Origin of the sequence: secondary endosymbiont of Heteropsylla cubana (assembly GCF_000287355.1) — a bacterium.
In the GTDB taxonomy this organism is placed as follows: domain Bacteria; phylum Pseudomonadota; class Gammaproteobacteria; order Enterobacterales; family Enterobacteriaceae.
This window is the reverse complement of record NC_018420.1, coordinates 865,069-922,739: the sequence shown is the minus strand read 5'-3', so window position 1 is coordinate 922,739 and position 57,671 is coordinate 865,069. Positions and strand designations below refer to the sequence as shown.

At 29.7% G+C, this 57,671-nt stretch carries 34 protein-coding genes and 1 tRNA gene (1 of these 35 running past the window's edge); 9 read left to right on the top strand and 26 right to left on the bottom strand.

Going from position 1 to position 57,671, the window contains the following annotated elements:
* Positions 1-678: 678 nt before the first annotated feature.
* From coaA to A35E_RS03295, 4 genes are all read left to right on the top strand, one after another.
* Positions 679-1,632, top strand: a complete 954-nt coding sequence (gene coaA, locus A35E_RS02480) for a type I pantothenate kinase (RefSeq protein ID WP_014889108.1) — start codon at positions 679-681, stop codon at positions 1,630-1,632.
* A gap of 2,020 nt (positions 1,633-3,652) precedes the next feature.
* Complete coding sequence (tgt, locus tag A35E_RS02475; RefSeq protein ID WP_014889107.1) at positions 3,653-4,771, top strand: tRNA guanosine(34) transglycosylase Tgt; 1,119 nt, start codon at positions 3,653-3,655, stop codon at positions 4,769-4,771.
* A gap of 29 nt (positions 4,772-4,800) precedes the next feature.
* On the top strand, positions 4,801-5,133 hold the full coding sequence (yajC, locus tag A35E_RS02470) for a preprotein translocase subunit YajC (RefSeq protein ID WP_014889106.1): 333 nt from the start codon (positions 4,801-4,803) through the stop codon (positions 5,131-5,133).
* A 1,414-nt stretch (positions 5,134-6,547) separates the two neighbouring features.
* Entirely contained in the window at positions 6,548-6,670 is a 123-nt protein-coding gene (locus A35E_RS03295; protein ID WP_268257767.1) for a hypothetical protein, read from the top strand.
* A gap of 1,210 nt (positions 6,671-7,880) precedes the next feature.
* Here the strand turns inward: A35E_RS03295 and A35E_RS02465 are convergent.
* The 4 genes from A35E_RS02465 to lgt all read right to left on the bottom strand — a co-directional run bounded on the left by A35E_RS02465 (position 7,881) and on the right by lgt (position 12,131).
* The gene (locus A35E_RS02465; protein WP_014889105.1) at positions 7,881-8,732 is read right to left on the bottom strand and encodes a PTS mannose transporter subunit IID; all 852 of its coding nucleotides are present in this window, start codon (positions 8,730-8,732) and stop codon (positions 7,881-7,883) included.
* A 9-nt stretch (positions 8,733-8,741) separates the two neighbouring features.
* Positions 8,742-9,542 (bottom strand): PTS mannose/fructose/sorbose transporter subunit IIC, encoded by an 801-nt coding sequence (locus tag A35E_RS02460; protein WP_014889104.1) that lies wholly within the window; start codon positions 9,540-9,542, stop codon positions 8,742-8,744.
* Between the two features lie 87 nt (positions 9,543-9,629).
* Positions 9,630-10,583 (bottom strand): PTS mannose transporter subunit IIAB, encoded by a 954-nt coding sequence (gene manX, locus A35E_RS02455; protein ID WP_014889103.1) that lies wholly within the window; start codon positions 10,581-10,583, stop codon positions 9,630-9,632.
* Between the two features lie 669 nt (positions 10,584-11,252).
* The gene (lgt, locus tag A35E_RS02450; protein WP_014889102.1) at positions 11,253-12,131 is read right to left on the bottom strand and encodes a prolipoprotein diacylglyceryl transferase; all 879 of its coding nucleotides are present in this window, start codon (positions 12,129-12,131) and stop codon (positions 11,253-11,255) included.
* Between the two features lie 1,613 nt (positions 12,132-13,744).
* Between lgt and topA the strand changes: the two genes are divergently transcribed.
* Both topA and tadA read left to right on the top strand, forming a co-directional pair.
* A complete protein-coding gene (topA, locus tag A35E_RS02445) occupies positions 13,745-16,366 on the top strand; it encodes a type I DNA topoisomerase (RefSeq protein WP_014889101.1) in 2,622 nt (873 codons plus the stop codon).
* A 693-nt stretch (positions 16,367-17,059) separates the two neighbouring features.
* Positions 17,060-17,545: a tRNA adenosine(34) deaminase TadA gene (gene tadA / locus A35E_RS02440; protein WP_014889100.1), complete on the top strand. Its 486-nt coding sequence runs from the start codon at positions 17,060-17,062 to the stop codon at positions 17,543-17,545.
* Positions 17,546-20,955: 3,410 nt separating this feature from the next.
* On the opposite strand, the gene A35E_RS03290 is transcribed toward tadA, so the two are convergent.
* Positions 20,956-21,078, bottom strand: a complete 123-nt coding sequence (locus A35E_RS03290) for a hypothetical protein (RefSeq protein ID WP_268257766.1) — start codon at positions 21,076-21,078, stop codon at positions 20,956-20,958.
* A 333-nt stretch (positions 21,079-21,411) separates the two neighbouring features.
* Here A35E_RS03290 and nlpD point away from each other — a divergent pair, with 333 nt between their 5' ends.
* A complete protein-coding gene (gene nlpD / locus A35E_RS02435) occupies positions 21,412-22,392 on the top strand; it encodes a murein hydrolase activator NlpD (RefSeq protein ID WP_014889099.1) in 981 nt (326 codons plus the stop codon).
* A 1,015-nt stretch (positions 22,393-23,407) separates the two neighbouring features.
* On the opposite strand, the gene dksA is transcribed toward nlpD, so the two are convergent.
* From dksA to gmhB, 18 genes are all read right to left on the bottom strand, one after another.
* Positions 23,408-23,863, bottom strand: a complete 456-nt coding sequence (gene dksA / locus A35E_RS02430; RefSeq protein ID WP_014889098.1) for an RNA polymerase-binding protein DksA — start codon at positions 23,861-23,863, stop codon at positions 23,408-23,410.
* A gap of 1,051 nt (positions 23,864-24,914) precedes the next feature.
* Positions 24,915-25,874 carry an acetyl-CoA carboxylase carboxyl transferase subunit alpha gene (accA, locus tag A35E_RS02425; protein ID WP_014889097.1) on the bottom strand — a complete coding sequence of 320 codons (960 nt, stop codon included), beginning with the start codon at positions 25,872-25,874 and terminating at the stop codon, positions 24,915-24,917.
* A gap of 12 nt (positions 25,875-25,886) precedes the next feature.
* Positions 25,887-29,372 (bottom strand): DNA polymerase III subunit alpha, encoded by a 3,486-nt coding sequence (gene dnaE, locus A35E_RS02420; protein ID WP_014889096.1) that lies wholly within the window; start codon positions 29,370-29,372, stop codon positions 25,887-25,889.
* Positions 29,373-30,493: 1,121 nt separating this feature from the next.
* Complete coding sequence (gene lpxB / locus A35E_RS02415; RefSeq protein WP_044105222.1) at positions 30,494-31,669, bottom strand: lipid-A-disaccharide synthase; 1,176 nt, start codon at positions 31,667-31,669, stop codon at positions 30,494-30,496.
* 2 nt (positions 31,670-31,671) lie between these two features.
* Positions 31,672-32,460 (bottom strand): acyl-ACP--UDP-N-acetylglucosamine O-acyltransferase, encoded by a 789-nt coding sequence (gene lpxA, locus A35E_RS02410; protein ID WP_014889094.1) that lies wholly within the window; start codon positions 32,458-32,460, stop codon positions 31,672-31,674.
* Positions 32,461-32,464: 4 nt separating this feature from the next.
* Entirely contained in the window at positions 32,465-32,917 is a 453-nt protein-coding gene (fabZ, locus tag A35E_RS02405; protein ID WP_195909745.1) for a 3-hydroxyacyl-ACP dehydratase FabZ, read from the bottom strand.
* 81 nt (positions 32,918-32,998) lie between these two features.
* Positions 32,999-34,024 (bottom strand): UDP-3-O-(3-hydroxymyristoyl)glucosamine N-acyltransferase, encoded by a 1,026-nt coding sequence (lpxD, locus tag A35E_RS02400; protein WP_014889092.1) that lies wholly within the window; start codon positions 34,022-34,024, stop codon positions 32,999-33,001.
* A 3-nt stretch (positions 34,025-34,027) separates the two neighbouring features.
* A complete protein-coding gene (locus tag A35E_RS02395) occupies positions 34,028-34,525 on the bottom strand; it encodes a molecular chaperone Skp (RefSeq protein WP_014889091.1) in 498 nt (165 codons plus the stop codon).
* Positions 34,526-34,659: 134 nt separating this feature from the next.
* A complete protein-coding gene (bamA, locus tag A35E_RS02390; protein WP_014889090.1) occupies positions 34,660-37,086 on the bottom strand; it encodes an outer membrane protein assembly factor BamA in 2,427 nt (808 codons plus the stop codon).
* A gap of 36 nt (positions 37,087-37,122) precedes the next feature.
* Entirely contained in the window at positions 37,123-38,361 is a 1,239-nt protein-coding gene (rseP, locus tag A35E_RS02385; protein WP_014889089.1) for an RIP metalloprotease RseP, read from the bottom strand.
* A gap of 952 nt (positions 38,362-39,313) precedes the next feature.
* On the bottom strand, positions 39,314-40,159 hold the full coding sequence (locus tag A35E_RS02380; RefSeq protein ID WP_014889088.1) for a phosphatidate cytidylyltransferase: 846 nt from the start codon (positions 40,157-40,159) through the stop codon (positions 39,314-39,316).
* Positions 40,156-40,932, bottom strand: coding sequence for a (2E,6E)-farnesyl-diphosphate-specific ditrans,polycis-undecaprenyl-diphosphate synthase (gene ispU / locus A35E_RS02375; protein WP_044105138.1), 777 nt, complete (start codon positions 40,930-40,932; stop codon positions 40,156-40,158). Before ispU ends, A35E_RS02380 begins: the two co-directional genes overlap by 4 nt.
* A gap of 1,514 nt (positions 40,933-42,446) precedes the next feature.
* Positions 42,447-43,643, bottom strand: coding sequence for a 1-deoxy-D-xylulose-5-phosphate reductoisomerase (ispC, locus tag A35E_RS02370; RefSeq protein ID WP_014889086.1), 1,197 nt, complete (start codon positions 43,641-43,643; stop codon positions 42,447-42,449).
* A 150-nt stretch (positions 43,644-43,793) separates the two neighbouring features.
* Positions 43,794-44,315 carry a ribosome recycling factor gene (gene frr / locus A35E_RS02365; protein WP_407635090.1) on the bottom strand — a complete coding sequence of 174 codons (522 nt, stop codon included), beginning with the start codon at positions 44,313-44,315 and terminating at the stop codon, positions 43,794-43,796.
* A 92-nt stretch (positions 44,316-44,407) separates the two neighbouring features.
* Positions 44,408-45,145, bottom strand: coding sequence for a UMP kinase (gene pyrH / locus A35E_RS02360; protein WP_014889084.1), 738 nt, complete (start codon positions 45,143-45,145; stop codon positions 44,408-44,410).
* A gap of 187 nt (positions 45,146-45,332) precedes the next feature.
* On the bottom strand, positions 45,333-46,133 hold the full coding sequence (gene tsf / locus A35E_RS02355; RefSeq protein ID WP_014889083.1) for a translation elongation factor Ts: 801 nt from the start codon (positions 46,131-46,133) through the stop codon (positions 45,333-45,335).
* A 114-nt stretch (positions 46,134-46,247) separates the two neighbouring features.
* Positions 46,248-46,979 carry a 30S ribosomal protein S2 gene (gene rpsB, locus A35E_RS02350; RefSeq protein WP_014889082.1) on the bottom strand — a complete coding sequence of 244 codons (732 nt, stop codon included), beginning with the start codon at positions 46,977-46,979 and terminating at the stop codon, positions 46,248-46,250.
* Between the two features lie 450 nt (positions 46,980-47,429).
* Positions 47,430-48,002: a D-glycero-beta-D-manno-heptose 1,7-bisphosphate 7-phosphatase gene (gene gmhB / locus A35E_RS02345; RefSeq protein ID WP_014889081.1), complete on the bottom strand. Its 573-nt coding sequence runs from the start codon at positions 48,000-48,002 to the stop codon at positions 47,430-47,432.
* A gap of 2,525 nt (positions 48,003-50,527) precedes the next feature.
* Here gmhB and A35E_RS02340 point away from each other — a divergent pair.
* Positions 50,528-50,604, top strand: a tRNA-Pro gene (locus A35E_RS02340).
* Positions 50,605-51,031: 427 nt separating this feature from the next.
* Here A35E_RS02340 and A35E_RS02335 read toward each other — a convergent pair.
* From A35E_RS02335 to zipA, 3 genes are all read right to left on the bottom strand, one after another.
* Positions 51,032-51,742 (bottom strand): Bax inhibitor-1/YccA family protein, encoded by a 711-nt coding sequence (locus A35E_RS02335; protein ID WP_014889080.1) that lies wholly within the window; start codon positions 51,740-51,742, stop codon positions 51,032-51,034.
* A 1,085-nt stretch (positions 51,743-52,827) separates the two neighbouring features.
* Complete coding sequence (gene suhB, locus A35E_RS02330; protein WP_014889079.1) at positions 52,828-53,610, bottom strand: inositol-1-monophosphatase; 783 nt, start codon at positions 53,608-53,610, stop codon at positions 52,828-52,830.
* Positions 53,611-54,381: 771 nt separating this feature from the next.
* Complete coding sequence (gene zipA, locus A35E_RS02325) at positions 54,382-55,416, bottom strand: cell division protein ZipA (protein WP_014889078.1); 1,035 nt, start codon at positions 55,414-55,416, stop codon at positions 54,382-54,384.
* A 1,497-nt stretch (positions 55,417-56,913) separates the two neighbouring features.
* On the opposite strand from zipA, the gene gshB reads away from it, so the two are divergent.
* A protein-coding gene (gene gshB / locus A35E_RS02320; protein ID WP_014889077.1) for a glutathione synthase crosses the window boundary here: on the top strand, positions 56,914-57,671 show its 5' portion. 199 nt of this gene lie beyond the right edge of the window; only the first 758 of its 957 coding nucleotides appear in the window; the start codon lies at positions 56,914-56,916; the stop codon falls past the right edge of the window.

Genomic DNA, 57,671 nt, shown 5'->3' with positions numbered 1-57,671 from the left:
ATCTTATCTTCATTCATATTCCATGAAATACGATTTCATCATGGACAACTTCATCTACATATAAACTTCTTTTATTATTTCTTTTTACAATCTTCAAATTTTTTTATAACAATGTTATTTCAATCTTTATATATCATATATAATCTCAATAATTTTATTATCAGTGATAATAAAATGTATCATATTATATGAGTTGATGTTTCTATTTATTATATTTTCTCAAAAAAATTAGAAAGTAATTTGATATATAATAATTAATATTATTCATAAAATATGATTGTTAAGTTTATTAACGATTCATCCCGATTAAAATTTGTATTTTAAATAAATATATTTATTATTGTAACTTTTCATCTAAAAATGTTAGATGTTAAAAATTATAATTAGACATTAAATACAACGCATTTTATTAAAAAATAGACAGTTAACTATTTTTTTTATTTAAATATTACTAAATATTTAAATTTATAGAAGAATTATGTTCTACATGAACTCATGTTCTGAAAATATTAATTTAGAACGTTTTATAGCTATTTCAGAGTTTAATTTTTATAGCGAATCTTGTTTATAATAAATTTAACTCTGAATACACGTATGCGGTGTATATAACTCACTGTTTCTCTCCAAGTGAGCTTCTTACTCCTAAGGATAGACGATTTTAGATGCTAATTTCGCATTATGATTAAAAAAATGCAATCTTTCTCTGAACTATATTTAAAGTTTAGCCGAAAACAGTGGGCTGAATTACATAATTCTTTACCTCTTATGATAACCGAGGAAGAAATCGTTAAGCTTAATGGAACAAATGAAGATCTCTCTTTTCAAGAAGTAATGAAAATCTATCTTCCGTTATCTCGCTTACTTAATTTGTATATTAATTCTAGTCTGCGCCACCAGGCAGTTTTAGATCAATTTTTTGGCACTCACTGTAAACGTATTCCTTATATAATCGGTATTACCGGTAGTGTAGCAGTAGGAAAAAGTGTAATAGCTCGTGTTTTACAAGCACTATTAAGCGGATGGTCTGGAAATCGTAGGGTAGAATTAGTGACAACAGATGGTTTTTTATATCCGAATAAAGTACTTAAGCAACGAGATCTTATGCAAAAAAAAGGATTTCCACAATCTTATGATATAGTTAGCTTACTAAATTTTATTTCTACACTAAAAGCAGGTTTGGTGCGACGGATAACAGTTCCGGTCTATTCACATTTAATTTACGATATCGTACCAAATAAACAAAAAATCATTCTTCAACCAGATATCTTAATACTAGAAGGGTTAAATGTGTTGCAAAGTAGTAGGAATCGTTTTTATAAATCACATTGCGAATTCATTTCTGATTTTATCGATTTTTCTATTTATGTTGATGCCCATGAAAATCTCATTAAAAGCTGGTATATTAATCGTTTTTTAAAGTTATGCAGAGGTGCATTTTCTGATTCTAAGTCTCATTTTTATCATTATTCGAAACTCACCATAGAGGAAGTGATTAGCATTGCCAGTCAATTATGGAAGGACGTTAATAGCCGAAATCTTCAGGAAAATATTTTGCCCACCCGTAATCGTGCAAGCCTTATTCTTGAAAAAAGCACAAATCATGTAGTGAAAAGAGTGCATTTACGTAAATAAATGATCCATAAAAGTATTTTAATTTAGTTTGTTGTTTAAAATAGATTTTTAAGTTGGTGGTAAATTATTTTAAACCTAGGATACTACAGCCCAAGATATCCGCTCAATCTTTTTTGAGATAAAGTGATAGCTTTATTCCATAAGATCTTATGTTTTACCAGTAAAGAATTGAATAGTTATGAACCATACGTCTAGTGTTAATAGATATATTGTAATTATCAATTGGATTTAAATAAATTCAATCTTATTATCTTCTCAGGATAGGTGCATTTTTATATGATTATATTAAGCAGTGATTATAAAATTAAAGCTTAATTAATGATTTTCCATTATTTTCATATATGGTTAGCAATTTCATTTTATAAATATTCTCAATCACAGTATAACTATATTAGCTTAGTTGTATAATGAAAATTATATATCAATTGTTCGGACATTATCAGCAATTTGACATTTTATGATATGTTTGTTTTTTCATGTGTTTTATTGCAATCTTGCGTTTTACCTTTTTTAAAATAAGAGGTTTTATTTATTTAAATATTACTTTGTTAAGAAAATCTTAAGGACTTATATATCATGATATAACAATCCGCAAATTTTGTAATAAATACAAGTTTATTAAAATAAGTAGATCTGTTCTACCGGTGATTTTATTAAAATAAGTTGCTATAAATTATCTTAATTAATTAGGTTATAAATGGAGAATATATCTTTTAAAATATATAATATCCTCTTTATTTACATTAAGATAATGTTGTCTTATTTATTCACTCTTCACTGATGAGCTATAGTTTTATATACCACTGATCACTAAGATCTACACCTTAATTAAAGAAATTTAAGATCTTATAGTAACAGCGCTCTTCTTTTAGAAGAAACAAAGAGTAATTTAGATGTTTTAAATATGTATTAGGTGAATATAACAAGAATTCATTTATTTAACACTCAATGAAAACAAATAAGACTTCTTTTTTTTATATTAAAAATATTACTAATAATTGTATGTAAATTACATTTTTTATAAGCTATTATAGTTTTTATGTTTTATATATATATATATAAAATAATTATTTTAAAGAAGTATTTTTTTAAAATACAGGCACCTTTTAACGCTTCTTATCTAAAGAGGCTCATCTATCGTCAATGTTAAACTTTTTTTTCAAAAATTATTTAAGTTCTATGTTTTTTTAAATAACTGTTATCTAACAGCATAATTATTAATAAATAGAGATTTTCTAGTAACCTGAACTTTTCATGTTAGGTTTTTAAAAAACAACACATGATTATGTACAATTTTATTATCACATATACTACCAATTATATTGGTAAATTATCTTTAAATTATTACTTTTAATTAAGGTTAGATATTTGCGAGTAAACATAGAAAGTAAGAGATATTGCATTATTACAAAACATCCACTCACTCTTACCTTTTTACATAAAAACATCTTATTGTCACATAACCAATCATGGTTGATCGACTAGGAATATAAGTTATGTTATAAAACTGCTACAGTTAATAACTATATGTTTTTCTAAAGTAATAAAAATATTAGACAACAATTATGAGTGAAATTTTTTATATTTTCTCATGACAATATAAATATATTTTAAGGTAATTAGGTAGTTAATATTTATAATATTAAGAAAGAAATAACGTTTAATAAGAGAAAATATAGTTATTATCAGTATTTAGCGCACAAGAAAGATACTTAATCATTTCATATTCTAAATAGATCATAGATGTTAAATTCGGACAACTAGACTATATAAGTAATTATTTAACTATATACTTAAAAAGCTTTAATTCAAAATAGAGAAATCCTTTACAAGGACCTCATGAATATTATTTTATTTTTGTAAATAGTTAATTATTTTTTTATAAAAGCTAATTCAGTAAAAAAAATAATTATTGATAAAGCTTAATATAAATATATAATTAGTATTATTTGTAATCTGCTTAGCAAGTTTCTAGATTTCCATTAATAATCAGATATATTTCTTAAGCATTGGAAAATGTATGAAATATCAAGTATTAAAAAAAGATAACCAGGCTAGGCGTGGGCGTTTAATTTTTAATAGAGGTATAGTAGAAACTCCAGCTTTTATGCCAGTCGGTACATACGGAAGTGTGAAAGGAATTACACCGGAAGAATTACAAGCAACTGGGACTCAAATCTTATTAAGTAATACTTTTCATCTCTGGTTGCGTCCAGGACCAGTCATAATCAAGTCACATGGTGATTTGCATAATTTTATGCAATGGTCTAATCCAATACTAACGGATTCTGGTGGATATCAAGTATTTAGTTTAAGAAATATGCGACATATTACCGAAATAGGGGTGTATTTTCGTAATCCTATTAACGGTGATGTAATTTTTTTAAATCCGGAAAAATCAATAGAACTCCAAAATGATTTAGGTTCTGATATTGTAATGGTTTTTGATGAATGTCTACCGTATCCATCTAATTGGAATGACGCTAAAAAATCAATGGAAATGTCGATTCGTTGGGCGAGGCGAAGCCGTGAGCGCTTTGATGAGCTGGGTAATCAAAATTCTCTATTTGGAATTATTCAAGGAAGCGTCTACGAAGATTTACGAGACATATCAATAACAAAATTAGTGGAGATCGGATTTGATGGTTATGCTTTTGGTGGATTAGCAGTAGGAGAACCAAAAGAGTATATGTATCGAATATTAGAACGTTTTTGTCCACAAATTCCGCCTGATAAACCGCGATATTTAATGGGGGTAGGCAAACCAGAGGATTTAGTGGAGGGAGTGCGTAGAGGTATAGATATGTTTGATTGCGTTATACCAACTCGCAACGCGCGTAATGGTCATCTATTTGTAAGCAATGGGATAATAAAAATCCGAAATACTCGATACAAAAACGATCTTTCTCCACTTGATGAAGCATGTGATTGTTATACTTGCTGTAATTATACTCGTTCATATTTGCATCATTTAGACCATTGTAAAGAAATGTTAGGTGCTCGACTAAATACTATCCATAATTTACGTTATTATCAGACTTTAATGAGATGTTTACGTCAAGCTATTTTTGAGGGTAAATTAGAAGATTATATAGATAATTTCTACAATCAGAGAGGGAACTTTCAGTTCCGTCTATAGTTGTCGATTTTAACAATAAGAGGATTTAAATGAATTTTTTTGTTTCTGATATCACTAAATCAACCGCTCTTTCGCATCAATCTAGCCCTTATTCTTTAGTAGTGATGTTAGTGGTTTTTTGCTTAATTTTTTATTTTATGGTTCTTCGGCCACAGAAAAAACAAGCTAATTTACATAAGAAATTAATGAATTCAATTACTAGAGGAGATGAAGTACTAACAACTGGTGGTTTAGTCGGCCATGTAATTAAGGTTACTGATAATGATTATATTTTTATCGCGCTTAACGACATCAATGAAGTTATTATTAAGCGTGATTTTATAGTTGCTGTTTTACCAAAAGGGACTATTAAATCTCTTTAATCGTTGATTTAATAAGGAAAATTATAATGTTGAACTATTATGATCTTACATAAAAGTAGATTATTGTAATTGTGGTAATTACTACCGGAATGGTTTACACGTTTTAACTGTATGTAGTAAAGATTTTTTTTATTTAAACTACTAAGCATTCAAGCTATTAAAGCTAGATAATCAGCAATTGTTAATTATTATGAATATACCAATGAAATTAGTATGTTTTTTACAAGTTTCTTGTCTGGAAAAAGGAATTTTTTATTACTTTTTTGCAACTTAGATTTATAGTTTCATGTATATAAAATACTTATAAGTTTGCTTTATAGTGATTATTTTATTGATGATGATCTCTCATCAAGAGAGTTTTCATTAGTTAACTATGCTGGGGGTATATCCCATACCCTATACAGGGTAGATTCACGTGGAGCTTATATGTTTTTTTGATGCAGAAAGATTGGGATATTGCTTTTAATAAATTAAAAGCACAGATGACAAATATCTTTTTCCTAGATTTATACGATTTGCTTATTTGTAATGCTTAGGTTAGACATGTGAAAATTATTCTAAAAACTTCTGTTTTATTAATTCTATAGACCGAGATAAAGCACCTTTATTGAAAGGTGTTCATCTTAATTTTGAAAAATAAAAAATCAGAATAAAGACACTTTATATGAGGATTTTTTATAATAAAATACGATAAGTTTCTGAATACTCACTGCAATAAATTATAAGTGTTTTACGTAACTGAATTACTAACTAGGTTTACCCGAATCTTTATACAATACAACATAAGGTGTTGATCGTATTGTAGTTAAATTACCCGACATCTATGATGTCGGTTGTGCTGAAGAATTTTTTTCGAAAATGTAATATTAAAATTCCGTGAAATTAATGCTATAGCAGAGGAAAGTCATTCCGTTAATCTGCTTAGTCTAAAGGATTAATAAATAAAAAATACCATAGACAGTTATTAGCTAGTTATTGTATAAAACCAGTTATCCTGACAGTTGATTATACTGCTGTGTGTTCTTATAGCGTGAATAAATATAACTATCCGGAAATAAATATATTTTTTAATAAAATGGGTGGTATTATCATATCTAATTTTATAAAAAAAAGAACACAGGGAAGTTAATTCTTGCCTTGTTTGTTGATTACTAAACACTGAAAAAAAAAGATACAAGAAACTCTTTTGTGTTGAGAAATGGGGAAGTATATTACTATTATTTAATTTTAATTATAAAAATTGCGTATCATGGGGATTCAGATCCTAATAAAACTCGATAATTCGCTCTATTATTGAAGACTAGACCTTTACGTGCACCACTTCAAGTAGTTGGAGAACGTACTATTAATCTAACTTTAGGAAAAAAAAAGAATGTTATATAGAGATATACGTTTATTTTCTGAATAGGGGGAGGTGGTATTAGTAACCATTCTTTCTTATGCTGGATTCGTATCGAAATTTGGTCTTATCATCATCTTGGTTTTCATTGTTACGTTAATCTTGGTTATTGGATTTATTTTGTTGTTTTCAGTATAACGTTAAAGTGTTGTTTCTAAAATTGAAAGTATTGTTTTTACGGCGAGAACTACAGATAGTAACGTATTTATTGATTTTATTAATTTTATTTATATGTTTAATTTATTAGCACTGAATTTAGGTGCGAGGCATGAAAACTTAATGGTTTAGGATCTAAAAAAGATGGTTTCTATTAAAAATCGCTTACTTTTTTTCTTAGAGAATTACTTTCTTTATCTATTATACAGATCATTAATCTTTAAATTTTTTATTTATGTAAGCAGAAAAATAAAAAATTTAATATTTTTCCCTTAAATTAAACGTATAAAAAGTGAATTATAATAAGAAAAGAGAACTTCTTGAAATTTACAACTGTTAAAATTACTTGAGAGTTATTTATGTTATTCTTTGTAATCAACTGAAATCTATTGTTAATTTTTTATAAGAATAAAGCAATAAAAATGTAGTTCTTACAAAAATCTAATATACTTACAATTAGAAATATACGTTTTCTCTTATATAATAAAATTAAATACTTATATAGTTAATTTATTCCTTAACTTAAAAAATATTACATGTCTAATTTTATTTGTTATATAAAAGATTTTTTTTAATTAACATTTATATTGATTTTATCAATATATCTTTTTAGATTTCTTCGTTATAAGAAAATTTAACGTATTAAAATACATAGCTATATTATATTTTTGTTGATTATTTATTTTATTTAAATAAAGATATTTCAATCTTAAATTAGCATTAAATTTCAGTAAGAATAAATACTTTTTATGTAATAAAATAAAATTTTTATTTAAATAATTAATTAAGAAAATATATATAATTATATCTTTTTAAAAAACAGAGATGTTTTAGAGAACAATTATTTATAATATTAAATAATTTTAATTTATTTAATTTGATTAAATCAGATACAAAACCATTGTTTTGATATTACTTATAAAAAAGAAGTTTACATTATATTTGATAAATAACAACAGAAAACACGTTATTTTCTTTATGAAAAATAAAAAAATATTAATAAGTAAAATCAGTTTTGTAACAAGACGGTTTATTGCTTATATTAATAAAATTTATGTTATCTATCAGGGATATTAATATAAATTATCATTAATATAATTTTTTTATACAGCTATAACAAATCTATTAAAATAATATATATATTTTTATTGATTAGAACGGGGAATTTTGATCCCCGTTTTTAATACTAGACTTATATGGAAAGTAATTTAGACCAATAACCGAGGATACCGATAATAAAAAAACCCATGATGATCCATAACGCATTAACCTTACGATGAAGTAGCCACATGCATCCAAAAGTTAATAATAAAGGCACTAAACCGGGCATGAGTTGATCTAAAATTGTTTGTACCGTGGTTACTGTAGTTTTTCCTTCAGAATTAGTAATACTAGAGATGACAAAGGGGATATTAACATGTGTCCATTTATTAACTAATGCCCCCATAATAAATAATCCTAAAATTGACGCTCCTTCTGTTAGTTTTTGTAGAAATCCGCCATCCATATCATTAACGATATTAATACCTTTACGATAGCCATAAGCTACACCGTAATAACGTGTTGCTAATCGTATTGTATTAAATAATATAAAGAACAACAATGGACCAATAAGACTACCTGTCATCGCAATTCCAGAACCTAGTGCGGCAAATACTGGTCTTACTGTCCCCCAAAAGATAGGGTCGCCAACGCCCGCTAATGGTCCCATTAGTCCCACTTTGATACCGTTAATTGCAGCATCATCAATTGGTGCGCCATTAGCCCGTTGTTCTTCCATAGCCATTGTCACTCCTAGTATTGGTGCACCTACATAGGGGTGTGTATTAAAAAATTCTAGATGTCGTTTAATCGCCTGTTTGCGATGTTCATTGTTTTCTGGATACAAGCGACGAATAACTGGTATCATAGAAAAACAAAAACCAAGCGCCTGCATACGTTCAAAATTCCAAGATCCCTGAGCAAGATTAGATCGGATAAATACGCTACGTATATCACTTGGTGTTAGTTTTTTCTGCTCTATAGCTATAATAGTATCAACCATTTATATCACCTATTCATCTAGTTCATTGTCGAGGTCATCATTGCCCTGTGGTGTAACTTGTCCTTGTATTCGATTATAACGTGGATTAAGTTGGATATACAGCATAGCCATAACCACGCCTATTACCCCTAATGCTACCAAATTAAAATTGGCGAAAGCAGCAATGACAAAACCGAGATAAAAGAAAGGCATTAAATACCCTGCACGCATCATGTTGATCACCATAGCATAACCAACGACAACAATCATTCCACCAGCAATGTTTAAACCATTTGTAACAACTTCAGGGATAGAATGAAGTATGGTACTTACGGTATCAGTTCTTACTGAAATGCCTACAATTATTGCTGGAATAGCGATACGCATAGCTTGTAGTAGTAGAGCAGAAAGATGGATCCAAGTTAGTGTTGTGAGGTTTCCACGTTCAGCTGCACTGTCAGCTGCATGCTGAAAAGCAACTGTAATGGTACGTACAACAATAGTTAGAACTTGTCCGGCAGCAGCTAGCGGAATAGCTAGAGCAATACCGGCACCAATACTTTGATTTCCAGCTATCACTAAAATAGTGGAGATAATAGAAGCTAAAGCTGCATCAGGTGCTACAGCAGCACCGATATTCATCCATCCTAGCGCGATCATTTCTAAAGTCCCGCCAATAATAATACCGGTTTTAATATCTCCAAGCACTAAGCCAATTAAACTACAAGCTACTAGTGGGCGGTGAAACTGAAATTCATCGAGTATTGACCCCATTCCAGCAATACAGGCGATAACGAATATCAGTACGATTTGAAGTGCGGTAATCTCCAATTTGCTTCTCCTAATTACCTTGCGTAAATAGAGCAATGTATCTGTTTGTAGATATTTAAGGAAAAATTCTGATTAAAAATTGATTTTCTAGTTTTTAATTAAATCCATCATATTTATGCGGGCATCACTAGATACTTTACGTACTTCTAGTTCAATCCCAAACTTATTAAGCTTTTTAAAAGCAGAAACATCTTGTTCGTCTACTGAAACTGCATTGTTTACTTGAGTTTTTCCTTTTCGAAAAGCCATACCACCAACATTAACTGAAGTAAGTATAACTCCGCCTTCTACAAGGCGAACAACATCGTTGGGATTAGTAAATAATAACATCACGCGTTCGTTGGCATATTTCGGATTATTATAAACACGAATTGCTTTTTCTACATCAACTACATGAGCGGTAATACCCGGAGGTGCAACCTGCATAAGCAGGGTTTTGCGGATCTTGTCTGCTGCTACATCATCGCTAACTACAATAATGCGCTTGATTTTAGTTTCTTTTGTCCACCGAGTAACAACTTGACCATGGATTAATCGATCATCAATTCTAGCTAAGCTGATAATCATATGATTATCTAGCTTTTGAGTTGAGTGATTAGTTTTTTTGATCGGTTGAATAGTAGAAGAAGTAGTTTGTGTTACGTTGAGAGATTTTAATCTCTTTACACCTGTGCGACCATTTTCCAAAGCAATTTCAACTAATTTTTGAAACGGAAGATTGTCATCGCGAGCCATGAAGGTTTCAATTAACATAGGGATGTTAACTCCGGTAATGACTTCATGATTATCTTTATGAATAACAATTTGACTAGCCGCATTAAATGGGCTCCCCCCCCACGTATCAACTAAAAATAATACACCTGCTTTTGTATTGAGATTGGCTAGACAAGCAATATATTTTTCGATTAATGTTTCAGTGTTTTCACCTGAGAAAAAGTCAATCCAGCTGACGTTGTTTTGTTGTCCTAAAATCATTTCGGCGGTTTGCAGTAATGGTTTAGCTGCCGCTCCGTGAGTGCTAATTATAATAGCAACACTCATTAGACACCTCCTTTTTTATAAAATTGTAGGTTGCTCACTTTGCAATGACGCTTCGAAGATTACTTATTTTTTTTCGAAGAATAACTGCAACTTTATAGATGATGTTGTTCCTCCCTTATATTTTTGTACAGATTAATATTTTAGCAATTCAGTGCGAATATAAACAAATCGGACATTTATTTTTGGTATATAAAAATAGAAGAGTTGAAACTATCCTAAATAGAAATAATAAAGGAATTAAAAAAAATATTTTTATTATGTAGAGATATCTGACTAGACAAATTTTTTATAACATAGCAACCAATCTAAATAACTTTAATTAAAACATAATGTGATATACTATGTGATGTTTTTTTTAACAATATTATTCTATATCATGATTATTTCAGCCATAGAGTAATTTAGAGCTAGATACTTTACTTTTTAAAGTTGTTTTAAAAATTAAAGACTTTATATACTATTAATTAATTTCGTTATTAAATTAATCTGTAATAAAGTTAAAAATCGACGATTTTTATAGATAGTTGAAAATTTTTTATTGTATCCCCGCGCTGGAGTGCATAATTGAAATAACTATAGCGAAATTGTTTATAAAAATAATGGAATTCAATTTTCTTCAACAGAAAGTTGGATGTTTATAAATTAATCAAGCTTAGTAAAATAGACGATCTAGTAAGTATTTTTATTTGAAATCGGAATGGAACTGTAAGACCAAATTATTATTATTAGACCAATAATAATCATTGGTAACGATAGGATTTGCCCCATACTTATGAATTCAACAAATAGTCCTAATTGACTATCAGGTTCACGAAAAAATTCGATTAAAGAACGGAAAACACCATAAAAAATTAGAAAAATGCCAGATACGCTCCCGAGCGGTCGCGGTTTACGGATAAAAAAATTAAGAATAATGAATAAAAGCACTCCTTCAAGTAGAATTTCGTAAATTTGAGATGGATGACGAGGTATAGCACCATAATGTGAAAAAAATAGACACCATTCAGGATTAGTTAAAAGAAATGCCATATCTTCTTGTTTAGCATTAGGAAAAAGCATAGCTAAGGGAGCATTTTTTGTGACTCTCCCAATCAGCTCTCCATTAATAAAATTTCCTAAACGGCCTAACCCTAAACTTACTGGAACTATTGGTGAAATAAAATCGGCTATTTGAAAAAATAAGCGATCAGTATGGCAAGAAAACCATAATACGACTAATATCACTCCAATCATTCCACCATGAAAAGACATACCACCGTTCCAAACTTTAAATAGTTCAATGGGATTTATAAGAAAAAAATGTACGTTATAAAAGATAGCATAACCAATGCGCCCACCGAGAAAAGCTCCGAAAAAAGAAGCATAAAAAAGACTTTCAATTTCTTTTTTAGTCCATTGACTTTTAGGATAACGTGTGTGTCGCATTGCTAAATACATAGAACATATAAAACCTCCCACATACATTGCACCATACCAATGTAGGGAAAAACTACCCAGAGAAAAGATTACTGGATTAAAGTTAGGGCAGGAAATATAATAAATACTCATAAATTACCATATAAGATGATTATTTTATAATTCTATCAGCTATACATGTTATACAAAGATAATAAATTCAAAAAAATATACATATTTTAATAATTTAAATTAACCGATCTTCTTTAATAGAATAAATATGATAAATTATACTTTAATATAAACTATATACATCTCGATAAAGTTAAATATAAAATAATTGTATTAACAATAAAATATTACTCTTAGTCTCTTTACTTGCTTTAAGTAACTTACATATTTGTGAACTACTTTTGAATAAACAATTAGTTTATGTTAACGAACTATTCGTTGATGAACGATGTAGTATAGTTAGTGAAAAATATAGAATATTGAGGCTAAATCGATATTGCTGACAATCTTTATATATTAAACATTTTTTCTTACGTTTATTGGTATTTTATTTATAAATCATATAGATATGAATTTAAATATAGGTGTCGTTTGAGTTTTAAAATAAGTTTTAAGATATCACGTGAATGTTTAATAATTACATCTTCATTAAGACTACATTTTCTTTGAATGTTTAAATCTTCACGCTAAAAGCTTAGCATAATAAGTTTTTTTTCATTCAAAAATATACCTTTTAATTAATGTAGCATGCAATATGTTAAGTTAATAAAATCAATTATTTTTTTACATAAGGAAATAATACTTAAATAATTAAATTAACGCATTACCGTCTGAAGATAGGTGTTGTCAGCTTTATAATCATCAACACTTTTTTTTAATTTGATATCACGAACTTTGATTTCACTACAATCTTATATTTTTTATTTTTTATTATAAAGCTACTTTTTACCTCTAGATTATTTTTTATTGAAAATTACTAGGATTATTTTATCTAGAAGCACATCAGTTTCAACTGAAATAGCATTGTAAACTATAATCTGTTATATACAACATTACAGTTTTCTGATCTAGTTTAAAGTAAATGACTATTTTAACAAATTAATGTTATAACACAAAACGTATTGTATTGTTGTAAAGCGTGGAAAACAGTATAACAAATGATTAGAATTGTTCTATATGTATTAAAACAATGATCTTAAACTTTGTAATTCTAAATAAAAAAAATATAGATTTTAACAAAAAACCTAATAATATAGATCTAAATTTTTTGGAGCAAATGATGCTTATAATCGGTATAATATAATTAAAAAATGAGAAAAGGGTATTTATTGTTTGTCAATTAAAGAGTGCAACATTAATCAGAAATATATAAAATTATTTAATTAGTTATAATCAATTTATTAGTTAGGTTAAAAATATATTAAAGATAGTATATTTTAATTAATTAGCTCTTTCGACATCAAAGTTACCAACTTTTTTATTTTACACTTCCTATTTTACAATATCTTAAATTTTACTTTATTATTAAAAATTTTATAACCAACAAACGTTACAAGTTGTTGATTAGTTATTTATTATGCAATACACCAGCAATTCTTAAACTAATATAAAACACATTAGACAAATTTTATATTAAGCAATTTAAAAATTCTTTTTATTTCATTCTCTAGTATGAATTAATGTGATTAATTTTAGATATTAGGGTTTTGAGAGCAAAGTTTCTTATTTTAAAAAATCAATTAGGTAAAGCTAAAATGGGTATAGCTCTAGTTATTGTTGAATCGCCCGCTAAAGCTAAAACAATTAATAAATTTTTAGGTAAAGACTACATAGTTAAGCCAAGCATGGGTCACATTCGTGATTTACCGACAAATAGTCTAGAAAATACAAAAAATAGCGTAGGCAGAAAAAATAAAAAGATCAAATTGGATGCAAAATATGCATTAGTTAACCGGATGGGTATTGATCCTTATAATGATTGGAAAGCTCACTATGAAATTTTGCCAGGAAAAGAAAGAGTAGTAACCGAACTAAAAGCTTTAGCAAAAACTGTGGATCATATTTACCTTGCTACTGACCTTGACAGAGAAGGCGAAGCTATAGCGTGGCATTTGCGTACAGTTATCGGCGGTTCTGATAAACGTTTTAGTCGCGTTGTATTTAACGAAATAACTCAAAATGCAATTACTAAAGCTTTTAAAAAACCCGTTGAACTCAATATTAATCGGGTAAATGCGCAACAAGCACGACGTTTTATGGATCGTATTGTAGGGTATATGGTATCACCTCTTCTTTGGAAAAAAATTGCTCGGGGGTTGTCGGCTGGAAGAGTGCAATCTGTTGCAGTTCGACTGGTGGTAAAACGTGAGCGAGAAATAAAGATCTTTATGCCAACAGAATACTGGGAATTACATGGTAGGTTAAAAACGCCGGAAGCAACGTTATTAACAATGCAGGTAACCCATTATGGAAATAAACCTTTTAAACCAGTTAATAACAAACAAATACAATTTGCTTTAGACAACTTGAAAAATGCAAACTATGTTGTAATAGATAGTAATAATAAAATAACCACCAGCAAGCCAGTATGTCCCTTTACCACATCTACGCTACAACAAGCAGCTAACACACATTTATGTTATGGGGTAAAAAGAACCATGGTGTTAGCACAACGCTTATATGAGTCTGGATATATCACCTATATGCGTACTGATTCAACCAACCTAAGTCAAGATGCCTTAAAAATGGTGCGTGATTATATTTTTGCATTTTTTGGAAGTCGCTATTTACCAACGCAACCCAATAGGTGTGATATTAAAAACAAAGCTCAAGAAGCACATGAAGCGATCCGTCCTTCCAATATTAATATTTTATCTGAACACTTAAAAGATATGGAATCGGATGCAAAAAAACTTTATCAATTAATATGGCAACAATTTGTTGCCTGTCAAATGATGCCTGCAGAATATAATTCTGCCATTCTTACTGTTGCTGCAGGCAAATTTCAACTGCGTGTGCGTAATCGAACTTTAATTTTTGATGGATGGACGAAGATTATGCTGGAAACACAAAAAAAATCAGAGGTGTTACCACTACCAGTAATCGAATCTGGTCAAATACTTACGTTGGTTGAGTTAGTTCCAAGTCAACATTTTACTAAACCACCTCCACGTTATAGTGAAGCCTCGTTAGTAAAAGAACTTGAACAACGTAGCATTGGGCGACCGTCTACTTATGCTTCCATAATATCTACAATACAAGATCGCGGATATGTTCATATAAAGAACCGTCGGTTTTATGCAGAAAAAATCGGAGAAATCGTCACTGATCGCTTGGAAGAGCACTTTGATGAGATAATGAATTATAACTTCACTGCAAATATGGAAAATAGTCTTGATAAAGTAGCCTCTAATCAACAAGAATGGAAACAAGTTTTAGATACTTTTTTTCATAAGTTCAGTCAGCACTTAAAAAAGGCCGAAAAAGCTCCAGAAGAGGGAGGAATGCAACTAAACCCAATGCTAATAACGAGTATTAAGTGTAAGGTATGTTACCGAAACATGGGTATTCGTACTGCTACTACAGGAGTGTTTCTTGGTTGTTCTGGTTATCTTCTTGCATCAAAATTGCGTTGTAAAAATACTATTAATTTAATTTCGGAATTGGAACCCTTTAACATACAAAGAAGCGAAGATAAAGAAACTAAGGATTTATTTCTTCAACGTCGTTGTAGTAAATGCAACACTGCAATGGATACCTACCTTGTTGATAGGTATAGTAAAATTTATGTATGTGGCAATAATCCATTATGTGATAGCTACGATGTCGTAGAAGGTAATTTTGGAACTAGAAGATATGATGGATCGGTAGTGGAATGTGACAAGTGCCGTTCTGATATGCAATTAAAATTGGGTCGATTTGGAAAATTCATGGCTTGCACTAATAATGAATGCAAAAATACTCGTAAAGTCCTCTCAAATGGTGATATAGCTCCTCCTAAGGAGGACCCTATCCCACTCCCAAAGTTACAGTGTAAGAAATCAGATGCTTACTTTGTTTTACGTAATGGTGCAAGTGGAATTTTTCTAGCTGCAAATACATTTCCAAAATCTAGAGAGACCAGAGCACCACTTGTAGCTGAACTAGCACGTTTTCGAGATTGTCTTCCGGAAAGATTAAGGTATCTGGCGGATGCCCCTATTGTAGATGATGAAGGGAATAATACATCAGTACATTTTAATCGTAAAACTAAACAACAATATATTACATCGGAACAAAATGGAAAAACAACTGGTTGGAGCGCTTTTTATATTGACAACAAATGGCAGGTAAGAAAAAAACAAAAGCGTAGATTATCTTCTTCCATATCATCTTAAGTGTTAATTTTAATATAAATATATGTTTTTAAGGTTTTTTTATTAAATGACCTTCGTCAAAAAAAATAATATTTCACATAAAATAATATTTTTATAACACTAATTACTTAAATTACAAATGTTCATTATCAATAATTTTTCAAATTATTTATGAAGTCATTATATGTTTTATAAACGGTTTTTAACTATCTGTTTTGATTGCATGTTGTTTTGTTTATCCAAAATATTTAATTTTATAAACGTTTTTATTTAATTTTTTATACTTATATGCAAAAACCAGTTAAATCAATATATCAACAGTTTATATGACGTAAAATGTGGATATTCCTTTAAAACGCGTAAAAAATATAAGTGCATCTTTAATATGTAATAAAAATATCCTATATAATCAGCATTCATATGGATATAGGACGCGTTTATAGTAAAATGAATGCTATAATAAAGAGTAAAATGACTACTACTTATAGTAAAATATGTCATAATATTTCGTTACACAAACCTTATTAATATACTTAATCGTTTAAAACGTATGTTTATTTTTAACAAAAGCGTATAAAATTATCTTTTTATAAAAACTTGCTTATAAAATATCAATATAGACTCGAAATTTATTCTTATAAAAATCTAACTTTTGTTAGAAAAATCTAGTTATACTGGTATAATCTAGTTCAGTTGTATTAACAGGGAGCATTCATGATCCAAAACAATAGTGATGAAATATGGATGCATCATGCCTTAAATTTAGCTAGTCAAGCTGAAGAAAAAGGTGAAGTTCCAGTAGGAGCAGTCGTAGTACTTGATGAAGAAATTATTGGTGAAGGTTCAAATTCTTCTATTAAAACACATGATCCTACAGGCCATGCTGAGATCATAGCACTGCGTCACGCAGGGCAAAAAATAAAGAATTATCGTTTACTAAAAGCAACTTTATTTGTAACTTTAGAACCTTGTATAATGTGTGCTAGCGCCATGATCCATGCCCGTATCAGTCGTTTAGTTTTTGGTACACATGACAAAAAAACTGGCGCCGCAGGATCACTGATAGCTTTATTTGATTATCCAGGTATAAATTTTTCAATCAAAAAAACAGGAAATGTATTAGAACAACTCTGTTCTGATAAAATCAGTAATTTTTTTCGTTCTTGTCGAACGAATAAAAAGATTAAAACTAAAAAATAAATATAATTGGCTTAATGTCTTAAGATATAAAGATACTTACTGCATAAATAATGATTTATATACAGATTCGTATAGAGTCTTAAAATAAATGCTTTAGAAGAAAATACTTATTGTTTTATTTGTCACTTACCTATAAAAGATTACTTTCTTGCTTTAATATCTTTATATAATTAAATTTTTAGGAATAAGAATCATTATAATAGTATTATATTTAGTAGTATATAATATTGTATATAAAAATTAAAGATTTTAAAAAATCTGCCTTATTGACTTTGATTTTAACGACAACTATATAAATAATTAGTTAGTATAGTTTATTTTATTTGTTTTTAAAAAAATGGATATAAAGACAGATAAAACGTCTATTGTTTTATTAAATAAAATAAATGTTAATCAAATAATTATTAATTCTGTAGTAAGAATATTTATAATAATAGACTTTTTTATTTCTATCAAAAAAAATAAGTATAAAAAAGTTGACTATAAGTGGTAATTAAATAAAAAAAACGACCACTTCACGTACCCTTTGAATAAAATATGGTGATATATTTAAAATACTTATACGAATATCCTATCCCTAGAGGATATAAAATTAACATTTTATATATGACTCTAATTAAAAAAAGTTCTTATTTTTTTTCATTATTTCAAACATTATATTTTGTTGTTATGGTTCTATACCAAAATTATACAACGACGTATTTTTTATCATTCTTGCGAATATTTCTTGTTGATCAAGACGAAGCTCATCGACTGGTTGATCGAAATAGTATAAGATTATTAAAGAGTAGATTTTTACACGCTGTAATGTTGGCGTTTTTCCTCTTTTTTTACTGCATATTTATGCATATTTAGTGATAATCTGCGTCAGAAAAATATATATTATTGATAACGGATTGATATCGTCTATATATTGTAAATATGACCAATCTTCGGTAGCTATTAAAATATTCATTAATAGATTTAAGAAATCAAAATAATATATAAAAATCTGATATTTCTTCTTTTTTAATAGTAGCATTATAATAAATTGTTGATTTAGATAAAAAAACAACAATACTTCCTATATATTGATTTTTTTCTATATTCATCAATTTTTATCATTATAAGTAATTTTAAAGTCAATTTAATTTTCTTTTTTATATGGAAAATCAAACATACGATATAAAACCTTAATAGAATTGGTGAATATAGAACATTCTCTTAGTTTGGTGATATTAAATATTTATCCATGTTGTATTTTTCAATAATTGTCTCATTTTGTTTTTGATATGGGATACATATATAGATCTACTCTTTCGATGTATCCATAAACTTAATTAGGTAGTTTGTGTCCTTTATCATGAAGGTGAAATTGAACTAAAGTATCTATATAAAAACATAAATTGCAACAATAAATATTAGATATATTAAAAATAAAGCACACATAATCTCTCTGATCAGATTGTGTTTTTAAAAAAATATCTGATTTTTTATACCAACTAATATCATAATTTTCATTTATTCTATATCCTAAGATTTTTTTGTTATTTTATGATTTTTAAGTCTAACTTTAGAAATAATCTATTTTTAATACTGATGGTTAGAAAAAATTTCTATTAATTTATAGTAATATACACATATTTTTATAGTGATTTTTAACATAGAGATATTTAAAATATCTATTGTTTCTTCTATTTGTTTCTGTTTAACTAATTAATAGAGGAATTTGGACTTATGTTAATTTATCTGAAATTAATATTTTAAATATAAATATTTTTGTTATACAAGTTATATTAATAGGTAATATTGTCTACATAATATTCTTGTTTTTTATAACTGATATATCTAATAAAATGTTTAAAAATTAAATAAAAGTAAAGAGATTAGATTATTAAATGTTTACAAATTGTTATCAACAATTAATTATGTTATTCAACAGTTATATAATTATTGTTGATGTTTTGTAAGTTAAGTAATAAACCGACATTTAAGTATTTTAGTCTTTAGACATACTTCTTTTTCAAGGTTTTAATAAAATAATTAGGGATTTTATTCATCTTCATTTGTTTTAAAAATCGTGTTTTCTTAAATTTTTACTTTAATACGTCTTCAAAAAAAAAGAATTTATATGTGAAAATAAAAAATATCCTTTTATAAGAAGATTCTATATCTGATTTTTTGCTAAATAAACAGAACATTCTGGAGAGAAAAAAATAAATTGATATAAGTGCTTATTAACTTTAAAAAGATGTAAAAAAAAAGATATTTTACATAATAAAGGAAAACAAAAAAAATACCTCAGATAAACTAGTCACCTAGTCACTGATTTAGTATTTTTAATAAAAAATTCATACAAGCATCTAAATCTATTTAAGCATAACATTAAAGTATTTAATTTGATAAGTATCATAAAACGTTAATATAATAACGTTTTTTTTAACAGCATCTGGCAAGATCTATATGAAACCTTTTAGCTTTATAATTATTGCACAATACTAATTTTTACCAATCTATCAATAATAAAGTTTTTATTTATAAAGAAATACTTTAGAATACTAAAGTTTTATTTATTGTATTAGTGGTAAAAATTTTTCTTATTTTTAAGAGTTTTAGTTTAGTAAGGTTTTATTTTTATATTAAAACAGATTTTTTAATACAGGAGATATTTCAAATTATAATCCGAAAAGGATTATATGTATAATTTTAATTACAAAAATTATTAGCAAGAAATTTAATAAATAAAGCATTCGCTACATTAGTTGATATTATATGTAAATATCATTAAATTCAAATTTAAAATAGGATATCTATAACTTTTACATATAGGTATCTACTTATTCTAGCGATTTTAAACATCGTCCAGATCGACTAAAATGACTTACAGTATAGAGCTTCAAAACAGTTATTTTAATGAATGTCATTTGTGTTATTGACAAGATAATTTATTTTAATTATTTCTATATTTTAAGGAATAAAACTGTGGGAAAAGGACTGCCCTTACATAACATACGAGTTATCAAGATACTTCCAACATAGAAGGATTTTCTTACATTAGAGAGATATATAAAACATTAGTTATTCAGCTTCGACAACAAGATATCCAAGATGTTCGTTTTTTCTTAAAAAGTTATGGAATCGGTATCTAGAGAATATATTATTTGATGAGGCTTTTTTTTGAATGTAAAACTTATCGTTATACGGCACCGTCAATGATTTTTTAGAAAACAATTTTAAACCTTGTATCGTATCAGATATAAGCCAATTATTTTATTTAAAAAAACAAATATTAGCAATTGATACTAATTTTGTATATTAAACTGCTATTTTAGCGCATCTTGTTCTATACGTTTATTAAATAAAACGAATTAAAAATTACAATAGCAAGAAAAGAGATGACTAAAGTTGCTGGATTTACATAATGTTTCTACTCACCACATTGATTGTTGGTAAAATTGGAAATTAGGTAAACGGTTTGATGGTATCATTGTTACAGACGCGTCGTCAATAATCTGAAAAACACTATGGGTGTAAATAAATGAAGGTGGAGGCATGGTTTTTTTTCTGTGAGATAAGAACAACAGCATGTAATACAAATGCAATATATACGTGGAAAGCATATTATCGATATTGTCGAATATCTTAAATTTGTTCCCATTAACAAAAGAAGACCTTGCTTAATATTTAATTCCTAACGTTATATATATTTATAAAAGAAAACAGTATTTGATGATGTCATGAGTAGATAAAGTGTAGGTTGGATATAAAGGTTATAAAAAATTACATTTAGTTGTTATCTAATTATATAGGATATGAAGATATAATTCTTTTATTTATTTAAAACGATTACTAGTTTTTATGATATTAGGGGGGGGGAGAATTGAGCTATGGTTAACACTAACCAGAAATATAATCACGCTGTACTGTTTATTATAGGCAGCGGATTTCTAGCCAGTTGCACCAATAATAAATTACATGCTTCAATAAGCGAAATTGGTCATAGTTACAGTCTTAAAAAAACAGGTAAGCATGATCAATCCCGTTCTTTAATTAAAAAATATTCGCATTATAAGATAAACAGAGTTTTGCAAGAAAATAGTCTATATAATAGAAATTATAATAACCTTCAAAAAGGAAGCTATCATGATACGCGATACGAAGTAAAATCTGGTGATACTCTATTTTATATCGCCTGGATAACAGGGAATAACTATAAAGATTTAGCAAGAAAAAATAATATTCAAGAACCTTACATCCTACATGTAGGTAAAGTTCTTCAAATAACTAACAAAACGGTAGATTTAATTAGAAAGGAACCATTAGGTGAGAATGATTTACCATTTTACACTAATGAACAAAAAAGCAAACAAAATGCAAAAAATATCTTAAAGATATTTCATAGAGAAAAAAATATTCTTAATGATATTCTTCCTTCTACCAAGTTAATTAAATCGACAAAAATTACACCAGATATTAGTCCTTCTCCAAACACGATCATTATTGGTTGGTGTTGGCCAACAAATGGAAAGATTCTCGATCATTTTGTCGATGAAGCGGGTGGTAATAAAGGAATTGATATCTCCGGTTCTCGTGGACAAGCGATTTTAGCAAGTGCCAACGGAAAAGTCGTTTATGCTGGAAACGCTTTGCAAGGTTATGGTAACCTTATTATTATTAAACATAAAAATGATTACTTAAGCGCTTATGCCCACAACGAAAAGATGTTGGTTCGAGAAGAAGAATTAGTATTAGTGGGACAAAAAATCGCCACTATGGGTAGTACTGGAAGTAATACAATCAGACTACATTTTGAAATTCGTTATAAAGGGAAATCCGTAAATCCGCTAATTTATCTTCCAAAGCGATAAATAAGAAGAGACATCTTATTTATCTTAAAAATTATTATATAGTTTATCATCAAAAGTAGGAACTTATATTGATTCATTAAATAAATATTTAGAATATGAAAAAAATTTTAGTTTTTTCTAAAAGTTTCACTTTATTAAAGTATTTTGCTGTTGTTATACATTTAAACATTTTAAATTAAAACTTATCCTCGTCTGTTAAAATGGCTTTATGAGATTACTGATCAATAGATAATTTTTGATAAAAATCGAGTTTATTTTTATAAAAAGTTATTATTTTTTTTCAATTATCACATGATTTTTTGATCAAAAAATAGATTTATAGTATTTTATGTTGTCCATAAAAAAAATGAATAGAGATAAAACAATCTATTTTTTAGTTTGTTTGAAGCTATATAATTTTATATTTCGTGATTTTTTTTAGAAGCAATTATTGCTATAGTATCGTTTTTTTAGCACGATGAAGATTTTTGATCTTTCTTTAATTATAAAGACAAAAGAAATATTGATGAGTAAAATATTGTTTTTATTTATGCAGTATTGTTAGCATATATAATATGTATTACTATAATGTAGAGGTAGCCATATGATAAATATAATTACTATGAGCGCTAATCTAAAATTATGTTGTTTTTATAATTAAAAATTAAAAAAAACATTTAGACAAAAAATGAATTAGAAATAATGCTTTAAATAAAGCATATATTAAACAATGTCTTCTAGATTTATTATTACTGATATCAATAGATAAAACAATACTATAACACAGATACGATAAACTTATATGGTTGATTAATATATTGTATGTATAATTGATAAAAAAAGTAGTAGATATATATATTTAAGTTAACAATTAAACAGGTATTAAAAATGGAAACAAATCATGTGTGGTGCAATAGAAAAAGGTCTATATTAAAAATATACAAAATTAATATATAGTAATCAGAATCTAATTTGATAGATATTATTAATAATCTGGTGATTTTTATATAAATGTAAATTTATAATCAAAATTAATTTACCCTGCCATCTGCTTTTCTCGAATTTCAGCTAGAGTTTTGCAATCAATGCACAAAACTGCAGTTGGTCGCGCTTCGAGACGACGAATACCAATTTCAATTCCACAAGATTCACAGAATCCAAAATTGTTATCTTCTATTTTCTTAAGAGTGTTCGAAATCTTCTTAATCAACCTATATGCTCGATCACGGGTTCTTAATTCATAACTAAATTCTTCTTCTTGCACAGCACGATCTATTGGGTCAGGAAAATTCATTGCCTCATCTTGTATATATAAAAAATTTCGGCCAATTTCATTTTTAATTTTATTAAGCCAAGCTTCTAAAATTCGCTTGAAATGTAATAGTTGAGCATTATTCATGTACTCTTCATCAGATTTTTCCTGATATGGATTTACTCGATCAATGGCTAGAATATTTATGGCAGATATCTTGTGATTTTGTTTTTTTTGCATAGTCTGACTCTTGTCCTTTTTGTTTAATAAGATTAAAAAAATCTTTTCATTTGCTATTGTGATAAATAGAAGATTAACTTCGAGTTAATAATGACTCCTAACTTCGATGTTTATATTTTATAAATTAAGACTGATCGGATTAACTAGTAATAAAAATAAATGAATCTTTATCAAAAAAAATATTATACACTTCTAAGTTTTGTATGTTCATAGAATTTTATTCTTATTTTTTAGATTATCAACTTTAGACTTCTTTTGTACCAAGAGATATCATCGTTCAAGATTACTTGATGTATTGAATTTATCGACTTTTTAGATTTTATCGTAATAAAATAAGTATTTAGCGATCTAGTTAAATCTGAAAGCGTATTTCATTGTTAATATATTTCGATATAGTACATCTTCAAAGACTTATAAATTTTAGAGAGTTTTCTTAATATCATTTTACATTTAAACAAATTTTTAGAAAGTGATTTAGGTTGTTTGCTAATTAAAAAAGCGACAAACGTTTCAAAAAAAAGTATTTTGAAATATCTATTTTAAAAAAAACGCATATTCCATCGTTCATATAGAAAAATAAACATCTTTAGTTAAAATTTATAAAAAATTAAAATATTAAAAAAGTTAGTTTATTTAGATCAGCTAAAAGAAAAAACAATAAGTAGTGTATTAAAAATTATTAAACAAAAAAAGGGGGATAATAGCGTCTAAAAAATCTACAACGAATATTTGAGAATTTATTTTATCCACTCACTGTTAAACAGCATATTATTTTATGAAACCACTTAAAAACAGATAATATGAAGTATAAGCATACTGCTTTTTTAAAAAAAAATATTTTAAAAGTACTAAATAGGTATAGGTTTTCACTATGTTAAAAGAATATTTCTAAAATCATTAAAAACTGTTGTAATATAAGAATATTTTTATTTAACATCAGAGATTATCTCTTACATATGCTTCCTAAAAGCTAATTACACAATGTGTAAGTGGTAGATAGCTATTATCTCTGCTGTAGAGCACTACTCTTCTAGGAAGCCTTATCGATTATTTAGCAATAACCATAATTCATCAAACGATGATAACGCCGCTTTAGTAAATCTTCTATATCCAGAGTATCAAGTTCTGATAAATCGGTAAGTAATTGCATTTTTACTGATGCAGCCGTTGCTTGTACATTACGATGAGCTCCTCCTAGCGGCTCGGGTACGATATTATCGATAAGTTCTAGCGCTTTTAAACGTGAGGCAATAATACCCATAGCTTCAGCAGCAATAGGGGCCTTATCTGCACGCTTCCATAAAATAGAAGCGCAACCTTCCGGAGATATTACTGAATAAGTACTGTATTGCAGCATATTGATTTTATCACCCACCCCAATCGCTAATGCTCCCCCCGATCCCCCTTCGCCGATTACTGTGCAAATCACAGGTACCCGCTGACTTGACATTTCACGTAAATTTTTTGCAATAGCTTCAGCTTGTCCGCGTTCTTCAGCACCGATACCTGGATGAGCCCCTGGAGTATCGATAAATGTAAGAAGCGGTAATTGAAAACGATCGGCCATTTCCATGAGCCGCAATGCTTTACGATGCCCCTCCGGAGATGGCATACCGAAGTTGCGACGTATTTTCTCTTTTGTTTCCCGACCTTTCTGATGTCCAATAATCATTACCGGACGTGAATTGAGGCGAGCAATCCCGCCGACAATAGCTTTATCATCAGCATAAATACGGTCACCTGCCAATTCATCAAAATCAGTAAAAATATGTTGGATATAATCCAGCGTATAAGGTCGCATAGGATGACGTGCTAACTGCGCTACTTGCCAGGCTCCTAAATGAGAAAAAATTTTCTTTGTTAATTCTACACTTTTATCGCGAAGCCGACTAATCTCTTTATCTAAATTAATATCGAATGTTTCATCTTGATGATTAATTGCAACAAGCGAGTTAATCTTTGCTTCTAAATCTGCAATTGGCTGTTCAAAATCAAGAAAATTCAGAGTCATAGTATTCCTATACTACTTAAATTCTAGTACTACATGTTCATCTCCAACAAGTTGTCTTAAATCATTAAGTAAATGGTCACTTGGTGTTACCTTCCAGTCAGATCCACAATGCAATCGTCCTAATACATATTTTCCTCGATAAGCAATATGTACTGGAATTGTTCCAAATCGATAGGGTTCTAATAATGACTGGAGATGGTTGAGAAAATTTTCATCAATTGTCTTATTACTTAAAGAGACAACAAGTCTCCGCGCATATTTCTGACGTGCTTCACTTAGATCCATTAATGTTCGAGCAGTCATTTTTAATCTACCGTTAATTTCATCAAGATTCACTTCCCCCTCTACGATAAGAATACGGTTTTTTTCTACTAAATGTTGATATTGTTTTAAAACATTTTGAAAAAGAATAACGTCTAGACGTCCAGAACGATCATCCAGTGTAAAAACTCCAATACGGTTTCCACGTTTAGTAAGTATTATTCGTGAAGATAGCACTAATCCTACGGCCTTCACGATTTTTCCGTTCTCAGTAGGGTGTATATCTTTTAAACGTTCTCCAGTTGTATAATGTGCGATTTCATCAAGATACTGTGTAATAGGATGACCAGTTAGATAGAATCCAATTGTTTCTCGTTCACCCTCAAGTATTAGTTGCTTAGACCATGGTGTTATATTGCTATTAGAGACTTTTTCTGGCACTACTGAATTTCCAGGTAATATTCCGAACATATCGGTTTGACCCATACTATCAGCTTGAGCTTGTTGAATAGCTGTTTTAAATGCGTCTTTTAGATTATTTATTAATGCAGCTCGATGTGATCCAAGTCGATCAAAAGCTCCTGACATAATTAATTTTTCTACTGAATGCCGATTAATTTTTTTAATATTAATACGCATACAAAAATCAAATAAGTCAGTAAATTTGCCATTTTTATTGCGTGCTTTAATTATTTCTTCAACAAACCCCTCTCCCACCCCTTTGATAGCACCAATACCGTAAACTATTTCACCATCTGAATTAACATAAAAATAATATTGACCAGTATTAATATCCGGGGGAAGAACTCTTAGGTTCATACGAAGACATTCGTCAACTAGCCCTACAACTTTTTCAGTATTATCCATATCTGCAGTCATTGTTGCCGCCATAAATTCAGCAGGATAATGAGCTTTTAACCATAAGGTTTGATAGGATACTAAAGCATAAGCAGCAGAATGAGATTTATTAAAACCATAACCTGCAAATTTCTCAACTAAATCAAATATTTTCATTGATAGTTTACCATCAATACCAATGCTTTCAGCTCCTTTTTTAAAAATAGAGCGCTGTGTAACCATTTCTCTTGGATTTTTTTTTCCCATAGCTCGGCGTAATATATCAGCCCCACCTAGAGTATAGTTCGCCAAAACTTGGGCTATTTGCATGACTTGTTCTTGATACAAAATAATTCCATAAGTCGGATCTAATACGCTTTTCAGTGATAAATGTTGCCATTCACTATCAGGATAAGATATTGCTTCATTACCGTGTTTTCGATCAATAAAGTTATCAACCATACCAGATTGCAAAGGTCCAGGACGAAATAAAGCTACAAGGGCAATCATGTCTTCGAAACAATCTGGTTGTAATCGCTTTATAAGATCTTTCATTCCTCGGGATTCTAGCTGAAATACACCTGTCGTTTCGGATTTCTGTAAAATGTCGAAGCTTTTCTTATCGTCTAGCGGAATCGTTTTAATGTCAATAAGGCTCTGACCTTGATTTTCGCGTCGATTATTAATTTTCTCAAGAGCCCAATTAATAATAGTTAGGGTGCGAAGACCTAAAAAATCAAATTTTACGAGACCGACGTACTCTACATCATTTTTGTCAAATTGAGTTACCGGATGATTTCCTTTAGCATCACAATATAATGCTGAAAAATCAGTAATTTTTGTCGGTGCAATTACCACGCCTCCGGCGTGTTTTCCTACATTTCTAATGATACCTTCAAGCTTCCTAGCCATATCAATAAGAATTTTTATTTCTTCATCACGATCATAAATTGATTGTAATTGCGGCTCCATATACAAAGCTTTTTCGAGTGTCATACCAGCATCTTGAGGTATTAGTTTTGAAATTTGATACACAAATCCATAAGGATAGCCAAGCACACGCCCAACGTCTCGTATTACCGCTTTAGCTGTCATTGTTCCAAATGTAATAATTTGAGCAACCGCATCTCGACCATAAGTTTTAGCAACGTGTTCAATTACCAGGTCTCGTTTTTCCATACAAAAATCAACATCGAAATCTGGTAGTGATATGCGTTCTGGATTTAAAAAACGTTCGAATAATAGATCAAACCTTAGGGGGTCAAGATCAGTAATATTTAATGCATAAGCTACCAATGATCCAGCACCGGATCCTCGACCAGGTCCAACAGGAATACCGTTATTTTTTGACCATTGAATAAATTCCATCACAATTAGAAAGTAACCTGGGAATCCCATTTGGTTTATTACCTTCAATTCAACATTTAAACGTACATCATATAGATGCCGTTTTTTTCGACGTATCTTAGGGTCTTGAAAAAGAAATCTTAATCGTTTTTCTAATCCTTCTTGTGCACATTTTATTAAATAATTTTCTATAGATATCTCACCAGTTGGAAATTTTGGTAGAAAATATTTTCCCATCGGAATAGAAATATTACAACGTTTTGCAATTTCAACGCTGTTAGTTAATGCTTCTGGTAAATCAGCAAATAGTGTACACATTTCTTCTTCTTTGCGTATGTATTGCTGTGGACTATAAATCCTTGGTCTTTTAGGATCATTTAAGGTAAAACCATGGTGTATTGCCACACGAATTTCATGGGCATTAAAATCTTCTTGGTTGATAAAACGCACATCATTAGTAGCTACAATAGGAATCCCTCGACGCGCCGCAAGATCTACTGCAGCATGAATATAATTTTCTTCATCTTCTCGTTTTGTTCGAATTAGTTCAATGTAGTAATGATTCGGAAAATATTTCTCGTAAAAAAGCAAGCATTTTTCTACTTTTAGCATGTTTCCTCGTATTAACAATTTTCCAATATCGCCTTTTCTTCCTCCAGAGAGTAAAATTAATCCTTTATTATATTTAATTAACCATTCACGATTTATTACAAGTCCAGAAGATCCATATCCCCGTTTGTAGGCTTCTGAGATTAATAAAGTCAAATGTCGATATCCTATGTCATTGGCTGCTAGTAAGGTTAATTCTCCCACTTCATTTGTTAGTATGTCACTTTTTATAAGAAAATCCGCACCAATAATCGGTTTAATTCCCACTTTATAGGCACTGCAGTAAAATTTAAGAGTTCCACATAAATTATTGAAATCAGTAATAGCTATAGCTGGCATATATAAAGCTGCAGCTTTATCAATTAAAGATCCAATTTTGATGATCCCATCGACTATAGAGTAATCACTATGTACGTGAAGGTGAATAAAACGTGGTTCAACCATATTCTTACTCGCTAAGAAGTTTTTCTGATGAAATTATACTATAATTGCAATTAGTAATAGAGTTATTGTGTGTGTGTGAGTGTTGTAAGATGGGAAGATTTTTTTTGAAATAAACTATATTGATATGAATGGTATCTTCGTTTTATGATCTGATCATGCGAATGCACAAGGGAGATCAATAAAAACTATACATAAAATAGTTATTATATAACTAAAAATTAGTCTTTTTAAAAAAATTTATTTTTATACAGTTTAAATGTATGTAAATATTAATGATTACTTTATAACTATTTTTTATAGTTATAGCAAGAAAGTAATGTAGATTAACATCTATTAAAAAAATTTATAAAATCATTCTTTTATCTAGTAAACTTGATAAGTAAGTTGATTTTTTTTCTACAATTACTCTCTATTTTTAAATAGAGAATCAACTGTTTTTTTAGTTACGATCAGAATATTAATTGGACATTTATTTTGTTTTCTGCATAAAAACATTATCATTTTAATGAATTATTAAAATTATATTTAGAGAAGACCAACTAGATGATACTTAGCTCATTACGCACTAAATAAGCTGAATAATTTATTAGCCGTGTATCTCATAAAATATTTAATAAAAGTTATGGTATTTATATTCAGTTTTTTTATTTTAGACATAAACTCATACGCGTTAAAACATATTGTTTTTTTTGTTGATTCTTTTTTTTCAAAAAAAATCTAATTTTTTTCATTTTAACACAAAAGACATTCTATGAATAATAATAAATATTTTTATTCGAAATGCTTTTTCGTATTTTTAATAAATAATTTAATTTTTTAATTACAGAAAGTTATATTAGAAATATCTTAAATCTTATAAAGACAAAAATGAATCTTGAATTATTACAAAAGAAGAACTTTCTATATGATAACAAAAAAATGCATTTCATCTATATTTGCATGTTTCTATATTATATTACACTAGCAACTTTATTAGGATGTATAATTAAAAGTTTATACTGATTTATAGCACATAATATAGTTAAACTAATATTTCATGTAAAAATTATGATTTTTTTTAGAATTATAAACTTTAAAACAATAGGAGTATAAAAAAATACATAAACATATCATATCGTGATTTACGCGTTCGTTTTATAAAAAAATTGATGATTACTAATAAGCTTCAAAACAGCGCGTGCAGCTTGTTCATCAGCGTTACATCGAATTCGTTGATGTAGTTGGGAGAATGTAGCCAACAAGGCCGAATCGTGTCTATTTTCATGCAAAAAAGGAAGAAGTGCGTTCACAAGGGATTCTGGGTGGCAGGCTTCTTGTAACAGTTCGTTTACTAACGCACGACCTGCTAGAAGATTAGGAAGGGATATCCAAGAAGTTTTTATTAATCGACGTGCTAACGAAAAGGTTAATGGATTCATACGATAAGCAACTACCATTGGGCATTTTGCTAACATGCATTCAAGAGATGCTGTACCAGAAGCAAGTAGGGTTACATTGGCGGCAGTCATAGCTTCTCGAGATTGATTTTTCAATAATCGTAACGGTAATTTAGGAGCAACTTTTGATTTGATTTTTTCGAACTGAACTTGTCTTTCGAGACTAACTAACGAGACAATAATGTCTAGCTTGGGGAGTCGTTTATATAATTGCTCTGCAGCACGTAAAAAATCTGCACTTAACATTTCTATTTCGCTTTTTCTACTCCCTGGAAGCAGAACAAGGCAGAGCGCATCAGAGCGAATATTAAGAAACTTACGGGCCGATTTTTTATCTGGCTCAATAGGCATTACATCAGCTAAAGTATGTCCGATAAATTGACAAGGAACATTATAGCTATCATACAAGGCTTTTTCAAAAGGTAATACAGCAAGCACGTTATCTGTAGCCTGACGAATTTTAAATATCCGCTTCTTTCGCCATGCCCAAATAGAAGGACTTACATAATGAATGGTACGAATTCCACGTTGCTTAAGTTTTTTTTCAATGTAGATTGTAAAATCTGGTGAATCAATACCAACAAATACGTCAGGACGTAATATACTAAAACGCGCAATTAAATCATGACGAATACGAAGTATTCTAGGAATCCTTTCAAGTGTTTCCATTAACCCCATAACTGTTAGTTCTTCCATAGAATACCAGGATTCCATGCCTTCTAGTTTCATCAGTGGGCCAGCAATTCCGATAAACCGAGCTTTCGGGACATGTCTTCGGATCGCACGTATTAATCCAGCTCCAAGAATATCTCCTGATGCCTCTCCAGCAACCAGTCCGATAGTAATAAGAGATGATGAAATCATTATCGAATAATACCCCGCTTGGATCGGGGAAGAAAATCGAGGAAAGCATTTACCACCTGATGTTCTTTTGATAGTGCTGATAACTCCAGCTTAGCTTCATCTAAAGTCTTTCCACTGCGATAAATAATTTTGTAGGCAGCACGTATTGCTTTTAGTGAATGCCGATCAAAACCTCGTCGCTTTAATCCTTCAACATTTAATCCAAAGGGGGTAGCATGATTACCCTGAGCTAATATAAAAGGTGGAATATCTTGTGTTATAGCAGAACCACCACCAATCATAACGTAAGCTCCAATGACACAAAACTGATGTACTGCAGTCATGCCTCCAATAATCGCGTAGTCATCAACTTCTACATGTCCACCAAGTGTCGTATTGTTTGCCATAATACAGTGACTACCTACTGTGCAGTCGTGAGCTACATGAGTGTTCACCATTAGTAAATTATCGCTACCGATTCGAGTAACTGCTCCACCTTGTATAGTCCCTCGATGAATAGTAACACTTTCTCTTATCCAATTACGATTTCCAATTTCAACTCGCGTTATCTCTCCAGCATATTTTAGATCTTGATTTACCTCTCCCAGTGAAACAAACGGATAAATATGATTATCCTCCCCAATTCTAGTAATACCAGTTATTACTACATGAGACTTCAGTATTGTGCGGGGATGAATTTCAACTTGTGAGCCAATAATGCAAAACGGGCCAATATGTACGTCGGCATGAATGATAGCCCCTTTTTCCAAAATAGCGCTAGGATGTATAAAGGCTGATTGATCAATCACCTAATCACGCCTCCCTACGCCGAGCGCACATCATTAATGCCTCGCATGCCACTTCATTATTAACTTTAGCTATACCTTTAAATCGGGCGACACCTCGACGCTCTTTAATAAATTCAACTTTAAGAACCATCTGATCGCCTGGCTGCACAGGACGTTTAAATCGAGCTTTATCAATAGCAGCAAAATAATATAGCTCTCCTAAAGCCAACTTACTTGCACTTTTAAACGCTAGAATACCGGTCGCCTGTGCCATAGCTTCGAGAATTAATACTCCAGGAAAAATTGGTTTACCCGGAAAATGTCCTTGAAAAAAAGGTTCATTGAAAGAAACGTTTTTTATCGCCGAAAGGAACTTTCCTTTTTCGAAATCTAAGACACGATCTACTAATAAAAATGGAAAGCGATGAGGCAATAGCGCTAATATCTCTTCAATATGCAGAGTATGAATGTCAGTAATCAAAATACTCTTCCTGTTTATAAAAACTTAGCATTAACAACAGGGCCTGCTTCAATCTCGACAAGAAAACACACAACTGAGTTAACTGATTTTATCTAATTTTTTCTCAATGGCTCTCATGCGTTTTCGTATATCATTAATAGCCATGACTGATACAGCAGTTTTACGCCAATCTTTATTCGGCTGTAACGGTATCCCTGATGAGTAAATACCCGGTTTAGTGATCGGTCGCATTACCATTCCCATCCCAGTGATTATAACTTGATCACAGATAGTTATATGACCTTTGATGACACTTGCTCCTCCAATCATACAAGAACAACCGATGGTTAAGCTTCCAGCCATGATAACACCTCCAGCAATTGCGGTATTTTCACCAATAATCACATTATGTGCAATGTGGCATTGATTATCAATAATCACACCGTTGCCGATACGAGTGTCATCTAAGGCCCCGCGATCAATAGTAGTACAGGAACCAATTTCAACTCTATCACCAATAATAACCCGTCCTAATTGAGGTATTTTTATCCAGTTTCCACAATCGTTTGCATATCCAAATCCATCAGAACCGATGACAGAATTGGACTGAATAATGCAGTTTTTTCCAATAAAAATGTTATGATACACGCTGACATTAGCCCATAATTGAGTACCGGATCCAATTTTAGTATTTTTTCCAATAAAACATCCAGGGCCAATTATCACGTCATCATCAAGGATAACTCCAGAGTCAATTACAGCATTAGATCCTATTGCAACCCGTTTTCCAAGGGTTGCGCTAGGCGAAATAAATGCCCCTAACCCAATATTTTCCGCAGGTTTGGGTGTAGTATCCATTAATTGTGCAATGCGCGCGTAAGTCAAGTAAGGGTTTTTAACTACTAGTGCGGCACCTTTAAAAAAAGGTAGACTGCTAGAAGTAAGGACTATTGCTGATGCTTGACAGGAAGAAAGTTCTTCGTAAGAGCGAGTATCTAAGAGAAAAGTAATATCTCCTATTTTTGCGTTGCGCAGAGAAGCAATACCAGTGATGGTAATATCACCATCACCATGCAATTGTGCATGCAACTCTTGTGCTAGATTAGCTAATCGAATTGAAGACATATCTTATTTAACCTGCTTCAGAACGTCATCAGTAATATCATTAGATTTTACAGCATATGCAACTGCATTAGCATCGATAACTATATTATAACCTTCTTTAATAGCTATATTTTTTACAACCTCCTCAATTTGTTTAAGAATCTTATTACGTTCCTCTGTTTGTCGATAACGATTTTCTTGTTCAAAAGCCTGCGCCTTAGTGGAAAAATTTTCGCGTTGCGCTATCAGCGCATTTTCTAATGAAAGACGTTCACTAGATTGCATTGTGGCGCTACCATTTTGTAGACGTTGCATATTTATCTGTAAATCACGCTCCATAGATTGAAGTTCGGTAGCTCGTCCTTCAAATTCTTTTTCAAGTTTTTTTGCAATTTCAACTCGTTGAGGTAATTTCTGAAAAATAGTAGAAACATTAACCACCGCAATTTTATTAAAAGCATGTGCTCCAGGAGGCATAAAGCAAACTATGCTTAGTCCAAAAACACATAACCACTTTTTCACTATAAACTCCTTAATTACTATCTGTTGTAGTGTAATATAAAATTAGGAAATACCAAAACATATTATTAAATAACGTAATTATATTTTATATATTCATTTTAATAATGGTAGGCTTTTTACAAATTGATCTAATATTACCACGTTTTGCCAATATTGAACTGAAACTGCTCTAACTTATCGCTATTGTATTTTTTAATTGGCTTTGCATAAGAAAATACTAGAGGCCCTAATGGTGAAATCCATTTCAACGCAATACCAGTGGAAATTCGGATATTGCTTTTATCGCTGTAATCTAAAATACCCGCTTTTCGGGTATCAATGGTATTGTTCCAATTAGAATCCCATACAGTACCGCTATCAATAAACAAAGAAGTGCGGATAGAATGAGGATATTTTTTACTTAATAATGGGGTGGGTACGATAAGTTCGGCACTAGCAATCACCATTGCATTACCGCCTATGGCATCGCTAGAGTTGATTAACTTACAATCACTACACTGAGTGTGATGTGTGTTGCAGTTATAATAAGTTGCTTTTGGGCCGATTGTATTAGATCCGAATCCTCTGACAGTATTCGCCCCTCCTGCATAGAAGTTATCGTAAAATGGCATCTCTTTTCTTCTTAAACTTCCCCCGTATCCGGAACGGAGACGAACCAAAAGAACCCATGTATCCATCTTATTCATAGGAAAATAATGATTAGCATCACAAGTAATTTTATAATACTCGTTATCAGAACCAGGCAATGTCACTTTGGCGTTAAGAGTCGCACGTGAACCACTAGTTGGGAAAAATCCTCTATTTAAGTTGTTATAGTTCCAACTCATTGACAAAAAGAGATCATTCGCTACGATACTAGAATCGCTGTTTTTATTATTAGAAAACATCACTTTAGGCGTAACATCAACACTATTTAAGTAACGCCATCTAGTGACTTGTGGTTGTATGTTATTTAGTTCATTATGCACGTAATCTAGACCAAAATGTAGCATATTGATCTCACTGATAGGAAAACCAAGCGTAGCTCCTGAACTATAGCTTCGTAAATTATAATCAGACAAGTCTGCATCATCGGCATGGAAGTAATTATAAAAAATTTTTCCAGCTAGACTAATTCCATCTATCGTAAAATATGGATTTGTCATCGAAAGATCAGCGTAAGTTTGGTAGTCGTTTTTAGTACCACTAAAACCAATAGCATTACCAGTTCCCAACCAGTTATCCTGATGGATTCCGCATTGAAAACTTACTCCACTTTCGGTTCCCATTCCAACACCAAGGTTAATACTACCAGTATTGGACTCTCTGACTTTATAAATAAGGTCTACTTGACCAGGGGAACTAGAAACAGGCTGCATTTCGCTTTCTATAATTTCACAATATCCCAGTCGATTAATACGCTTTTTACCTTGACGGATAAGATTATTACTGAGCCAGGAACCTTCCATCTGACGCATTTCACGTCGTAAAACAACGTCTTTCGTAATATTATTGCCTTTAAAATGTATTTGTCGAACATAGAAACGTTCTCCTATGTCAACATTAATATAAAGTTTTACTGTATTATCTTTTTCGTTAATTTTATGTTGAATTGCTACGCGTGGATAAGCATGTCCATAAGAATCCAGTAATTGTTTTATACTATTTAGTATACTCGCAATATGGGATCCATTATATATAGTTCCCCTCTTGAGCTGTATTAACTGTCTAATTTTAGTCGAATATTCACCCATATTTCCATCTAACACAATATCTGATAGCTTATACTGCGAACCTTCGGTAATATTGATAGTGATATAGATACTATTTCTATCAGGGGTGTAACTAATTTGCGTGGAATAAATATTAAAACAAACATAACCATGTTCTAGATAAAAGTTTCTTAGGATGTTTAGATCATCGGCTAACTTTTGTTTGCAGTATATGCGATCTCTTACAACACCCCACAATGGAATTTCGTTGTGTAATTTAAACTTTGAAACCAGCTCATTGGTTGTAAAAACATGGTTTCCGACAATATTAATTTTCTGAATTTTAGCCGATGCGCTTTCTTTAAAAACCAGATTAAGATCAACGCGATTATTCGGCACAGGTATGACTTCAATGTTTATCGTTGTATTATATTTTCCAGAGCTATAGAAAAAATCTTCAAGACTTTTTTTTGTGTTAAAAATCTTGCTAAAATGGAGGGGTTCTCCAACTCGAATATCTTGATTGTCTAAAGATTGTTTAAGAAGATCTTTTTTTATTGTCTTATTACCAATGAAGGTAATACGTGAAATAATCGGATATTCTTTGACTTGTATTATCAATATGCTTTGATCACGTAGCACCCGAATATCTTCGAAGTGTCCAGTAGCGAGCAAAGCATGGATAGTATTAGTAATGTCTTTGTCCTGTATCTCGATCCCGATTTTGATCGGGATACTGAGCAGGGCTGTACTAACAGACACTCGATGAAGTCCTTCGAAATGAATCTTTTTTACAATAAATCCTTTTTCAGCATATATACTAGGGCTGGTTAAAAGTAATAACAGTATAAATAATTTTTTTATCGACATGGTGGTATATGGGCTCTTCCTAATATTATCTCATTTTTAAAGTTTGCAAATATCATTAAAAATTGCTAAACCCATTAACAGTATCAGCACAATTGAACCAATACGGTAACTAAAGTTTTGCATTCGTGTTGAAATTGCTTTTCCTTTAAGTTTTTCTAGTATTAAGAAGATTAAATGGCCACCATCTAAAACCGGTAAAGGGAATAAATTGACAACACCTAAATTAATACTCATTAATGCTAGAAACATTAGGTAACAAATTATACCGTAATCTGCGGAGATCCCCGCGTGTTTAGCAATAGAAATAGGACCATTTAAATTATTTAGATTGACATGCCCTGTTATTAATTTGCTTAACATATTGATTGTAAGGTAAATGATATAGCACGTTTTTTTTACAGCGAGATGAAAAGCTTCTATAGGACTGTACTGCTGAATAGTCTTAAGATCTAATGGTGAAAAACTTATAGATGGTAATATTCCAATAAAACCTTCCATTTTATCCTTTCCAACAAGTTTACTATCAGGCTGGAGAGTTATATTGAATAGTTCATTTTTTCGTAGAATACCTATTTTAAGTATACGACCGGGGTTGTCTCGTATGATGCATATAAATTTTTCCCATGAAGTCATTTTTATATCATTGACTGCAATGATTGTATCGCCAACCTGTAAACCAGATTTCATTGCTGCCGAATGAGGTTGAATTTCAGAAATTACTAGATGATTTTTTAACTCTTGTAGAATTGAAACTAATGATTCATCATTGTTATATGCTTTCTTATCAATTTGTGAATCATGTATATTAAAATCTTTGACATGCTTAACTGGTTTTAAACTTATAGGTGATAAATTTTCATATTTATTCGCCATTGATGTGTTTATAACTGGTTGAGAGATTGGGATTCCGATAAGAAATATTATCCAATAAAGCAATGTAGCAAATAAACAATTAAAGATCGGTCCAGCTGCAATTATTGCAGCACGTTGACAAATACTTTTTTGATTAAACGCTCTATAACGATTTTCAGGTAGAATGTTAGATGTTTGTTCGTCTAACATTTTAACATAACCCCCTAAGGGAATAGCAGCGATAATATATTCTGTGCCTAGTCTATCGCGCCAACGAAAAATAGCTTTTCCAAACCCTATAGAAAAACATTCCACAGTTACCTTACAGCACCGAGCTACCAAAAAATGCCCTAATTCATGCACTGTTATTAACATACCCATTGCTAAAAGAAATGTAGAAAAGTTCCAAAAAAAATGCAACATAAGAAAATTCCCATAGAGTTATTACATAAAATCAGCTAGTTCTTAGCCCCTAAGATTAAATTTATTTTCATTAAATCTATAATATATTCCTGAAATTTTAACAACGTTATTTTGATAAATACATCATCATGACAATTAATTCAGTTACTTGTATCTTAATAAATTAAAAATTAAGACACGTTCCTTTAAAAAGATTTTATCTACATCAAAGACAGCTATCTGAACTACTCGATGATTTATATAAACATCGAGCTTTATCAATATAATTCCTTATTTTAAAAATAATTGTTAATATTTAAGTTATACTTATAAAATAAATATATTTAATAAATTATTTTTATTTTGTGAGACGAGCAGTTTTTATACAATTTATAATTAGGGGGGGCATTGCTATATCTAACAATGAACTATTTAGGTAAACTTTACCGTTTTTTTCGATAACTTTCATTTATATTAATTTACTAAGTATTAATTAAATTACTATTAAGATAAGTCTGAATAGATGATCGATATGTTATAGCAGTTTCAGAGAAATTGATTTATATAAAATCTTTAATTTGTTTTTTTTGAATGTTTACCCCCCCCCTCTTCTCTAAGAAGAAAGTGTTTATTTTTTTTGATTCTTTAATTGACAAAACTTCCCAAAGAGCTTATAGGAAACTTTATTTAAAGTTAAATATTGGAGTTAATAAAAAATTCTCCATAGATAATAAAAAATATAAATCGGGAGGTTATGCTATGATTTTTTTAAATGATAAAAAATAACACTCGCTGTGTATTTTCGTCAATATAACAGTCAAAAACCTGTCAATATAAAATAAATTATAGATGAACTGTATATTATTTTAAACATTCCTTTAATTTAGGATAAAAATCCTAAATCTTAAACTAAGAGTGCGTTATTCATGTATATTTAATTAATCGTCGTTCAAGACTTATATACTTAACAACATTAAAACACTTCTAGTATTAAACAAAGAAATACTGGCACAGCTGCAGTTAAACTATCTATACGGTCTAAAATTCCTCCATGACCAGGTATTAAGTAGCCGCTATTCTTAACACCAGATGCTCGTTTAAACATGCTTTCGCTTAAATCCCCTATAACGGACGCTAAAATTGCAACTATTGAACCAATAATCAACCTAAGCGGCGAAATACCAATCGATACATATTTTCCTAATAAAAAAACGAGCATTGTAGATATAAGTAATCCACCTAACAAACCTTCCCACGTTTTATTAGGGGAAACGTTAGGTGCTAGTTTATGACATCCCATAGCACACCCAAATATATAACCGCAAGAATCAGCACTCCATATAAGCACCATAAGATATAATAGTAACCAAGCTCCGCTGAACTCGTTAATATCATAACGGTATTGACGAAGAATTAGCACCCCTAAACAAAAAGGTATAATGGTTAGAAATCCAAATATTAATCGCAGAGCTTGAGATCCAATCCATAGCCTTGCTGAGCGTGGGTAGAAAAAGACTAAAATAAAAGCTAAAATCCACCAAATTATAGAAGCCTTAAAAATATATCGCACCTGCCAGAAATTCATGTATGGCAGATCAGGGTGAATAATTTTTGTTATAAAAATTAAACAAAACCCAAAAAAAAATTTTAAAATAATCACTTTCTTGAAACTGGTTAATCCAGACAGCTTACCCCACTCCCACATGCTTAGAATACATACTAAACCAACAGCTAAAGAAAAACCTCTTAGTGATAAAAGAAACATTGCGGCAATAACTATATTTATTAAAATAAAGGAAGAAATTAAACGATATTTCATATTTTTTCCCTATTACATAAATTCACATCATTAGGAATAGTCTTACCAAAACGTCTCTCACGTTGTACAAAAGCATTTAAAGCCTCTTCAAAAATGACATCATTAAAATCTGGCCATAACACATCGGTAAAAAATAACTCTGCATATGCAATTTGCCATAACAGAAAATTACTAATTCGATATTCACCTCCAGTGCGAATAACAAGATCTACCGGGGGTTCCTCATTCATGCACAATGTTTGGCAAAAAATCTGTTCATTGATTTCATCAGGTTGAAGTATACCCGCTTTAACACGTGAAGCAATCTTCTGCACCCCTTGGATAATATCCCAACGTCCACCATAATTTGCAGCAATATTTAAATTTAAGCCATCATTTGTACAAGTTAATCTTTCAGAACGGTGAATTCTCTCCTGCAAATGCAAAGGAAATGCTACAATATTACCAATGATGCGTAATCGAATATTGTTCTTATGAAGAATTTTTATTTCTCCATCTAACGCCCAGACAAACAATTCTATTAAAGCAGAGACTTCCTGTTTCGGTCTACTCCAGTTTTCACTGCTAAATGCATATAACGTTAAAGCATGAAACCGGTGCTTAATAGCAAAATTTACAGCATAGCGTACAGACTGTACGCCAGCTTGATGACCAACAACTCGTAGTTTTCCTCGATTTTGAGCCCATCGTCCATTTCCATCCATAATAATAGCTACATGGCGTGGTGAGGAGAAAGGTAATTCTTGTTCAGATTTTTTATTTTTAGAGAACATTACTCTCACATATTTCCTTACTAAGATACCAAAATTTATTAGAACGAAGAAAGGTTCATAAATGTGTAAAAACTATATTGATATGTATTCTATGACTAATTTTAATTAACTAGTTATATCAACTAAATATATAGACACTATAGAATTCTATTAGGTAACAAACAAAAGTAGAGATGAAAGATTATGAAATATATTAAGTTTCAAGCTAATTATTCTTATAAAGTTACCATAGAATCTATATGTTAAGTATTTTAATTGGTTATTAATTCTTAAAGAATATTAAATGACATTAACAACATTCCTTATATAGTTAATTAATAGTATTTTACTTGGATATGAATTGATAAATGAATGAATATTTAAATTCTTGCTTATTTTAGAGTAACCTATCTTATGTTTCTTATTCTATCAAATAATTAAAAAAACAAACGATTTTATTTATTATTTAATTTTAACTAATCGGATTTGGTTGTAACTAACGGGTTCTATCATCAATCCAGAAAAAATATTGCATAAGGTAAGATTGTTAGATGATTAACAAAACTTGTTACGAGACTATTTTTTTTTTGAAAAAAATATTTTTTTAATAGTGCCACTTGTTTACAAGTCATAATCATTAGATAAATTTAAAAAAAATAATATTTTATAAAACACTGTTAATTGGTACTACTTTTCAGTAAGTAAAATAATAGTCATGCATCTTTGTTGTAGAAAATGAAAAAAAACTTACAAATAACGGAATCATCTATTTATTTTTTTTAATACATTTGAATCCTCACAGAGGGGGTCTATTGTTGAATTTTGTTGAGGTTCTATTATATTTTCTCGATTACTTGTAACTCTGTAAGTAAGTGAAAGAATAAATTAATAAAAAAACCGACCTATAATTAAATTTTTTTTATATCTAACTAACATTATAGTATCAATAAAAAAAAAGAAAAAATGTATAAAAATACGACATATGGGACTAAACAAAGAAATGTTTAAATTAGACTAAAAGTCTAAAATGTAATAATTTATAATAAAACTTATTTAACTGACTTCTTATTGGAATAACTAGCAGTCTATGATGACATTTTTGTAAGCAAGCAATAAAACTGCTATTTTATTATTAATAGATATACAAACATAATAGATATGTTGTTAACATTTAATTAAGTTGTGAAAACTTAGTTTCATTTAAAAACAATAAAAGTAGATAAAAAATCAATTTTATTGAGAGTAGATTTCAGGAAAATTTCTATATTAGAATGTTGATTCTACTAAATTTTTATTCTTACGGAAGCATTCTACATTAGTAAAAATCTTTTAATATTAAAATGATAACAGATAACTATATTCGATATGTTAAAGAATATTCATATCGCGATAATAATAAATTTGATATAGGAATAAAGTTCGTGGTTTACAAAATCGATTTATCAATAAATTAATTTATTAACTATGTTTTTTAGATTACCAAGTGCGCGCAAGAATAGTAGTTATCATAACCTAATTCCTATATTTAAATCTCATTAAAGCCTAAAATGAATAACACTTTGACGAGCTTTTTCTCTAGCTTGAATGTCAATGGCAAACACTTCTTCTAAAGTATTTGGTTCAGGAAGACTAATTTTCTCTAACACCCATTGATTTACAGAAGCGATATCCGTAAAACGAATGTCGCCATGTAAAAATGCTGCAACTGCGATTTCATTAGCCGCATTAAGTATTGTAGTCGCAGCTTGACCTTGTTGGGTAGCGTCAAAAACAAGTTGTAAGCAGGGATAACGTTCAGTATCAGGATGTGCAAAACTTAAGCTACCAAGATGTAAAAAATCTAATGGTTTGACACCGGATTTTATCCGTTCTGGATATGCCATTGCGTTAGCAATTGGTATTCGCATATCAGGAGGAGCGAGTTGAGCTAAAACACTTCCATCAGTATAACGTACCATAGAGTGAATAATTGACTGAGGATGTAATAATACTTCAATCTGTTCTGCGTCCGCATTAAAGAGCCATCGCGCTTCTATATATTCTAAACCTTTATTCATCATCGTGGCTGAATCTACTGAAATTTTTTGACCCATTGACCAATTGGGATGTGCACAGGCTTGTTGTGGCGTCATATTGGCTAGTGCCCCAAGCGGGGTTAAGCGAAAAGGGCCGCCAGATCCAGTTAAAACGATACGTGACACACCATATTCCGTTAAAGAACCGGAACCTAACTTGTGTCGAAGTCCTTCAGGTAAACTCTGAAAAATAGCATTATGCTCACTATCTACTGGTAAGAGGCGAGCATTATTGCGATGTGCTTCTTGCATAAATAATCTACCACAGGTTACAAGAGCTTCTTTATTAGCTAATAAAACTCGTTTACCAGCGCGTAGCGCTGAAAGTGTTGCAGCAAGCCCAGCCGCTCCAACAATGGCTGCCATTACGGTGTCTATTTCATCTAGCGCAGCGAGTTCGCAAGCTGCCTGTATGCCAGATAGTACTTCTGTGGCCATACCAGCTTCTTCCAGATTAGTTTTAAGAATTCGAGCTGAAGCTGAATCTGCCATACATGCATAAGCAGGACAGAAATACAGGCACTGTTTGGTCATCAATTTAACATTATTACCCGCAACTAATGCGTGCACTGTATATTGTTTAATATTTTGCTTTATCACTGCAAGCGTATTGGTACCAATTGAACCCGTACTACCAAGAATCGTCAAATGCCGCATAAAGTTGCTTTATTGTACCGCGTTAGAAGGATAAAAAAAGTGTCTATTCTGATGTAATCAAATAAAATTATATATATTTTTATTATAAACATTGCAATGCACATCTATTTAGGAGGGTGGTTAATACGAAATTTGATAGTTTTAACTATATTAAACTTTTATTAAATCCGCTTCCTTTTTAGCTAGACTATTATCAAGATTTTTAATCCAGGTATCTGTAAGTGTCTGAATTTTATTTTGGAAGTGACGATCTTCGTTTATGTCGATATTTTTTTCTTTTAAAAGCATTTTTATTTTTTCATTAGCATTTCGGCGAATATTGCGTATGGATATCCTACTCTGCTCTGCCTCGGTTCGAACAAACTTTATCAAATTTCTTCGTCGTTCCTCAGTCAGAGACGGAAGAGGTACTCTAATTACTATACCAGTACAAACTGGATTGAGCCCTAAAGCAGATTTCATGATAGCTTTACCTATAATTGGAACGAGATTCGGATCAAAGACAGTAATAGCTAGAGTGCAAGAATCTTCTACAACAACATTTGCGAGCTGATATAATGGGGTTAAAGAACCGTAATATTCTATCTGAATACTATCTAGCAAGTGCGAAGAAGCGCGTCCTGTATGGACTTTCTTCATGTGGTTTTCAAAGACATCTACACATTTTTTCATACGTATTTCGGTGTTGTTAATGATTGTATTTAGCACGTTGCGAACCCTTAAAGCTGAGCAATTCAAATAGAGTTTAGGATAGCTAATTTGATTTATTTGTCTATTGAGTGAGTGATTAAAGTACCCTCTTTATCACCCATAACCACTCGATGTAAGGCATTAGGTTTGTTAATATTGAAGACGCATATTGGTAAATTATAATCTCTCGCTAAAGAAAATGCACTCAGATCCATTATTTTTAATTCTTTTTTAATAATGTCTTGATAAGTTAGTTTTTCGTAAAAAGTAGCATCTACATGCTGTTCCGGATCTGCCGAATATACTCCATCTACCTTCGTTCCTTTTAAGACCGCGTCAGCTTTGATTTCAATACCGCGTAAACAGGCAGCTGAATCTGTAGTGAAAAAAGGATTTCCAGTTCCCGCCACAAAAATTACAATATCGTTATCACAAAGCAACTTTATAGCCTTGGCCCAATTATAATTATTACAGATTCCATTTATAGAAACGGCTGACATTAAATGAGATTTAATATTAACACTACGTAATGCATCACACATCGCAAGTCCATTAATCACGGTTGCTAACATTCCTATATGATCGCTGACAACACGATTCATACCAGTTTTTACAAGCCGAACACCGCGAAATAAGTTACCACCTCCGACGACGACACCAACTTGAACACCAAGTTCTATTACTTTTTTTACCTCATGAATCACATTCTCTAATGCATTAGCGTTAATACCGAAATCTGTATTTCCCTGCAATGCCTCACCGCTTAATTTTAATAAAATACGCTGATAAATGGGTGTTGCTTTTTTTACCATTTTTCTTCCTCGAAAAGAATTAGATGGTTAGAGTTAACCAAGTCATTTTAAATGAGGTTTATACAGTTAGCGTATCTAAAAAACCTATCAAGGTATTATTTATGCGCAACTACGACAAACAAGCTGCGCATTGTTTTATCTATTACTTACCATATTTATTTTATTAATAAAAGAAAGCGTCTTTTCTTTAAATACCTTCTCCAATTTCAAAACGAATAAAGTCTTTTATTTTAAAATCATTTTTATTAAGCAATTGACCAACAGTTTTACTTAGATCCATCACAAAATTTTGACTAGTTAAAGATATTTCTTCTCTGAATTTCTTCATACGCCCTGCTACTATCTTCTCTGCTATTTCAAGGGGTTTTCCAGATTGCATGGCGATGTTGAGTTGAATTTGATATTCACGATCTACTACTTTAGATGGGATATCATCAGTATGTACATATTCTGGTTTACTAGCTGCAATATGCATGGCAATATGTTTTAATAGTTCTGTATCAGCTTTTCCAGACACTATAACGCCAATGCGCTCATTGTGTAGATAAGAAGCCAGAAGTTCACCTTCTAAAATGCTAATGCGGCGAATATCAATGTTTTCTCCAATTTTATTGATCAGCGTAGTACGATCTTCTTCTAATCTAACATTAAGAGTTTTAACATCTTTAATAGATTCATTTAATGCTACACTAATCGCTTCATTACCAAAAGTTTTAAAATCATGAGCTTTAGCAACAAAATCAGTTTCACAATTTAGTTCCATAATAACGCCATATTTTTTATTATTGGCGATTTTGATGAGAATAATTCCCTCTGTTACAATACGACTCATTTTTTTTGCAGCTTTAGCCCGACCTGCTTTACGCATATTATCAATAGCTATTTCAATATTACCCTGCGCTTCAACTAGTGCTTTTTTGCATTCCATCATCCCTACGCCAGTACGTTCGCGTAGTTCTTTAACTTGATTAGCGGTAACATACGCCATTATATTTTCCTTATGATGCTATGTTAAAACTATATACAAAAAAAGATCTAATAAACGACCCTCTTGGTTTAATTATTCAAGATCAATCTAAATAAATTCTGATAATAATATTTTTTAGTTATTTAGTTTCTGAAAAATTTTTTCACTTTGCTCTTCTAGAGCATGATGACGCCCCTCTCGAACTGTAGTAGCTACAGCGTTCAAATAGAGATTGATTGCACGAATAGCATCATCATTACCTGGAATAATAAAATCTATTCCCGCTGGATTACAATTAGTATCAACTACAGAAAAAACTGGAATTCCAAGATTGTTTGCTTCATTAATAGCGATATGTTCATGTTCTGCATCAATAACAAATAAGGCATCTGGTAATCCGCCCATATTCTTTATACCACCCAGACTTTTTTCTAACTTTTCTAATTCTCGAGTACGAATCAACGCTTCTTTTTTAGTAAGCTTCTCGAATGTACCGTCTTGCGACTGAATTTCCAAATCTTTTAAACGTTTAATAGATTGACGAACCGTTTTCCAGTTGGTCAACATTCCACCTAGCCAGCGATGATTAACAAAGAATTGATCACAACTAACTGCTGCTTCTTGTATCGCGTTATTTGCAGCACGCTTTGTTCCAACAAAAAGGATTTTACCTTTTCGATAAGCGATTTTATTAAGTTCCATTAAGGCGCTTTGAAATAAAAAGACAGTTTTTTCTAAGTTGATAATGTGAACCTTATTACGAGCAGTGAAGATAAAATCTTTCATTTTAGGACTCCAATAGCGCGTTTGGTGTCCAAAATGAGCTCCAGCCTGGAGCAAGTCACGAATGGAAATAGTAGTTGCCATATATAAATAAACCTCTATTTTTTTTGTGGGGTTATACCTCAACATATCCCGTATATTCGATTCGAACAGTATAAGTGTAGAGATCTCCGGTTTATGCGCAGATACGAATGTGTAATAGAAAAGTTGAATATCGTTCTAGTAATAGACTTGAGGATTAAAATCTTGTTGGCAAAGAAGCTCCATTTTATACTATAAACTAAGTGTAGACTCTATATGACGCTCTAAAAAGCTTTCTTCAAGATATAAAACTTAATGTTATATTGATAGAAATCAGTTTATTATAAATAAAAAGATTTTTCTCGATTTTATCGAAAAATAAGTGATTAAAGTGCTTGTCATAAATTTGATGAATGGGTTTATTTACAACATATCGCTACCTTTCAAAAAAAATATCTATTTTTTATAAAGTGGCTATATTATTTGAAATAAATGCTTACTTTTACGTGAAATTTATTGTTTTCTTTGTTGTTGTTTAATAACAGCAGGTAGTGTTGCGAGACTATCAATTATCCAATCTGAAGCTTTACTAGCTATTTTTGTTACAGTGTTACCACTGCGAACTAAAACGCGCATATTCACTTTTGCTGCTTTCGCTGCGAGCATATCTTCTATTTTATCGCCCACCATGTAAGAAGTTGTCATGTCGATATGTAAATGGCGCTGTGCAGTTAGTAGCATTCCAGGCTTAGGTTTACGGCAATTGCATTTCTTGCGTAATTCTTTAATTATTCCGAGCGGATGATGTGGACAAAAGTAGTGTCCATCGAGATCAATTCGATAATCTAAAAGAGACCAATTTATCCATTTTATAAGACTTATTAGCTGATCTTTTTTGAAAAAACCACGAGCTAGCCCAGATTGATTTGTTACTATTACTAAGGCGAACCCCATAGTTTTTAATTCTCTCATAGCATCAATTACTCCATCAAAAAAATGGAAATCCTCAACTTTATGAACATAACCTTTATCATAATTAATAGTTCCATCACGATCTAAGAAAATTGCGGAAACAAAACTTGTCACGTTCTTTCTCCTAACTGAAAGATAATAATTAAATATTTAATTTTAATATTTGTGTATAATTTCATTGTTTATATAAATGTGATTTATGTGTCACATCTATCAATAGATGGATTGGTCCGTATTACTTAAAAAAAATAAACATTTTTATTTAATTAATATTAAAATATTTTAATTTCTATACAATTTATTTGCTTCTTTTAGAGGTTTTTTTATTGTAAAAAACTAGTTGATATTATCGAATGATAAATGTAATTTATATATGAATAAACAAGCCTTTTTAACCAAAAGATGTAGTTATTATGCTACAATATACTAATGGATTAATTTTTTTGGAGACAATAAGGATAAATTCTAGTAACTATATTTTTTTGAATTAAGATCTCTATAAGATCAGGATAAAATATCTTTATTCTATAAGCCTATCAAAAGGGGCAGAAAAACCAACTCAAGAAAAAAAATAGATTCCATATTATATAATATGGTTTTATTCTTTTCTTATAATGGATCAGAGATAAAAATTTTATCTAATAACAGCTCTTTTCTATTAGAACCAATAACCTGGTTTTTCTGATCTACCAATTATAGATCTAAAGTTAATTTAAAAATACTACTAATGTAATCTTAATAATCATTAATAATATTATTTTTATAATTACACATCAGTTGTTTCTAGTTTTTTTATTCTAGTATAGGTAGCTAAACAGAAAAGATTAGTTTACTACCGAACTACTTAACATTAAGGTAAGTCTTTAAGAGTTGGATAAAGTTATCAGATAAGCTAAACTATTCAAAAAAATACGCGATAACGATTTTAACTATTTACTTTGGAACAATAAATCATATGACAAGTTTAGAGGTAAACTCGTGATATCATTACCGCTAAAAAGACTCTTTATAACGTATTTTAACCTTTGACGAATTATGGTTTGTTGGTCTTTGACAGGTTTTAAAAACATTCGTGTTTTTTCAAAACGCAATATGTATAAAGCAAATTAATCCATTATTACTGTAAATCAATTTTATATACCTTAAAAAAGATTTTATCTCATATCAATATTGCCGAGTAATGATCATATCTATTGAACTTAATACATTATCAACCTCGAATATCTTGTAAAACATTTTATTGCCTATTTATTATTAGCATTCTTTGTCTATTTTTTTTGGATGGGTGAAAAAATATTCATCGAATAAAATGAAAATTTTGTTCTTCATGTCTTCGTTATATACGTACTAAAGATGTATTTATTACCAATCAATAAACTAATAATTTTTATGCTTCACTATTTTAGTGAGAAGGAAAAATTCTCGCTCTTGTTTTTTAAACAATATTTTTTAAATAAAAAGTTACTTCCTGTCAGTATGTTAAAATGACTGTTTAATATTTTTAGTGAGGTAGAATTAAAAAATTAGTCTACGGACTAGAATATAGACTAATAAAAAAGTTTTTTATTAGCTAAATCTATATAATGTGCAAATCTTATTTATAAGATACTTGATTATATTGCTTTTTATTTATTTTTTTTTGAGAAGCTGTAAACATAAATTCTTGAAAGCATGAAATGCTATTTCTCGCTTAATGAGCGTTGGTATTTTTTTAGGGCAATTTAAACTATCTTTTCTACATTATTCAATTCCTATTACTTAATTTCTAATAATCGTTTAAATAATTTTAAAAATTAAAATTAAAATAACTTATATTGATATAAATATAGCATCATTTTAAATATTTTTTCTAATTTTATTATATAAAATAGATAATCGTTCCAAAATCATTTAATAAATTTATTTAATGCAATTAACATTCATAGTTACATAACTTATTTTTAAATTTTTTCTCGTTTTTAATTTTAATAATTCGAAATTAACATGAGAGAAGAAACATATAAACTAAATAAAAAAATATTTTTTAAAAAATGCTGTATTTTAAATAAATAAACATTCATAAAAAATTTTCTATAAAATTTTAGAAAAAATAATTTACCAAAATTAATGTATAATCTTAATTTTTGAAAAATATTTAAACATATCTGTTTATTGCAGAAGATTTTATTTTTGAATACCGATATAATAAAAAAACATTTATAGATTAATCATCTAAAAATCTTAAATTAGAATAATATTCTAAATCTGTATTTTTATAAATCTAATCTTATTAGATAAGACAAAAATATAAAAATTTTTATTCACGGTTAAGAATAATAATATAGAAAAAGAAATTTTGTATTCTGATAATAATATTACTTTCTAAATACTTTTTTCATGTTTGTCATTTAATTATACTATTAACATAATAATAAAAGTTTTATTGCGTTAATAAAAAATAGGTTTATTGAACTATTCAGTTGAATTACAACAAGAAGTTCATCGTTTTTATGAAAGTTGACGTTTAACTCTATAAAGTTAGAGGTTAATAACTGATATTTCAGTATAAAATTTTTATAAAAATCTCGCTTTAATGAAAGATTACAAGTAATATAGCTCATCAAAATATTTTTTAATTTATACTAAAATAGTATGCTTTTCGGCATGTAGCGCAGACTGGTAGCGTACCGTCATGGGGTGGCGGGGGTCAGAGGTTCGAATCCTCTCATGCCGACCAGATTTTTTTAAAAAATCTTTTTATAAATTCAAAATTTCTAACATAACTATATAATTAATAAAATTAATCTACATCCACATTATTAAATTTCTAAAAAGGTAAACCATCAATATTTAATAATATTTATTATTATCTAGATTTTTTCTCCTTCATACACATAAATAAATTAATTTATTGCACTTAAGATTAAACTTTATAAAAAGTTTTAAAATTTTGAGTCGTATTAAAATCAATAATTTCATTTAACCTAAAAATACAAAACTTTTATGTTAATTAGGTCCATAACCTTACATTTTTTCTCACATGTCATTAAAAAAACACTTGGGGCTAGATCTTAGGGAAACATTCATTGCGAACATAAAAAATATTTCATAGTATTAGAATATTATAACCCGGAAATACCCCTTTTTAATTAAGATTACACAAATTAACGACGATTACCAAAAATACGAAGAAACATTAAAAATAAATTAATAAAATCTAAATATAAAGTTAGTGCTCCAAATATGGACTCTTTATGAAATTGCTCCCTATTTCCTAATGAAAGCTGAGTATTTATTTTTTTCAGTTTTTGGGTGTCATAAGCAGTTAGTCCTACAAAAAGAAGTACACCAGTATATGTTACTAACCACGTTAACATAGTGCTCTTTAACCATAAATTCACTAGGGAAGCTAATCCTACACCAATCAATGTCATTAACAATAAATTATTAAAGCTAGTTAAATCTTGTTTAGTTGTGTATCCATACACCGTCATAACACCAAACATACCTGAAGTTATTACAAACGTACTGGCGATAGAAGAAGATGCATATAGGATAAAAATACTTGCTAACGTTAAACCAGTTAAAGCTGAATATAGCATAAAAAAAGAGGTGGCTAACATACTACTAAGGCGATTTACCATGTTTGAAAGAATAAAAACCACCACTAATTGAACTATCATAAGAGAAAAAAATACTAAGTGATTTGAAAAAATAAACTGCAACAATATTGGCGTACGAGCAGCATACCAAGCGACAAAAGCAGTTAATAATAAGCCGCAAGTCATCCAACCATAGACTTGGGCCATAAATGGCTGAATAGTTTTATTAGCACGTTCAACTATAGAGCTGTGAGAGCGAGAAAAACGAACCATAAATATCACCTTTGAATTAACAAAAAATGTTAGTTGAGTATAAATAATTTTTTTTTAAAATTGCAAACGATCACTATCGTTGATCAACTATATCATAAAATCACATTTAGTCTAAACTAAACTTATTTTTATAATTATAAATACAATTCATCTTATTATTTAGACTTAAATGCGCATCATACTTCTAAATTAATTCTATTGTTAAGATTTACGCTTTAGCAAAATAAAAAACCATGAAAAATTAAATTTTATATTTAATACATATATTCTTAATCAGAATCACAATCCAAAATAAAAAACTATTACAGATAAATATACAACCAATCAACCTTCCGTATAATTTTGTTTAAAAATCTATTTTTACTGCTAATAATAATTCTATTTATATTATTATTAGCAATTTATTTTTCCCTAATTGTTACGGAAAATACTCTTAGATCTTTTTCAGGCAATTTTGAAAATCAAATATGCAGATTATAGATATTAATTTTAGATCCCATACTTGATCGTTCTACTTTTAATTATTCAACAATATATTGATTTTTTATAATCTATATGAATTTTTCATATAAGGCATGATCAATTTTAGTATTAATAAAAAAAATAAACTAAAAATAATCTTCATTTGTTTCGTGTATCTTAGACATATTACTGTAAAAATATTTAGTAATTCTGGTCAAAAAAAAGAATCTTTAACTGGATTTGCATATCTTTAACTACGACTCAGATTAAACATTTTGATGAGCGTTTCATACAAAACTACAACAAATAGACAATAGACTGCTTTAAATTCGAGAAAAGTCACAAAAAAATGCTTAATTATTAAAATTAAACAGCAACATAGATTACAATTTTATAATAATATTCTGTCTAACTAAAAAAAATAAAAAACTTAATTTATTGAATATATGTAAAATAATATTCTTTCTGATTTTTATCTAAAAAAATAAATTTTTTATGAAAATTTAAGATGAGTAAATTATCTTTTATATAGGTGTAGATATTCTTGACACGTAAATTAAAAAAAATGCTATATATTTAATTTCTTAATAACACTATACAGTTGTTAATTACAAATTAAGCGTTTAAAAATTTTTCAATTCATTACGTATAGTAGATACTATTACTTTCAATAATTTAGGATTAGCAGCTATGATGTTCCCAGATACAGAATAATTATGGCTACCGATAAAATCGGTAACCCACCCTCCAGCTTCACGTACTATAAGTTCTCCGCTAAGAAAGCTGCATGGTTTTAAAGCAATGTCAAAAAATCCATCTAAACGACCTGCGGCGACATAGGCTAAATCTAACAATGGTGAACCTGTGCAACGAAACGCTTTACATTTTAGAAATAACTTGCTTATTATGGAAATATAATTACTAGAATTTTCTTGCGTATTAAACAAGAAAGTAGTGCCTAATACAGTGCTCTCTATACCACGTTCTGTGCCCCCACGCAAACGATAACCGTTTAATTGTGCTCCTTGACCTCGAGATGCAGTAAACAGTTCATTGCGCATCGGATCATATATGACTGCAACTGTCATGCAGCTTTTCACTAATATGCCAATAGATACAGAAAAATGAGGAAAACGTTTAATAAAATTCGTAGAACTATCTAATGGATTAATAATCCATTTTACATCATTGTTCTTTCCTATTAGTTCTCCACTTTTTTCGGCATAAACGCTATGTTGTGGATAAAATCGTCGAATAACTTCAATAATTAATCGTTCTAGTTCCCGACAGAAAGTGGAAATAAAGTTGGTTTTGTTTTCGTAGATAGAAGGTGTTTCATAGTATTGTGAAATTAATTTTCCTGCTTTTCGCGCAGCGCGAATAGCAATGTTGAGCATCGGATGCATATGATGTCGCCCGCTAAACTACTTTTAAATATTTAAAAAAATATACTATAAAGTAAAAACAAATACCACTACTATTGCAGTAGTATTTGTTTATATAAGTATCTTATATAACGCTTTACTTTTATTTAAAACAATATAGTTTTATTTGTATAAATAAAACGTTAATTACTTTGTATTAATATTGCATGTTATTGCTAATTCTCCATCATGTTATCTTTTTAATTTTACTAGTATTATGTCAATTCTAAGATGTTGGTAAAATATTAAATAAAAAATATTATTTAAAAAAATTAAAGTTTTATTTAGAATTAAATACCTTTTTCTTTTAAAGAAAAATATAATAGTTTTATTCTATTAGTGAATATAAAAAAAATAGTTTAAAAAGATATAGTTATCTTAAAATATAACTAATTACACGATATGCTGATTTGTATTATTAAACACTATTTCAAGAATATTCCTGTCACGATTTTTGTTCGCTATAATGCAACATATTTTCTTTTAAATATATTTAGCATAAAATGTATGCCCTGATTATCAATCAAATGGAATTTATAAGTTAATTTAGTTTAGTTCATTACTAGTGAATAAAAAAGGAACTGCTTTTGAATTTTTTTACATTCAAAGTAGTATTTAGATATCATAATGGTTAGTGTGATGTCTAATTTTCTCATTGATATTACTTGTATTAGAAAATCACTCATTAATACGTGCATATAAAGCATTAAAATACGATATGGACTATACGTTTTAAAAAGACATGCCTAAAAACTATGAAGTTTCATATAACACTCTCTGAATTCGATCTTTATAGTCATCTATTTTTTCCGAGGTGATTATAGATCGTTCATCGTCAAGGAGGCGAGCACCGCAATCAGAGGTTATACGATTAGCTGCTTGTAACATTAATTTAAGGTTTTGATAAGAATCACCATAAGCTGTTGGTACTGTCATAAAAACAGAGACACCTGGAGTACTAAAATCTGCAATTTTTTCTAAGGAAAAGGAACCTGGTTTAACCATATTCACCAAACTAAATAATATTGGTCCGCTACCGCTAGGATTAAGATGACGATGAAATATATTCATGTCTCCAAAATGAAATCCAGCTTGCAAAACAATTTTCAGTAATGCTTCTCCTCCTAAAACACTACCTTCATGAGCCGCAATATGCAGTACTAAAATAATTTCTTTTCCTTTTATCTTATTTCTCTTTTTTTGTACACACCTATTTAAAATAGAAGTCACAGTTTCTTCGGAAGATTTCAATATCTGTTTATCGATTTTGGAAACAATTGTACGATTCAGTCGAGGTAGAGATAAAGAGTGCTGATCAAATACATCTGTTTTATTGGTATGATATTTATTAACATCACTAATTATCTGTTTAAATGTAGATGCATCTTCTATATTAGAAGATGCATCCATCTTTTTGTTAAAATTATCGTCTATAGTAGAGCAAAAGCAGTTAATGCTATTATGTAAGATGGGATCTATAGTGTCATCGTATTTTTTTAGAGCTGCACCTTTTTTTGATTGAGATAAAGATGGTAATGTATCAACATGTTTCATGTTACGACTTTGTTCATGATGTAAAACACTAGAACAGAGTTTATTTCCTTTGTTATTTTTTTGAAACTGAAGTAGATCCTCTTGCGTCTGATTTATTTTTTTTACTTTTTTTAGTTGGAAGTTACGCAACACTGGAAATCGCTCTTTACGAACGACCCACAAACCATGTAACAACAATACGATAATAGCAATTGTGCCCACGAAAAATAATATTAGACGCAAATCTTGCATCATGTCTATCTCAACTGTTCTAAACTATGACCATTGTCATTACGACAAATATCTATAAATTTTCAATTATATTTTTACTAACTATAAATTATATTGCATTTTTAACCTGGAAGTGTTTGAGAAAAACTTTCAAACAAGAACATTAAAAAACCAAAAATCACTCTAACGCTAAAAATATAAAATAATTATTAAAAAAATATCTCAACACTACTATCCGCTATTTTCTCATTAGAGATATTTTTTTAATATAACAATTTCTACGATATTAGGATACTTGAAAAGTATAGTTATGCAGACTTATTTTAAACCTATAAACATTTCAAAATAATACTCAAGGATTTTTTAATTACACGGGATCCGATGACATTTAAGTTTTTTCTGTAGCGTCGTCATTTGCTTTAAATTAAAAATTTAGAATCTTAATAACTTATATCTATAATGTTAATTATAAACTAGATCCGGTATTTTTTGGCAAAAATATTAAACGATTATATCTATAAAATTAACCCATCATCAATGTTATTATCAGCTGTTATTGTTATAGATTATACGCGCAATGATTTTCTACCATTGTAGAAAGAACTTATATAAAATTTTCATCCATTTCTTCATTTTAAGATATATTTAAATTAAACGATCTTTATTTTATGCTTAACATGTCCATTTTAGTCTTAAATTATTTCTTTTTTTTTTGATTTTAAACCTTTGTTTAAAGTTTAAAATTTAAATTTAAGTTAAAAAAAATCATTTAACATTTTAAATATCGTTTATATTAAAACAAAAAAAAATAATGAGGTGGTTATCTTTATTAATCCTATGATAAAATTTACAAATCATATTGATTCTAATTCTATGTTTTTTAAATTTCACTACATATATTTTTTTATAATTATTGCTTATTCAGATATTAAAATTAATGCGATCGTACTTTAATTAAGAAAATCTCTCTATCAAGTTTAAAAAAAATCAATTGATTATAATATATGCAAGATTATTTTAATACTCAACCTAACAGTAAGAATTCATAATAAAATAGGAATTTACACAAAATAACATTCAAATAATCACTATGGCAATAGCAAATGCATTCTAAAACATAATAGCACTAGAGTACTTCTTTAATGATAAGTCTTCTCAAACAAATAAAAAAAACAATGTTAAACCATTTTATAAAACCTCGAAATACTTAACTTGTACGTTTTTTTAGATATCTTCCTATCGAAAAAAATGTTATAGAAATGATCTTTTGGAAAATAAAGCAAATAATAAATAATAAAAAAGTACTTAATTATTTAAGTATCTTTAATTTTATTTGATTAAAATCGGTTAATTATAATACCATGAAAACAAGTATGGCAAGGTAATTATAATATAGTTTTTATCAATATCATGACATTTATCTCGTAAGTATTTTAATTACATCGTGTAAGTGCTATTTAATAAGCTCTATCATTCTCGTTTTTAAAAAAACACTCCTCCATTTAGATCAAGGAATATAAAATGATTAAGCTTGGAATTGTAATGGATCCGATTTCTACAATTAATATTCAAAAAGACACTAGCTTTGCTATGCTTCTAGAAGCACAAAATCGTGGTTATAAAATTTATTACATGGAAATGAACTCCCTATATCTATCAGCTGGTAAAGCGAGAGCCTCAACTCAAGTACTTTCTGTAAAAAAAGAACATACACCCTATTACACATTTAACAATGAAGAGGATATCAATCTTGAGATGTTAGATATCATCTTAATGCGTAAAAACCCACCTTTTGACCGTGATTTTTTATATGCTACTTATATTCTCGAAATAGCTGAACATCAAGGGGTTCTTGTTGTCAATAAACCACAAAGTTTGCGAGACTGTAACGAAAAATTATTTACCATGTGGTTTCCGAAATATACCCCAGATACCCTGGTAAGCAAAAAAGATGCACATCTTCGCGCATTTTGGAAGAAACACGGTGACATTATCTTAAAACCTCTCAATGGTATGGGCGGTCAATCAATTTTTCATATTAAATCAAGAGATCCAAACCTAACAGTAATTATTGAAAATCTTACTGGTTACGGACGTAATTTTTGTATGGCTCAAAATTATTTACCGTCTATTAAAGATGGGGATAAACGAGTATTTGTGATAGACGGTAAAACGATCCCTTACTGTTTAGCACGAATTCCTAAAATTGGTGAAACTCGTGGCAATCTTATCGCTGGTGGGCAGGGTGAAGTACGACCGTTAACTAAAAATGATTGGAA

Excerpts from the sequence above, each read along its gene's own strand:
- rpsB (WP_014889082.1), bottom strand. The coding sequence starts at position 46,979 with ATGGCAACTACTATTTCCATTCGTGACTTGCTCCAGGCTGGAGCTCAT.
- suhB (WP_014889079.1), bottom strand. The coding sequence starts at position 53,610 with ATGCATCCGATGCTCAACATTGCTATTCGCGCTGCGCGAAAAGCAGGA.
- nlpD (WP_014889099.1), top strand. The coding sequence starts at position 21,412 with ATGGTTAACACTAACCAGAAATATAATCACGCTGTACTGTTTATTATA.
- tsf (WP_014889083.1), bottom strand. The coding sequence starts at position 46,133 with ATGGCGTATGTTACCGCTAATCAAGTTAAAGAACTACGCGAACGTACT.
- tadA (WP_014889100.1), top strand. The coding sequence starts at position 17,060 with ATGATCCAAAACAATAGTGATGAAATATGGATGCATCATGCCTTAAAT.
- A35E_RS03290 (WP_268257766.1), bottom strand. The coding sequence starts at position 21,078 with ATGCCTCCACCTTCATTTATTTACACCCATAGTGTTTTTCAGATTATT.
- dnaE (WP_014889096.1), bottom strand. The coding sequence starts at position 29,372 with ATGGTTGAACCACGTTTTATTCACCTTCACGTACATAGTGATTACTCT.
- pyrH (WP_014889084.1), bottom strand. The coding sequence starts at position 45,145 with ATGGTAAAAAAAGCAACACCCATTTATCAGCGTATTTTATTAAAATTA.
- A35E_RS02465 (WP_014889105.1), bottom strand. The coding sequence starts at position 8,732 with ATGGTTGATACTATTATAGCTATAGAGCAGAAAAAACTAACACCAAGT.
- lpxD (WP_014889092.1), bottom strand. The coding sequence starts at position 34,024 with ATGTCTTCAATTCGATTAGCTAATCTAGCACAAGAGTTGCATGCACAA.
- zipA (WP_014889078.1), bottom strand. The coding sequence starts at position 55,416 with ATGATGCAAGATTTGCGTCTAATATTATTTTTCGTGGGCACAATTGCT.
- A35E_RS02335 (WP_014889080.1), bottom strand. The coding sequence starts at position 51,742 with ATGGTTCGTTTTTCTCGCTCTCACAGCTCTATAGTTGAACGTGCTAAT.
- A35E_RS02380 (WP_014889088.1), bottom strand. The coding sequence starts at position 40,159 with ATGAAATATCGTTTAATTTCTTCCTTTATTTTAATAAATATAGTTATT.
- lgt (WP_014889102.1), bottom strand. The coding sequence starts at position 12,131 with ATGAGTATTTATTATATTTCCTGCCCTAACTTTAATCCAGTAATCTTT.
- coaA (WP_014889108.1), top strand. The coding sequence starts at position 679 with ATGATTAAAAAAATGCAATCTTTCTCTGAACTATATTTAAAGTTTAGC.
- bamA (WP_014889090.1), bottom strand. The coding sequence starts at position 37,086 with ATGTCGATAAAAAAATTATTTATACTGTTATTACTTTTAACCAGCCCT.
- dksA (WP_014889098.1), bottom strand. The coding sequence starts at position 23,863 with ATGCAAAAAAAACAAAATCACAAGATATCTGCCATAAATATTCTAGCC.
- manX (WP_014889103.1), bottom strand. The coding sequence starts at position 10,583 with ATGAGTGTTGCTATTATAATTAGCACTCACGGAGCGGCAGCTAAACCA.
- ispU (WP_044105138.1), bottom strand. The coding sequence starts at position 40,932 with ATGTTCTCTAAAAATAAAAAATCTGAACAAGAATTACCTTTCTCCTCA.
- topA (WP_014889101.1), top strand. The coding sequence starts at position 13,745 with ATGGGTATAGCTCTAGTTATTGTTGAATCGCCCGCTAAAGCTAAAACA.
- frr (WP_407635090.1), bottom strand. The coding sequence starts at position 44,315 with ATGAAAAAATGTGTAGATGTCTTTGAAAACCACATGAAGAAAGTCCAT.
- yajC (WP_014889106.1), top strand. The coding sequence starts at position 4,801 with ATGAATTTTTTTGTTTCTGATATCACTAAATCAACCGCTCTTTCGCAT.
- accA (WP_014889097.1), bottom strand. The coding sequence starts at position 25,874 with ATGACTCTGAATTTTCTTGATTTTGAACAGCCAATTGCAGATTTAGAA.
- tgt (WP_014889107.1), top strand. The coding sequence starts at position 3,653 with ATGAAATATCAAGTATTAAAAAAAGATAACCAGGCTAGGCGTGGGCGT.
- ispC (WP_014889086.1), bottom strand. The coding sequence starts at position 43,643 with ATGCGGCATTTGACGATTCTTGGTAGTACGGGTTCAATTGGTACCAAT.
- rseP (WP_014889089.1), bottom strand. The coding sequence starts at position 38,361 with ATGTTGCATTTTTTTTGGAACTTTTCTACATTTCTTTTAGCAATGGGT.